The 57,671-nt window shown below is 55.8% G+C and carries 54 protein-coding genes (2 of these 54 cut by a window edge); 28 read left to right on the forward strand and 26 right to left on the reverse strand.

Going from position 1 to position 57,671, the window contains the following annotated elements; genetic code table 11:
- Together AC1RN6_RS15045 and AC1RN6_RS15050 are read left to right on the forward strand one after the other, a co-directional pair.
- Positions 1–444: the 3' portion of an efflux RND transporter permease subunit gene (locus AC1RN6_RS15045; RefSeq protein ID WP_493006244.1), read on the forward strand. Its footprint begins 2,703 nt before the window's first position; only the last 444 of its 3,147 coding nucleotides appear in the window; the start codon falls outside the window, past its left edge; its stop codon occupies positions 442–444.
- On the forward strand, positions 437–1,897 hold the full coding sequence (locus AC1RN6_RS15050; protein WP_493006245.1) for an efflux transporter outer membrane subunit: 1,461 nt from the start codon (positions 437–439) through the stop codon (positions 1,895–1,897). The genes AC1RN6_RS15045 and AC1RN6_RS15050 overlap by 8 nt, the downstream gene beginning before the upstream one ends.
- Before the next feature lie 102 nt (positions 1,898–1,999).
- Here AC1RN6_RS15050 and waaA read toward each other — a convergent pair whose 3' ends face one another.
- From waaA to AC1RN6_RS15100, 10 genes are all read right to left on the reverse strand, one after another.
- A complete protein-coding gene (waaA, locus tag AC1RN6_RS15055; protein WP_493006246.1) occupies positions 2,000–3,271 on the reverse strand; it encodes a lipid IV(A) 3-deoxy-D-manno-octulosonic acid transferase in 1,272 nt (423 codons plus the stop codon).
- The gene (gene kdoO, locus AC1RN6_RS15060) at positions 3,271–4,140 is read right to left on the reverse strand and encodes a Kdo hydroxylase KdoO (protein WP_493006247.1); all 870 of its coding nucleotides are present in this window, start codon (positions 4,138–4,140) and stop codon (positions 3,271–3,273) included. Before kdoO ends, waaA begins: the two co-directional genes overlap by 1 nt.
- A 7-nt stretch (positions 4,141–4,147) precedes the next feature.
- Positions 4,148–5,179, reverse strand: a complete 1,032-nt coding sequence (gene waaC, locus AC1RN6_RS15065; protein ID WP_493006248.1) for a lipopolysaccharide heptosyltransferase I — start codon at positions 5,177–5,179, stop codon at positions 4,148–4,150.
- A gap of 45 nt (positions 5,180–5,224) precedes the next feature.
- Positions 5,225–6,610, reverse strand: a complete 1,386-nt coding sequence (locus tag AC1RN6_RS15070; RefSeq protein WP_493006249.1) for a phosphomannomutase/phosphoglucomutase — start codon at positions 6,608–6,610, stop codon at positions 5,225–5,227.
- Between the two features lie 56 nt (positions 6,611–6,666).
- Positions 6,667–8,628, reverse strand: coding sequence for a polysaccharide biosynthesis protein (locus AC1RN6_RS15075; RefSeq protein WP_493006250.1), 1,962 nt, complete (start codon positions 8,626–8,628; stop codon positions 6,667–6,669).
- A gap of 115 nt (positions 8,629–8,743) precedes the next feature.
- Positions 8,744–9,988: a DegT/DnrJ/EryC1/StrS family aminotransferase gene (locus AC1RN6_RS15080; RefSeq protein WP_493006251.1), complete on the reverse strand. Its 1,245-nt coding sequence runs from the start codon at positions 9,986–9,988 to the stop codon at positions 8,744–8,746.
- Between the two features lie 12 nt (positions 9,989–10,000).
- On the reverse strand, positions 10,001–10,630 hold the full coding sequence (locus AC1RN6_RS15085) for an acetyltransferase (protein ID WP_493006252.1): 630 nt from the start codon (positions 10,628–10,630) through the stop codon (positions 10,001–10,003).
- Complete coding sequence (locus tag AC1RN6_RS15090; protein WP_493006253.1) at positions 10,623–11,225, reverse strand: sugar transferase; 603 nt, start codon at positions 11,223–11,225, stop codon at positions 10,623–10,625. The genes AC1RN6_RS15085 and AC1RN6_RS15090 overlap by 8 nt, the downstream gene beginning before the upstream one ends.
- A gap of 15 nt (positions 11,226–11,240) precedes the next feature.
- Positions 11,241–12,380 (reverse strand): glycosyltransferase family 4 protein, encoded by a 1,140-nt coding sequence (locus AC1RN6_RS15095; protein ID WP_493006254.1) that lies wholly within the window; start codon positions 12,378–12,380, stop codon positions 11,241–11,243.
- Positions 12,377–15,415, reverse strand: coding sequence for a lipid II flippase MurJ (locus AC1RN6_RS15100; RefSeq protein WP_493006255.1), 3,039 nt, complete (start codon positions 15,413–15,415; stop codon positions 12,377–12,379). Before AC1RN6_RS15100 ends, AC1RN6_RS15095 begins: the two co-directional genes overlap by 4 nt.
- A 379-nt stretch (positions 15,416–15,794) precedes the next feature.
- On the opposite strand from AC1RN6_RS15100, the gene AC1RN6_RS15105 reads away from it, so the two are divergent.
- The 18 genes from AC1RN6_RS15105 to AC1RN6_RS15190 all read left to right on the forward strand — a co-directional run bounded on the left by AC1RN6_RS15105 (position 15,795) and on the right by AC1RN6_RS15190 (position 34,932).
- Complete coding sequence (locus AC1RN6_RS15105; protein WP_493006256.1) at positions 15,795–16,718, forward strand: SDR family oxidoreductase; 924 nt, start codon at positions 15,795–15,797, stop codon at positions 16,716–16,718.
- A 6-nt stretch (positions 16,719–16,724) separates the two neighbouring features.
- Positions 16,725–17,714, forward strand: a complete 990-nt coding sequence (gene pseB / locus AC1RN6_RS15110) for a UDP-N-acetylglucosamine 4,6-dehydratase (inverting) (RefSeq protein ID WP_493006452.1) — start codon at positions 16,725–16,727, stop codon at positions 17,712–17,714.
- Positions 17,711–18,895, forward strand: a complete 1,185-nt coding sequence (pseC, locus tag AC1RN6_RS15115; RefSeq protein ID WP_493006257.1) for a UDP-4-amino-4,6-dideoxy-N-acetyl-beta-L-altrosamine transaminase — start codon at positions 17,711–17,713, stop codon at positions 18,893–18,895. The genes pseB and pseC overlap by 4 nt, the downstream gene beginning before the upstream one ends.
- Positions 18,892–19,770 carry an aldo/keto reductase gene (locus tag AC1RN6_RS15120; RefSeq protein ID WP_493006258.1) on the forward strand — a complete coding sequence of 293 codons (879 nt, stop codon included), beginning with the start codon at positions 18,892–18,894 and terminating at the stop codon, positions 19,768–19,770. Before pseC ends, AC1RN6_RS15120 begins: the two co-directional genes overlap by 4 nt.
- Before the next feature lie 23 nt (positions 19,771–19,793).
- Positions 19,794–20,813: an N-acetylneuraminate synthase family protein gene (locus AC1RN6_RS15125; protein WP_493006259.1), complete on the forward strand. Its 1,020-nt coding sequence runs from the start codon at positions 19,794–19,796 to the stop codon at positions 20,811–20,813.
- 2 nt (positions 20,814–20,815) lie between these two features.
- Entirely contained in the window at positions 20,816–21,565 is a 750-nt protein-coding gene (locus tag AC1RN6_RS15130; protein WP_493006260.1) for a hypothetical protein, read from the forward strand.
- Positions 21,566–21,583: 18 nt separating this feature from the next.
- On the forward strand, positions 21,584–22,912 hold the full coding sequence (locus tag AC1RN6_RS15135; RefSeq protein WP_493006261.1) for a glutamate-1-semialdehyde 2,1-aminomutase: 1,329 nt from the start codon (positions 21,584–21,586) through the stop codon (positions 22,910–22,912).
- Between the two features lie 7 nt (positions 22,913–22,919).
- Positions 22,920–23,972: a UDP-2,4-diacetamido-2,4,6-trideoxy-beta-L-altropyranose hydrolase gene (pseG, locus tag AC1RN6_RS15140; RefSeq protein ID WP_493006262.1), complete on the forward strand. Its 1,053-nt coding sequence runs from the start codon at positions 22,920–22,922 to the stop codon at positions 23,970–23,972.
- A 31-nt stretch (positions 23,973–24,003) separates the two neighbouring features.
- Positions 24,004–24,927, forward strand: a complete 924-nt coding sequence (locus AC1RN6_RS15145) for a class I SAM-dependent methyltransferase (RefSeq protein WP_493006263.1) — start codon at positions 24,004–24,006, stop codon at positions 24,925–24,927.
- Between the two features lie 77 nt (positions 24,928–25,004).
- Positions 25,005–25,703 carry a metallophosphoesterase family protein gene (locus AC1RN6_RS15150; protein WP_493006264.1) on the forward strand — a complete coding sequence of 233 codons (699 nt, stop codon included), beginning with the start codon at positions 25,005–25,007 and terminating at the stop codon, positions 25,701–25,703.
- A complete protein-coding gene (locus AC1RN6_RS15155; protein WP_493006266.1) occupies positions 25,700–26,641 on the forward strand; it encodes an ATP-grasp domain-containing protein in 942 nt (313 codons plus the stop codon). Before AC1RN6_RS15150 ends, AC1RN6_RS15155 begins: the two co-directional genes overlap by 4 nt.
- A 3-nt stretch (positions 26,642–26,644) precedes the next feature.
- On the forward strand, positions 26,645–27,694 hold the full coding sequence (gene pseI / locus AC1RN6_RS15160) for a pseudaminic acid synthase (RefSeq protein ID WP_493006267.1): 1,050 nt from the start codon (positions 26,645–26,647) through the stop codon (positions 27,692–27,694).
- Entirely contained in the window at positions 27,691–28,230 is a 540-nt protein-coding gene (locus AC1RN6_RS15165; protein WP_493006268.1) for a GNAT family N-acetyltransferase, read from the forward strand. Before pseI ends, AC1RN6_RS15165 begins: the two co-directional genes overlap by 4 nt.
- Positions 28,231–28,291: 61 nt before the next feature.
- On the forward strand, positions 28,292–29,872 hold the full coding sequence (locus AC1RN6_RS15170) for a polysaccharide biosynthesis PFTS motif protein (protein WP_493006269.1): 1,581 nt from the start codon (positions 28,292–28,294) through the stop codon (positions 29,870–29,872).
- Positions 29,869–30,879: an acyltransferase family protein gene (locus tag AC1RN6_RS15175; protein WP_493006270.1), complete on the forward strand. Its 1,011-nt coding sequence runs from the start codon at positions 29,869–29,871 to the stop codon at positions 30,877–30,879. Before AC1RN6_RS15170 ends, AC1RN6_RS15175 begins: the two co-directional genes overlap by 4 nt.
- Before the next feature lie 71 nt (positions 30,880–30,950).
- Entirely contained in the window at positions 30,951–32,771 is a 1,821-nt protein-coding gene (locus AC1RN6_RS15180; RefSeq protein ID WP_493006271.1) for an ABC transporter ATP-binding protein, read from the forward strand.
- Positions 32,772–32,794: 23 nt separating this feature from the next.
- Complete coding sequence (locus AC1RN6_RS15185) at positions 32,795–34,234, forward strand: hypothetical protein (protein WP_493006272.1); 1,440 nt, start codon at positions 32,795–32,797, stop codon at positions 34,232–34,234.
- Between the two features lie 11 nt (positions 34,235–34,245).
- Positions 34,246–34,932 carry a glycosyltransferase gene (locus AC1RN6_RS15190; RefSeq protein WP_493006273.1) on the forward strand — a complete coding sequence of 229 codons (687 nt, stop codon included), beginning with the start codon at positions 34,246–34,248 and terminating at the stop codon, positions 34,930–34,932.
- 24 nt (positions 34,933–34,956) lie between these two features.
- On the opposite strand, the gene AC1RN6_RS15195 is transcribed toward AC1RN6_RS15190, so the two are convergent.
- Both AC1RN6_RS15195 and AC1RN6_RS15200 read right to left on the reverse strand, forming a co-directional pair.
- Positions 34,957–35,553 carry an SDR family NAD(P)-dependent oxidoreductase gene (locus AC1RN6_RS15195; protein WP_493006274.1) on the reverse strand — a complete coding sequence of 199 codons (597 nt, stop codon included), beginning with the start codon at positions 35,551–35,553 and terminating at the stop codon, positions 34,957–34,959.
- Between the two features lie 85 nt (positions 35,554–35,638).
- Complete coding sequence (locus AC1RN6_RS15200; protein ID WP_493006275.1) at positions 35,639–36,589, reverse strand: FkbM family methyltransferase; 951 nt, start codon at positions 36,587–36,589, stop codon at positions 35,639–35,641.
- A gap of 406 nt (positions 36,590–36,995) precedes the next feature.
- Here AC1RN6_RS15200 and AC1RN6_RS15205 point away from each other — a divergent pair, with 406 nt between their 5' ends.
- From AC1RN6_RS15205 to AC1RN6_RS15240, 8 genes are all read left to right on the forward strand, one after another.
- A complete protein-coding gene (locus tag AC1RN6_RS15205) occupies positions 36,996–37,706 on the forward strand; it encodes a class I SAM-dependent methyltransferase (RefSeq protein ID WP_493006276.1) in 711 nt (236 codons plus the stop codon).
- Between the two features lie 70 nt (positions 37,707–37,776).
- The gene (locus tag AC1RN6_RS15210) at positions 37,777–38,856 is read left to right on the forward strand and encodes a class I SAM-dependent methyltransferase (RefSeq protein WP_493006277.1); all 1,080 of its coding nucleotides are present in this window, start codon (positions 37,777–37,779) and stop codon (positions 38,854–38,856) included.
- Positions 38,857–38,885: 29 nt separating this feature from the next.
- Positions 38,886–39,764: a hypothetical protein gene (locus tag AC1RN6_RS15215; RefSeq protein ID WP_493006278.1), complete on the forward strand. Its 879-nt coding sequence runs from the start codon at positions 38,886–38,888 to the stop codon at positions 39,762–39,764.
- Position 39,765: 1 nt separating this feature from the next.
- Complete coding sequence (locus AC1RN6_RS15220) at positions 39,766–40,629, forward strand: hypothetical protein (RefSeq protein WP_493006279.1); 864 nt, start codon at positions 39,766–39,768, stop codon at positions 40,627–40,629.
- A 131-nt stretch (positions 40,630–40,760) separates the two neighbouring features.
- Positions 40,761–41,993 (forward strand): hypothetical protein, encoded by a 1,233-nt coding sequence (locus AC1RN6_RS15225; RefSeq protein ID WP_493006280.1) that lies wholly within the window; start codon positions 40,761–40,763, stop codon positions 41,991–41,993.
- On the forward strand, positions 41,993–42,919 hold the full coding sequence (locus AC1RN6_RS15230; protein WP_493006281.1) for a glycosyltransferase family 2 protein: 927 nt from the start codon (positions 41,993–41,995) through the stop codon (positions 42,917–42,919). Before AC1RN6_RS15225 ends, AC1RN6_RS15230 begins: the two co-directional genes overlap by 1 nt.
- Positions 42,910–43,899, forward strand: a complete 990-nt coding sequence (locus tag AC1RN6_RS15235; protein ID WP_493006282.1) for an NAD-dependent epimerase/dehydratase family protein — start codon at positions 42,910–42,912, stop codon at positions 43,897–43,899. The genes AC1RN6_RS15230 and AC1RN6_RS15235 overlap by 10 nt, the downstream gene beginning before the upstream one ends.
- Positions 43,900–43,971: 72 nt before the next feature.
- Positions 43,972–44,790 (forward strand): symmetrical bis(5'-nucleosyl)-tetraphosphatase, encoded by an 819-nt coding sequence (locus tag AC1RN6_RS15240; protein ID WP_493006283.1) that lies wholly within the window; start codon positions 43,972–43,974, stop codon positions 44,788–44,790.
- Here the strand turns inward: AC1RN6_RS15240 and AC1RN6_RS15245 are convergent.
- The 14 genes from AC1RN6_RS15245 to AC1RN6_RS15310 form a co-directional block, all read right to left on the reverse strand.
- The gene (locus AC1RN6_RS15245) at positions 44,720–45,529 is read right to left on the reverse strand and encodes a lysophospholipid acyltransferase family protein (RefSeq protein WP_493006284.1); all 810 of its coding nucleotides are present in this window, start codon (positions 45,527–45,529) and stop codon (positions 44,720–44,722) included. The genes AC1RN6_RS15240 and AC1RN6_RS15245 overlap by 71 nt on opposite strands.
- A 14-nt stretch (positions 45,530–45,543) precedes the next feature.
- Positions 45,544–46,824 carry a dihydroorotase gene (locus tag AC1RN6_RS15250; RefSeq protein ID WP_493006285.1) on the reverse strand — a complete coding sequence of 427 codons (1,281 nt, stop codon included), beginning with the start codon at positions 46,822–46,824 and terminating at the stop codon, positions 45,544–45,546.
- A 61-nt stretch (positions 46,825–46,885) separates the two neighbouring features.
- The gene (locus tag AC1RN6_RS15255; RefSeq protein ID WP_050479726.1) at positions 46,886–47,845 is read right to left on the reverse strand and encodes an aspartate carbamoyltransferase catalytic subunit; all 960 of its coding nucleotides are present in this window, start codon (positions 47,843–47,845) and stop codon (positions 46,886–46,888) included.
- Positions 47,838–48,365 carry a bifunctional pyr operon transcriptional regulator/uracil phosphoribosyltransferase PyrR gene (pyrR, locus tag AC1RN6_RS15260; RefSeq protein WP_493006286.1) on the reverse strand — a complete coding sequence of 176 codons (528 nt, stop codon included), beginning with the start codon at positions 48,363–48,365 and terminating at the stop codon, positions 47,838–47,840. The genes AC1RN6_RS15255 and pyrR overlap by 8 nt, the downstream gene beginning before the upstream one ends.
- Entirely contained in the window at positions 48,352–48,744 is a 393-nt protein-coding gene (gene ruvX, locus AC1RN6_RS15265; protein ID WP_094565539.1) for a Holliday junction resolvase RuvX, read from the reverse strand. Before ruvX ends, pyrR begins: the two co-directional genes overlap by 14 nt.
- A 10-nt stretch (positions 48,745–48,754) precedes the next feature.
- Complete coding sequence (locus AC1RN6_RS15270; protein ID WP_493006287.1) at positions 48,755–49,453, reverse strand: YqgE/AlgH family protein; 699 nt, start codon at positions 49,451–49,453, stop codon at positions 48,755–48,757.
- Positions 49,454–49,527: 74 nt separating this feature from the next.
- Positions 49,528–50,949 carry an amidohydrolase family protein gene (locus AC1RN6_RS15275; protein ID WP_493006288.1) on the reverse strand — a complete coding sequence of 474 codons (1,422 nt, stop codon included), beginning with the start codon at positions 50,947–50,949 and terminating at the stop codon, positions 49,528–49,530.
- A 15-nt stretch (positions 50,950–50,964) separates the two neighbouring features.
- On the reverse strand, positions 50,965–51,756 hold the full coding sequence (locus tag AC1RN6_RS15280) for an ABC transporter permease (RefSeq protein WP_493006289.1): 792 nt from the start codon (positions 51,754–51,756) through the stop codon (positions 50,965–50,967).
- Positions 51,737–52,633 carry an ABC transporter ATP-binding protein gene (locus tag AC1RN6_RS15285; RefSeq protein ID WP_493006453.1) on the reverse strand — a complete coding sequence of 299 codons (897 nt, stop codon included), beginning with the start codon at positions 52,631–52,633 and terminating at the stop codon, positions 51,737–51,739. Before AC1RN6_RS15285 ends, AC1RN6_RS15280 begins: the two co-directional genes overlap by 20 nt.
- 48 nt (positions 52,634–52,681) lie before the next feature.
- A complete protein-coding gene (locus AC1RN6_RS15290; RefSeq protein WP_493006290.1) occupies positions 52,682–53,713 on the reverse strand; it encodes an aromatic ring-hydroxylating dioxygenase subunit alpha in 1,032 nt (343 codons plus the stop codon).
- 109 nt (positions 53,714–53,822) lie between these two features.
- Positions 53,823–54,818 carry an isopenicillin N synthase family dioxygenase gene (locus AC1RN6_RS15295; protein ID WP_493006291.1) on the reverse strand — a complete coding sequence of 332 codons (996 nt, stop codon included), beginning with the start codon at positions 54,816–54,818 and terminating at the stop codon, positions 53,823–53,825.
- Positions 54,819–54,899: 81 nt separating this feature from the next.
- A complete protein-coding gene (locus AC1RN6_RS15300; protein ID WP_493006292.1) occupies positions 54,900–55,910 on the reverse strand; it encodes an ABC transporter substrate-binding protein in 1,011 nt (336 codons plus the stop codon).
- 591 nt (positions 55,911–56,501) lie between these two features.
- Positions 56,502–57,386, reverse strand: a complete 885-nt coding sequence (locus AC1RN6_RS15305; protein WP_493006293.1) for a dienelactone hydrolase family protein — start codon at positions 57,384–57,386, stop codon at positions 56,502–56,504.
- Between the two features lie 269 nt (positions 57,387–57,655).
- A protein-coding gene (locus AC1RN6_RS15310) for a methyl-accepting chemotaxis protein (RefSeq protein WP_493006294.1) crosses the window boundary here: on the reverse strand, positions 57,656–57,671 show its 3' portion. The gene runs 1,637 nt beyond the window's last position; the window shows 16 of its 1,653 coding nt (coding positions 1,638–1,653); its start codon lies off the right edge, out of view; its stop codon occupies positions 57,656–57,658.

Raw genomic sequence — 57,671 nt, forward strand, 5'->3', positions numbered from 1 at the left:
CTGGGTATTCTCGGCGCACTGCTGGGCGTGACCCTCCGCGGCATGCCTAACGACGTGTACTTCAAGGTCGGGATGATTGCCGTGGTGGGTCTGTCGGCGAAGAACGCGATTCTGATCATCGAGTTCGCCAAAGACTTGCAAGCACAAGGCATGGGCCTGATCGAAGCGACGCTGGAAGCGGTTCACCTGCGGTTCCGTCCGATCATCATGACTTCGCTGGCGTTCATCCTCGGCGTGCTGCCACTGGTTATCGCCAGCGGCGCGGGTTCCGCCAGCCAACGCGCCATCGGTACCGGCGTGATGGGCGGGATGATCACGGCGACCGTGCTAGCCGTGTTCCTGGTTCCGGTCTTCTTCGTCGTCGTGCGCAAGATCTTCAAAGGCAGCCAAGGCAAGCCTGACGCTGCCCATCACAATATCGATGTGGAGGATAAGAATGTTTAAGTTTTCAACCCTGCGCTCGACAGGCAAACTGACTCACCTCAGCGCAGCATTGCTGGTGGTCGGTGTTCTGTCCGGCTGCACGCTAGCGCCGACCTACCAGCGCCCGCAAGCGCCGGTCGAGGGCACCTACCCGGCCGACGCCAAAGGCCAGGCCGCGTATGACGCAGCCACCCTGGGCTGGCGCCAGTTCTTCCCTGACCAGCGCCTGCAAGCACTGATCGCTGCGGCACTGGAAAACAACCGCGACCTGCGCACTGCGGCCCTGAACATCGAGGAAGCACGCGCGCAGTACCAGATCGCCCGAGCCGATTTGCTGCCAACGCTCAACGCCACCGGCAGCGAATCTCGCACCCGCCTGGCGGCCAGCCAGTCGGTCACCGGTGCGCCGATGATCAGCAAGAGCTATCAGGTCGGCCTGGCAGTTCCTGCCTATGAACTGGATTTCTTCGGCCGCGTCCGCAGTCTGAAGGACGCTGCGCTGTCGACCTACCTGTCGACCGAAGAAGCCAAGCAATCGGTACAAATCAGTCTGGTGTCGCAAGTGGCCCAGGCTTATCTGACCGAACGTTCCTATGCCGAACAACTGAAGCTGGCGCAGCAGACGCTGGAAAGCCGCCAGTCCAACCTCGGCCTGGCGCAGAAACGTTTCGACGTCGGCGCCTCGTCGGCGCTCGACCTGCGCCTGTCGGACACGCTGGTGCAATCCGCCCGCACCTCGGTGGCGACGCTGCTGCGCCAACGCGCCCAGGCGGAAAACGCCCTGACGCTGCTGGTCGGCACCAACGTCAAGGATCTGCCGGCCGGCCAGGATCTGTCGCTGCAAAATATCGTCACCGATATCCCTGCCGGCGTGCCGTCAGATCTGCTGTCCCGCCGTCCGGACATCCGCTCGGCGGAACAGAAGCTGCTGGCCGCCAACGCCAACATCGGCGCCGCCCGCGCTGCGTTCTTCCCGCGCATCAGCCTGACCGGCTCCTTCGGCAGCGCCAGCAGCTCGCTAGGCGGCTTGTTTGACTCCGGTTCGGGCGCCTGGTCGTACGGCCCGCAACTGAGCCTGCCGATTTTCGACTTCGGCCGCAACAGCGCTAACCTGGATCTGGCCGAAGTACGCAAGAACCAGGCGATCGTGACTTACGAGAAGACCATCCAGACGGCCTTCCGCGAAGTCGCCGATGCACTGGTGGCGCGCGGCACGCTGGACGAGCAGATCGAAGCCCAGGAAGCCTTCCTCAAGGCGCAACAGGAACGTCTGAACCTGACCGACCTGCGCTACAAGAACGGCATCGCCTCTTCGCTGGATCAGCTCGATGCGCAACGCGACCTGTTCGCAGCACAGCAATCCTTGATTCAGGCGCGTCAGTTGCGTCTGAACAATGCGATTGATCTGTATCGTGCATTGGGCGGCGGGTTGAATGAGACGACGGTGGCGGCTGCGCCGGCTGCCGGCAAGTAAGTCAGTTTGAGTGATCTTACTGTCGTAAAAAAAGCGGGCTTCGGCCCGCTTTTTTATTTATTCAGGAATTTCATCTGCCTCAGTCAGACTTTCCTTCTTGCCTTACACCAGCAACGGCTTTATCAAAGCGACAGTGCGCAAAGTCGCGCCCTGATGCTGATGTGCAAATGCTTGCGCGCCCGCCGCCATCACATCCCGGCGCTCGACTGCCGCAAATAAATCCAACGCTGTTTGCAGCATGCTCGCCGCATTCTGAACGCGCGCTGCAGCGCCGGCTTTGATCGCGTCTTCGGTAACAGTCTGGAAATTGAATGTGTGCGGTCCAATCAACACCGGCTTGCCCAGCGAGCAAGCTTCAATAAGATTTTGCCCCCCAAGCGGAAGCAAGCTGCCGCCGATGAATGCAAGATCGCAAGCGGCATAATAGGCGAACATTTCCCCCATCGAATCACCCAGTACAATCTGCGTCTCCTCGGCCAGCGGCAAACCCGACATAGCTGAACGCCGCTCCACGACGAAACCTTGCTCGCGAATCATTGCTTCGACCTCGTCAAAACGCTGCGGATGACGCGGCACGATCACGGTAAGGAATTTGTTTGATCTCTCTTTGACAAGCGCATCCAGAATGAGCTGCTCTTCGCCTTCTCGCGTGCTCGCACACAGCAACACCGGACGCTCACCGAACTGCGTGCGCCATTGCTTTCCCAGTGCGACCATGTCAGGCGGGGCCTCGACATCAAACTTGATGCTGCCCGTTACATACACATTGCGCGCGCCGAACAACCGTAGCCGCTCTGCATCCGCTTCGGACTGAGCGGCCACGCAATCGATGCCGGCAGCGGCTTCCAGCAGGATGGAGCCGAACCGCTGTCCGCGCCGCAGCGAGCGCTCCGACAAGCGCGCATTGGCCAGCACCACAGGCACGCCATGGCGCCTGCACTGGCGTACCATGTTCGGCCAGACTTCGGTTTCCATCAGGATGCTGATCTTCGGTTTGAAATGGCGCAGGAAGCGCGCACACATCCAGCTCGTGTCGTACGGAAAAAAGCTCTGCACAACGCGCTCGCCGTGATGCGCAAACAGTTGCTGACCTGTCGCACGTCCCGTGGCGGTCATGTGTGTGAGCAGGATCGTATGACCGGGATACGTTGCCAGCAACGCATCGATCAACGGTTGCGCCGCCCGCGTCTCGCCCACGGAGACAGCATGAACCCACAAGAATGGCGGCAACGTACGTTGCCTGAACTGGTTGTAGAACCCCAGCCGCTCGCCGATATGCTGCCGATAGCCGGGTTCCTTGCGGCCGCGACGCCACAGGCGCAGCAGTACGAACGGCAGGCCCACCCACCATAGCGCGGAATAGAGCAGACGCATCAGACCAACTGACGTCCGGTCAGCTTGCTCAGGATCGCCAGTGGACTGGACGACGGATCGTACTGTTTGTCCGCCGGCAGGTGCAGCGTCTGCTCCAGCATGTACTGGCCCGACATGACGGCGTGCGATGCCTGATCCGAGAAACAGACCCACACGGAACCGGCGGCAAACGGCATGGTGACCTGGCCGGCGCTTTCCTGATAGCCCATGTCGCCTTTCATGCCATCATGCAGTTGCAGCATGAGATGGTCATATTCACTACGGTAAGACTTGGTGATGTGGAGCGCCTTCATGGCGGCGGCTTGCCAGGGAACATAAGGCTTGGTGCGCGGCAAAAATTTCTGCGCCACAGTTTCGAAAGGCTCGCCTACACGCCAGACGCGCGGCACGCCATCCGGATTGATGTTGCTGAATACGCGCAGGATACGCTCGCCATAATTGGGACGCGAAGGAAAGGCGTCAACGTGCAAGCGGCGGTCATCGGCGCGCCAGGATTGCGCGCGCGTCTCGACCTGGGTCGGCCGATAGCTGGTCGGCGCCAGACGCAACACGCCTTTATATTTCGGCAACAGCGAGTACACCAGCGTCTGCGCCTGTGCGCGGAAGCGTCCGATCATCAGCGCCAGTGCCAGTTGAGTCGCCGTGTCACCGAGCGCTCCTTTCAGATGGCCGCTGGCGTCAAGGCTGATGTTGCGGACCTTGGGGTCGCGAATGTCGGGTCTGAGCAGTGGTTTTTCCTCCGGCAGCAGTTCGAACGGAAGGTGCGGGAAATACAGTACCTTGCCGGCTTCGAGGCCGGAGATCCAGTCTTGATTCGGTGCGTCGACTTGCCAGTCGGCGACGTCGATTTCTATGATTTGCGATTCCATCTCGATATTATGCCTCGTTGTTTTGCGCACGGCTGTCCGGCGGGACAGCGTTTGCCTCTGCCTTCGAGGCAGACAATACCTGATTGATGGCTTGTACGACTTGCGCTACATCAGGAGGAGCGCCGGTATCGCCCAGATTGACGATACACGGCGACCAGTTGCCCTCGGTCTTCCAGCGCGGCGAGTCACAGTACAGCTCGACCGTAGGACGGCAATATGCAGCGGCAATATGCGTCAGGCCGGTGTCGAGGCCGACCACCAAAGCCGCGTGCTGCACCAGCGTGACTGCCTCCATGAGAGGGAGTGCGGGCAACACGGTCGCCTGCGGCATCTGTCGCGCAAGTTCTTCCGCAGCCAGCTTCTCCCTGGCGCTGCCCCACGGCAACAAAACAGGCAGATCCAACTCTCGGGAGACGGCAACCCAGTTCTCAACAGGCCATTGCTTGGCAGCCCGTGCAGTTCCGTGGAAGAACACGGCGTACGGATGCGTTGGCAGCCATCCCGGCGCAGTCTGCAACACCGGTGCCTGCAGCGCAAAATCTGCAGTCGCATCGGGCTGGTAGCCGAGGGCCCCGGCAGCTACCGCGCGGGCGCGCATGACGGCGTGCGTATGCAAACCGACTTTGACGCTTTGCGTATGAAAAATCCTGGAAACCGGCTCATAGCCGGAGCCTTCGGTCGCATTGGCCAGACCGATGCGCTTACCGCCGGGAGCAAGGCGGGCCATGCGCATGACGATGCTGGTCTTCAACAGTCCCTGGGTGTCAAAAACGATGTCATACGCTTCATGCCGCAGCTGGCGATAAAAACCGGCAATTTCGGCGCGCGTGGCAGCGCTGCCGAGACTTTTGCGCCAGCGCCGCAGGGCGATCGGGATGATATTGCGGACGTACGGATTGAGGCGGACCAGGCTGGTGTAGCCTTCTTCCACTACCCAGTCGATGTTGGCATCCGGATAATGGCGCCGGATATCAGCCACCATCGGCATGTTGTGGACCACGTCGCCTAAGGACGAAACGCGGACGATCAGGATGTTCAAGGCTAGCCCACTATTATTTGTCTGTGGGCCAGCATCTTACCCCTTTCAAAACGGCAAGGCTACATCCGGCCTCGCGGCCAGGATCACGCGTTTGAACTCGTTCTGGATGCGTGCCAGCGCCTGCGGCGTTTCCGCTTCAAAGCGCAACACCACCACCGGCGTCGTATTGGATGAGCGCGCCAGGCCGAAGCCGTCGGCGTATTCGATACGCAGCCCGTCTATGGTGATGATCTGCTCGGCGCCGGGAAACTTTGCATCTTTTTGCAATTGATCGATCAGAACGAAATTCTCGCCTTCCCTCAGCTTCAATTGCAGTTCCGGCGTACTGATCGATTGCGGCAAAGCGTTGAGCACGGCCGACGGATCGGACTCGCGGCTCATCAGCTCCAGTAAACGCGCACCGGCGTACAAACCGTCGTCGAAGCCGTACCAGCGATCCTTGAAGAACACATGGCCGCTCATCTCTCCACCCAGCGGCGCGCCGGTTTCGCGCATCTTGGCCTTGACCAGCGAATGCCCGGTTTTCCACATCAGCGGCTGACCGCCACGGGCGCTGATCCACGGTGCGAGATGACGCGTGCATTTGACGTCGTACAGGATTTCCCGGCCGGGATGGCGTGTGAGCACGTCGGCAGCAAACAGCATTAGCTGACGATCCGGATAGATGATCTGGCCCTCTTTAGTGACCACGCCCAAGCGATCGCCATCGCCGTCGAACGCCAGGCCGATCTCGTTATCAGTCTCCTGCAAGCAGCGGATGAGGTCTTGCAGATTTTCTGGATGGGCTGGATCGGGATGGTGATTGGGGAAGGTGCCGTCAACTTCGCAGAACAATTCTGTGACGTCGCAACCAAGCGCACGATACAGCTCACCGGCAAATGCACCGGCCACGCCATTGCCGCAATCGACAGCAATCTTCATCGGTCGCGCCAGTTTGGCGTCGCCGACGATACGCTCAATGTATTCCTTGCGGATGTCGTAGGTGCGATAAGCACCGGCGCCAGTGTTGAAATTGTTTTTCACGATTGCCTGGTACAAGGCCTGAATCGTGTCGCCGTAAATCGCCTCGCCGGCAAGCACCATCTTGAAACCGTTGTAGTCGGGAGGATTGTGGCTACCGGTCACCATCACGCCGGATTGCGTGCCTAAAACGTGCGTGCCAAAGTACACCATGGGCGTCGCGACCACGCCGAGATCGATGACATCGATGCCGACCGATTGCAGGCCGGTTGCGAGTGCCGCGCTTAGCTCGGGACCGGACAGGCGGCCGTCGCGACCGATGACAACGGAAGTCTGGCCCCTCGCAAGGGCGGCGCTGCCGAGGGCCTGACCGATTTGTTTCGCCACCTCAGCGTCGATGGTCTGGCCTACGATACCGCGAATGTCGTAGGCTTTGAAGATGACTTCATTGAGCATTGTGTCGCCCTTCATTATTTCGCAACGCAAGAACCAACTACTCACTTTGCGCCAACAACATGGTGCAAAGACTAGGAGCAAACAACTTCTGAATTGCCGGCCAGATGAACCCAATCGACCACATCATTAGTAGATTCGTAGCCACTTACCAGCTTACGCAATATCGCCCTGATGGTTTCAACGTCATTCTGTTCCGCGGCGCTACTGATCAGTTGCAACTCTCTCTGCAAGGCATTCCATTTGATGAAGTCTTCGTGTGCCTTCATGATGCGCGGATGAGCCGTCGGTTGAGGATCTTCTCCGATAAGCAATTCTTCGTAGAGCTTCTCTCCTGGGCGCAAACCGCTGATCTGAATCGCGACGTCACCATGAGGCATGGCCTGATCTCTTAGGGTCAGGCCCGAGAGTTCAATCATCCTGCGCGCCAGATCGATGATCTTTACCGGCTCGCCCATATCCAAGACAAAAACATCACCGCCCTTAGCCATCGCCGCAGCCTGGACCACTAGTTGCGCCGCTTCCGGTATGGTCATGAAATATCGAGTCACCTCGGGATCAGTCAACGTGATCGGACCGCCATCCTTGATTTGTTGACGGAAAAGAGGAACAACAGAACCCGATGATCCAAGCACATTCCCAAAACGGACCATGGAGAAACGTGTCAGATTGACTACCTGCTCCGTAGATGTGTGACCAACCTCGAACGTCAGATTCTTTTCAGCAGCAACAGCCTGCAAGATCATCTCTGCCAGACGCTTGCTCGCCCCCATAATATTGGTCGGCCGGACGGCCTTATCGGTGCTGATCAGCACGAAATCGTAGATGCCGTTCTCCACCGCTGCTCTGGCTAGGTTATAGGTCCCGAGCACGTTGTTTCGGATTCCTTCGGCGGGATTGTGCTCGACCAAGGGTACGTGCTTGTAGGCAGCCGCGTGATAAACCGTATGAGGTTTCCATACCGAACATATTTCGCTAACCCGCCGATAATCCTTGACGCTGCCCAGTAATGGCACTAACTCGACGTTCAGCGCGAACTCCGAGATCCGAGCCAGTAAATCGGCATGAATGGAATAGAGACTGAATTCGTTATGATCAAATAAGAGGAGTTTGGACGGTCTTGCTGCCAATATTTGCCGACACAATTCACTACCGATGCTTCCTCCAGCACCTGATATCATGACGATTTTGTCGGCGATATTTTTGCTAATCAATTCCTGATTTGGCGGGACCGGATCACGCCCCAGCAAATCCACAAGATCCAATTCGCGAATGTCCGACACTGCAACCAAGCCATGCGCTAGGTCGGATAAATCAGGCAGTGATCGAACGTGCACCTGATGCTTGCCCAAGTTGCTAAGAATTTGATTGCGGCGCGCCCTTGTAATCGTGGGCAAGGCCAATAAAATATCGGTAACCGCGTACAAAAAAATCAGCTGTTCAAGGTCTTGAGGAGCGAAAACCCGCAAACCGTTCAGCGTCTTCCCTTGCAATTGCGAATCGTCGTCAATAAAACCGATAACAACGGAATCCCTCTTTTTCAGTATAGCGTCTGCAATTTGCGCGCCGGCGGCTCCTGCACCGTAAATTAACAGAGTAGCGCTCTTGTTTCCCGACTTGTCCGCCGCGATTCGATTTAGCCAAAAACGAGCAAAAGCGCGACTCCCCCCCACCAGAATCAGCAAGAGCAACGGCTGCAATAAACCAACTGACCGCGGAACATCGGGCAAGGCGAACCACACCAGAATCAAGAATAATGCCACGGCATATACAACAATGGCCTTCACCATGGTGACCATGGCAGACATTCCCGTATATCGAAACACGGCTCGATAAAGGCCAAAGTACACGAAGACCGGAATTACCAATATCGGCGCCAACAAATAGACCCGCCATTGATGTCCTTGGGGCCAATGCAGTAAATCTAGACGCAATGAAAAAGCGACCCATGTCGCTACAAACGACATGGCGATATCAGCCAGCACAACAATACTTTGCTTTGCAATCCTCGATAATCGGATAAGGCGATTTTGCATGAAATAAACCTGATTAATTTTTTATCGCTAAAAACCAAAGGAAGGCACGTACTGCACCTTCCATGCTTTAACGTCGAGTGGGACTCCCTCCCCCTCTGCTCCTCCGATAACCGAATTACGAGACCGTACTATTTGTTTCCCACGGTTCGGAGACGGCGGCGCGCATTACCTTACCTATCGCAGCCGCCATGTCGCTCATGTCAGATGGCTGGAGTGTCGGGTGCACCAGAAATGCAAGCCCGGTGTTAGACAATCGGGAGGCATTCGGCAATGCCACCTCAGGTCCAAAGCCTGCGTCAATGAAAGCCTTTTCGCGATATATCTCGCTACAACTACCAACGAAACAAGGAATTCCTTCGGCGACGACTGCCTCAATGATAGAAACTTGATCCCATCCTGATTGCAACTGGGGCAAGTCCAGAAACGCGTAGTAACGGTACCAACCATGAGTTATACGCTCTTCCGGAAAAGCAGTTATCAAACCAGGCACCCCTTCAAGTCCGTCATGCAAAGTTTTAGCGTTACGCGCTCTCCGCATGTGCCAATCAGGCAATTTTCGTAATTGCAATTGTCCGATTACAGCCTGCATCTCGGTCATACGCATGTTCGAACCAAAAGATTCGTGAACCCACCGAAATCCACGTGGATGCTCCGTATGGTGAACACGATCATATCCCTTACCATGATCTTTGTAAGCCCATGCACGCTTCCAGACTTCCGTATCGGCGATGGCGAGCAAGCCTCCTTCGCCACCGGTAGTAATGATCTTATCCTGGCAAAAGGAAAATGCCGCACAATCTCCGAATGAGCCTACAGGCTTGCCGTCTATACTGGCGCCATGAGCCTGCGCACAATCTTCGATGACGAACAAATTGTGCTCCTTGGCGAAACTCATGATTGCCGTCATTTCGGCAGGCCATCCGCCGAGATGCACAATCACGATTGCGCGGCTTTTGGGCGTCAATACTGCACGCAATGTTTCGACCGTCAGATTCTGGCTAATCGAGTCGACATCAGCGACAACCGGGACGGCACCGCGGGCTACTGCTGCACTGGCGGTGGCAATGAATGTTTTTGCCGGTACGATGACCTCATCGCCAGCTTCGATGCCGAGAGCGAACAGCGCAAGCTCCAGCGCGACAGTGCCATTGGCTAGTGCGATAGCATGCCGCATGCCGATAGCGGCGGCATACTCATCCTCGAAGGAGCGGCAGACGTCGCCCGTCCAATAGTTCACTTTTCCCGATGCGAGAACATCGCTGACAGCTTTGATTTCGTCATTTTCAAACAACGGCCATGGCGGAATGGAAGCCGTTCTTACCGGAGCTCCTCCTTGTATAGCCAATACATTTTTATGCATTTCAACTTTCCCTTAAATTCTTGGGGTAGCAGGCACCCCGATCACCGTCGCACCATCCGTCACATCCTTTGCAACGGCGGCCCCTGCACCGACTGTCGCTGACGCGCCAATACGAATGCCGGGAATGACAACCGCACCGACACCCAACAACGAATTTTCGGCTATGCAGACATTGCCACACAAGCTCGCGCCCGGACCAACGTGAACACCGTCCGATATGTGGCAGTCATGGTCAATCGATGCGCCACTGTTGACGATCACATGGCGCCCCAGGACAGCGTCAGCATTGATAATCACCCCTGCCATGACGACCGTCCCCGGACCGAGCCGGACAGTCCGATCGATTACAGCGGAAGGATGGACTAGAACGTCAAACTGACATCCCGCCTGGGCCAATCTTTCCGCAACACTCCTGCGGATTATATTTGATCCTATCGCCACTACGCCTGAGACAACCCCGTTCGCCATTAATGCTGACAACATTTCCTGTCCGCCAACGACAGGAATATTGCGCAATTTTGTATTTTTTCGGACTGGATCATCATCCAGAATCGCCACGACGTCAAATCCAGCCAGTACTGCGATATCAAGCACTACCTTCGCATGACCACTAGCACCAAACAGGAAAATTTTTTTACTCATCGGATGTTCTTGACCCGGTAAATTTGCGCATGGTTGCCTGCCCCGGCTCATTGACACCGCTACGTCGCACAACTTTCAAAATCGTCATGATGACGATCTTGAAATCTAGTAACAGACTTCGATTCTCTACATACCAGACATCCAACTCAAAACGCCTATCCCAACTGATGGCATTCCGACCATTTACCTGCGCCCATCCCGTAATGCCTGGTCTAACATCGTGTCTTTTTTTCTGGGCTGCCGAGTAAAGCGGCAAGTACTCCATGAGCAGCGGCCTGGGTCCAACTAAACTCATGTCGCCTTTCACCACATTGAACAACTGAGGCAATTCGTCGAGACTCAACTCCCTGATCAGCTTCCCTATACCGACCAATCTTTGTGAATCCGGCAATAAATTACCGTTCTCATCGCAAGCATCATTCATCGTTCTGAATTTAAACAGAAAAAAGGGGCGTCCCAGCAAACCAGGCCGCTGCTGCGTGAATAAAATGGGAGCCCCCAACTTACATCTAATTAAGATCGCCAACAACATGATCACAGGGGACAACAGGATCAATGCAGCCGATGCGGCCATGAAATCAATCAAACGTTTCATTTCATCAGCCTCGGGTCATTCACATTCATCAAGATAAGCAACCAGCGCCTGCGTAACAATCGTCCCGGCAAACAGCCTAGTAGTGCGCCGGAGAGCAGACTGTCCCATTTTTAGGCGCAACTCAGGATCAGTTATCAAGGTTTGCAAGCAAATAGAAAGTTCTTGAACGTTTCCGGGTTCGAATAACAGACCGGTTTCGCCTTCCTCGACAGCGTCCGTCAAACCGTAAATGCGGGAAGCCACCGCAGGCAGCCCAGTTGCGGCAGCTTCAATGACGACAGAGCCAAAACCCTCACGGTAGCTTGGCAAACAAAAAATATCAGCGGCGGCCATGTATGACTGAGGCTGATGGGTAAAATCCACGAAATGAACGTCTTCGCGAAATGAGGTGCTAATAGCAAGCATATCCGACCGCAAACCTTGCTCATCAGGTCCGACGACGACCAAATGGACGCCCGTTACACCATTCTGCACAAGGCGATGTACCGCCGCTGCTAAATCCATCACACCTTTATCCCGATTCAGCCTGCCAACAAATAAGATGACGATAGCATCCTCGGCGATGCCCATCTCGGCGCGGATAGCCTTCCTAGCTTCTGGATCAGGAGTGAAACGCTCCAGATTAACCCCACAAATTGATCCATTCGCCAGCACTGTGGAACGGGATGAAGGAACAACCCTCTCATTTGACAAAAATTCTCGCTGCGACTCGCTATCAGTCAGCACGCCGCTTGCCAGTGCACCGATGAATCGGTCCACCGATTTCAGCAAGATCCTCCCTCCTCCTTTTCTGGTAACCCACACCTGTCCGGTAAAAATATGAATACGCACAGGGATTCCGGCCACGAATCCTGCCAGCATTGCCAGCAGCCCTCCCTTAGGTGTTACAGAAAAGACCAGGTCGAATCGCTCTCGTCGCATCAACCTCCATAGCGTCATGAGGCAGGACAGATCTTTCAGTGGCTGAATTGAGCGCTCAATCCGGATCGGAATAACCCGCACATTACCGACTCCCATATCCCGCAAGAATTCGGGAGCGTCGGTATGTAGCGCAACTGTCACGTCATACGTAACGCTCAGCGCTTTAATATGATCGAAGAGGAACGTGCGAACCGTCATCTCCGTTGTCACAACAATCAGGAGCTTTCTTTTCATGACTGCCTTTCAACACGCATGCTCATTTGTTCTTGATACCAGTTGGGAATCAGTTCGAAAGAGATCAACAAAATGAAAGCGAACCCCGCAGCAAGTGCACCAACGAAGCTTGAAAAATGCAGGCACATACACAGAGTCAGAAACAACCACCAGCCTATCAGGCTCAAACCGGCGTCAAGCCAACTCAGTACCTTGCTATGAATAAGAAGAACAAGAAAAAATACTGTCGCAACAATGACTCCGATCGAACCCGCCAACGCGATACCCGCCACACCAAAGCGATTCAGCCCCAACAAGGCTGCAGCCACCGTAACACCTTGGGCCAGCACGGTAACAATCAATGCCTGCACTGCCCGGGAAGATGCTTCCACGAACCGCACGATCAGCAAATTCGCGATCATGAATGGCAACTGTAAACAGCCGAACTCCACAACCCTTGCGACGACCTGCGCATCCTCGTGACTAAATCGCCCTCCGTTGAAAAGCAAGGTCACTATTTGATCCGCAAAGCCAAACAAAACAACCGTTACAGGCACAGTGACCAGAAGCGAGGCGTGCAACAAGCGTGCCAGTCCATGCTGCGCGCGCTGCACATTACCCGCGACCAGGTGTTTCGAGAAATACGGCAGCAAAACTGCAGTCGTCACGCCCAGTGCCACTGCATAGACTAGAGAGACAAGCTTATACCCGAGAGCAAAAGCACCCGCATGCCCTTCTCCAAGTTGCAGTGCCAATGTCGTCCCGAGAGGAATGGCTGCAACAAACAAAAAATTTGTCCCCATCACCGAGAGGTAGCTGAAAATAAAATTCTTTCGCAGCTTCGGGAAGGCTGAGAACGACGGCCACAAACTTACTTGAGCCTTACGGGCGCCGCGAATCACATAGACTAGATTAAGTATCTGCCCAGCCATCATGCCGAAAGCAACGAGAACAGCTCCGTCGTGCGCCCTCGCAAAAAACAGCAGAAATATCGCTGGCCATGGCACCAACGCCTGACCGATGGCCGCAATTCGCTGCGCGCCCGAGATGTTTAGTAAGGCGTTTCCGATTGTGACCCAACCAGAGAGAAAAAGAACAATCAACCAGATCAAAAACACCGCATCGGAATGCGGGGGATGCGTACCGATACGGCCTTGCAACCACCAAAGGCCGGCGCACAATGCGCATGCGACCATCCCGGCCAGCAAGACTACGCCGATAATCTCTCGGAGCCATTTTTCCATGTTTGCGCGCCCTGTTTTTTGCAGCAGCATCAACTCCGGAATAACGGCGCTGGTTAGTGGAACAAAGGCTAGAGAAGCAAAAAACGTCGGTAAAACGCTGCCTATCTGCACAGCATCGAGCTCAAGTCCAAGTCCGAACACGCGCGCCATAACCACGTCACGCAAAAACAACCCGCCGAAGCCCATCAGAGAAATGAACAATACCCACAGCCCGACCTTCATCATGGCGGACTTTTCCGAAGCAACCAGCCCCTCACTGGACAGAGCTTCAACTGCATTCGGCACCTGCATGTCGCGCATCTGTACTTTTAGCTCCTTGCTTTCTTCGACGTCCGCAGCACCTGATCTCGCAGCCTCTGGTTCAACAAGCCCCCGAAATGTTGCAAATCTGCGAAAAAACGTCGCCCATCCTAATGCACCAAATAACATCAGGATAAAGAGAAACGGATATCGGACCCTATGTAAAGTCCCGAGGTTCGGATTGACTAACCCGAGAAGCACCAGCATGAATAGGGACGCCAGTAGCAAACTCCATGCGCCAGCCCCCTGCTTGCGGTAAAAAAACAGGAATACGCCCGGCATCAACAGATACCAGACCGCTATCTCGGCGACTCCCACCAGCTTCGTCAAGGAGAGTCCGCTCAACCAGGTAGTGGGAAACGGCGCTCCCAGCGCCACGCACAACGCGCGCGGAACATAAGCAATGACATCCTCCGCCGATTTGAAGCGAATTCCTTTGTCCACCATAGAACCTGCACCTGACTGAACCCCATAAAACAGCATGCCCATCCGCATTGCAGCAATGGAATGTACACGGTCGTCAATTTGCCGGGGGAACCACGCTGACTCGGTCCAAGCAGGAATTGGACGTTCAACGAATTCGGTAACGTCTACGCTACCAGCACCACTATCGCGGTCACTCTTAATGGTAGCTTCGACATATTGGTCCAGTTTATCCAACTTACCTTCAAATTCTCCTGTGGAGCCGATCGTTTTCGAAAAGCCGACAGTAAATACAAGCGCCAATAGAAATACCAACAAGCGCTGTGCATTGAGAGCACCATCATGTTTTTTATTCGAACCAAAACTACGAATGACCAAAACAAAAACAGGTGTAGTGGCCATCAACAGCATGACAATAAATGCCGTCAGATACTGCGGTCGCACAAATCCAATGATCGCCACACCAGCCATGAAAAACACCAGCGAGTAACACCAGCTGCGCCAGTTGCGACCTTTAATGATAAGCAAGAACGCGCAAAAGCTGATCGCATATCCAAGATTGGCATAACTATCCTTATGCAATTGCGCATACCAATTCAATGCCGAAGGAAAGCACACATACAAGGCCCCCACAACAACGCTGATTTTCCGCTCAAAAGAGGAAGATGAAAGCTGCCATCCAGACGCAACCAGCAACACACCGGTCAATGCATGCATCGCGGCGTTAAGGGGCAACACCAGCAAAGGATTGTCACCGAACACGGCATACAGCGCCCCAAGGACCGCGACATTGCCGCTACTGTACGCATCGGGCCACGCGTGCCATTGCTGCCAGCCACCGACTTTAATCGCTTCAGCTAAATGCTGGGCAGCCTGATGAAAGATCAGTGAATCCCCCGACAACAGCCCTGCCCCGCCATGCCATGCAGGGAACATAGGCAATATCAACTTCTGAAATAAAATTGCTGTACAAGTGGAAAATGAAAAAAAGACCACCCAGATGAGAAACAGACGACGCCACCCGCTACCCAGCACGTCCAATGTTTCGCCCTCCATGGCTGAGCAACCTACTCCGCCGTCTTTATGCATTTACTTCCTCACCACAGATCAATTGCATATGTATTTGCCTCAACACTCTTTCCTTTGTATCTGCAGCGCAAACCTGCTCGCGTGCCCGTGGCCGTACTTGCATCCTATTCGTATTAATTGATACACTTCTTCGCACCACTTCTCCTAAAGGGATTACATAAAAAATAATTGCCTATGCCAAACACCGGGCATTTTACAAGACTCCCTTGCATTTTCCGCTATGGCATCCAGTAGTTAGATAAAAATTTGGTCGCAGCGCCCCGAGTAAGACAATCTCAAACAGCAGATCCAGAATATTCTCCGAGACATTTGCTATGTAGATATGCGGGCATATCATACTCTCGGCATGCCCTCTCTTTCAGCAATTCTCACAAATCACATGGCTAAAATTCTTATTACTGGCGGCAGCGGCCTACTCGCGTTGAACTGGGCTTTCCATATGCGTAACGCGCATGACATTACCCTGGCATTGCACACCAAAAAAGTTCGCATGGAGGGTGTGCAAACCGTGCAGATCAATCTAACTTCACGTGAGCAATTGACCGAATCGGTAAAAGCCGTGGCACCGGATATTGTGATTCACACGGCCGGACTAACCAGCGTGGACGAATGCGAACGGCAGCCAGACTTGGCCAGACTCATCAATAGCACCATCGCTGGCAACGTCGCATATGGCTGCAAAAAAAACAAGGCAAAACTGGCCCACATCTCTACTGACCATCTCTTTTCCGGAAATCAACCACGCACGACAGAAGAAGAACCTCCTGCGCCAATCAATGTTTACGCGCAATCCAAGCTGTCAGCGGAGGCTGAAGTACGCAATCTGGATCCGGAAGCATTGATCGTACGCACCAATTTTTTTGGATGGGGACCGCCGTATCGCTCTTCTTTTAGCGACTGGATTATCAACAGTCTGCGTCAAGGCAAATCGATAACACTCTTCGACGATGTCTATTTCTCTCCAATCCTGATCGACACTGCAGCGGACCTAGTTCACAATTTACTTAACAACAAAGCAACAGGGATATTTAATGTCGCCTCCGATGAGCGCCTGTCCAAATACGATTTCGCGCTGCAACTGGCACAAGAGTTCAATTTCTCTTCAGGCCAAGTCATCCGAGGTAAAATCTCGGCTTTAAAGCTTGCCGCCCCCCGCCCGAAAGATATGTCTTTAAATAATGACAAGATAAAAGATCGACTGCAACTGAAGTCTGTTTCACTCCGGGACCAACTCGGATTGCTCAGGCAACAATGGGACTCGGGCAGAGCAAATGAAATCAGAAATGTAATTTTGGAGAATTAAATGTCGATTTTGAATGGAAAATCCGTGCTCGTCACTGGAGCCACGGGTTCGTTTGGGAAGCGATTCATCAAAACAGTACTGGAACAACATGATGTCAAGCGACTCGTTGTATTCAGCCGGGATGAATTGAAGCAATTCGAAATGCAGCAACATCTCAACTCTCCCAAATTGCGCTATTTCCTCGGAGATGTACGTGATAAGGAGCGCCTTTACCGCGCGCTTGACGGCGTTGATATCGTTATCCATGCCGCCGCGATGAAACAGGTGCCCGCCTCGGAATACAATCCGATGGAAGCCATCAAGACCAATATTTTTGGTGCAGAGAATGTTGTGAATGTCTGTATCGATCAAGGCGTAGAGCGCGTCATCGCGCTGAGCACCGACAAGGCGGCGAACCCGCTCAATCTCTATGGCGCCACAAAACTTTGCTCGGACAAGCTGTTTGTTGCCGGCAATGCACTGTCCGGCCGTCATCGGACTCGCTTTTCGGTGGTGCGGTACGGGAATGTCATCGGCTCGCGAGGCAGCGTTATTCCTTTTTTCCAAAAGAAAATCCCGGAAGGCGTCCTGCCGATTACCGATCCGCGCATGACGCGTTTCTGGATCACCCTCGATCAGGGCGTGCAATTCGTGCTGGACTCCCTGACCCGAATGGAAGGCGGAGAAGTTTTCGTGCCCAAGATCCCGAGCATGAACATCATGGATGTAGCCAAAGTTGTTGCGCCTTCCTGCAAGACCGAAATCATCGGCATTCGCCCTGGCGAAAAACTGCATGAGGTCATGATTACCCAGGACGACTCGATCAATGCTGCCGAATTCGACAGCCATTACGTCATTCAACCATCCGCCAACTGGTGGGACAGCAAGAGCTACCTGGCCAGAACAGGCGGCAAGGCCGTGCCGGACAACTTCTCGTACAGCAGCGACAACAACACGATCTGGATGACTACCGGCGAACTTGAAGCACTCCTGAAAAAGGAAGTGATTGAAGTATGACCCTGAAAAAAATCTCCTACGGGCGCCACTGCGTCGATGAAGCCGATATCGCGGCGGTCGTTGACGTACTGCGCAACGCGCCGCTCACTCAGGGCCCCAAAGTCGAGGAATTCGAGCGTGCCGTCGCCCACTATGTAGGAGCCAGATTTGCGGTGGCGGTCTCCAGCGCCACTGCGGCGCTGCACCTTGCCGTACTGGCTGGCAAGGTAGGCCCGGGAGATAATCTCATCACATCCCCCAATACTTTCGTTGCAAGCGCAAATTGCGCGGCGTATGCAGGCGCGACTCCGACGTTTTGCGACATTTCCGCGGACACGCTCAACATGTCGCCCGTCGCACTTGCGGAAAAATGCGCGCAACTGGGTAAAGTCGCCGCGATTATTCCCGTTCACTTCGGCGGGCTGCCATGTGACATGCAGGAAATCGGCAAAGTCGCGGAACGTTACGGCAGCGTTGTCATCGAAGATGCCTCGCACGCCCTGGGCGCGACTTACCCCGATGGCGGCAAGGTAGGCAACTGCGCCAATTCGGCCATGACCGTTTTTTCCTTCCACCCGGTGAAAATCATTGCAGCCGGCGAAGGCGGCATGATCACGACCAACAGCGAAGAGCTTTATCGGAGCTTGTTGCGCCTGCGCAGCCACGGCATCAACAAACTGGATGATCGGTTTGTGTACCACGACGAAGCCTTCACGGATGGCAAGGTCAACCCTTGGTATTACGAGATGTTGGAACTCGGCTTCAATTACCGCATCACTGACATTCAGGCCGCGCTGGGACTGTCCCAGTTCGGGAAGCTGGATAAATTCCTGGCGCGTCGCCTCGAGATCGCCCATCGCTATGACGCGGCCTTCAAGGACCATCCAGTCATCGTCCCGGCACAGCCGGCCGATCGCGAACGCAATGCCCACCATTTATATGTCGTACGCCTGAAACTCGCACAGATCGGCATTAGTCGCCGGGACTTCATGGCGCGGCTTGCGGAACAGGGCATCCTCTGCCAAGTCCATTACATCCCTGTGCACTTGCAGCCGTACTATCAGAAACAGGGATACAAGCGCGGCGATTATCCGGTTGCCGAGGGCTACTACGACGAAGCACTGAGCCTGCCTGAATTCTATAGCTTGTCTGATCAGGATCAGGACCGCGTCATCCAATTATTTCTCGAGATAGCAAAGTGAAACTCGCCCTGGGTACCGTTCAGTTCGGAGTGAACTACGGTATTTCTAATGTCAATGGCCGCCCTTCCCCGAATGAAATTCGCCGCATATTAATCGCCGCGGAGGGCGTTGGCTTAGACCTGCTGGACACGGCCGCATTGTATGGCGCAAGCGAACAAACGCTGGGCAGCTGCATGCAGCCCGGCAGTCAATTCCGCATTGTCACCAAGACGCCTCAGTTCAAGGCCGAGCAAATAGACCGGCGCCATGCCGCCGAGCTCGTGGAAAGCTTTTCTGTATCGCTGGAAAAGCTGGGCAGGACCTCGGTCTACGGGTTGCTGATCCATCAGACGGACAATCTTCTGGCGCCCGGAGGCGAACATCTGATGGCCGCCATGGCAGAACTGAAAGCCAAAGGTCTGGTACAAAAAATCGGCGCGTCCGTGTACACCGCGGAGCAAATCGACAAACTGCTGGACAGATATACCTTCGATCTCATTCAATTGCCGGTCAATGTCTTTGACCAGCGCCTCGTCAAGCAAGGACAACTGTCCCGCCTGAAGCAAGCCGGCGTCGAGATTCATGCGCGGTCAGTTTTCCTGCAAGGTCTTCTTCTGATGCCACCGGCCGCCATGAAACCCTACTTCGCTCCGCTTCAGGCGCTGGCGGCAGACTATCAGGCGTTTCTGGTCACTCGCGGGTTGACGCCGCTGCAAGGCGCCCTCGCCTACATCAACTCACTTCAGGAAATCGATTACGCGGTAATCGGAGTGACGTCACAACAAGAGTTCGAAGAGATCGTACGCGCCAAACAAACGCTGGTCGACGGATCGACAGACTGGTCCGTCTTTTCCTGCGACAACGAATCCATGATCAATCCCGCCGTGTGGCAATAAGATTTCAATTCCCGGAAGAACACATGACTCCCCCCCTGAATATCATTGCAGAAATTGCTCAAGGCTACGAAGGCAAGCCGGAACTGGCGATGCATCTCGTTAAAGCCGCCGCCCGCTCGGGCGCCGACGGCATCAAGATGCAGCTGGTTTACGCCGACGAGCTGGCGACCAGCGACTACCAGCATTTTGAACTCTTCAAATCGCTCGAAATGGCGGACGAGGTCTGGACCGCGCTGGCGGATTCCGCGCACCAGCAGAACATTGCCTTCTATCTAGATATTTTCGGACCGCGCAGTTTGAAATTGGCACAAAAACTCAAAGTCGCCGGCGTCAAGATTCATAGCACCGACATGTCGAATATCGGATTTCTGGCCGATCTGGCGGCGTCCGAGATTGACATGGTGATGCTCTCCATCAGTGGCTGCCGCGTCGAAGAAATTGACGAGGCCATGGCGACGCTGGCAAATAAACAGGTCTTTCTCCTGCACGGATTCCAGTCTTACCCGACACCGCTTGACGCCAACCAGGTCAGCCGCTTGCATCTGCTACAAAAGAAGTACGGCGGCTTGCCTCAGTGTGCGGGGCTCGGTTTCGCGGACCACGTTCCGGCCGACGACCCGCTTCGCTTCGTGCTGGCAGCGGTCGCGCTCGGCGCCGGCGTAACCTTGCTGGAAAAACACCTGACGCTTTCCAAGCTCATGCAATTCGAAGACTATGAATCTGCGTTGAATCCGGACGAGTTCGCGACTTTCGTGCACAACATGAAAGAATGTTACGCCGCCATCGGATTGACAGACGACACCCGCAGCGACTTCGGCATGCATGCGTCGGAGGAATCGTACCGGGCCGTCACGCGCAAGCACGTCGTCGCGGCGCGTCCGATTCCTGCAGGCACGAAGATCGAACCGGACATGGTCAGCCTCAAACGCACGTCGTCGCCAACCTACATTCAGGATATCCGCGCCAGCTATGGACGCACATACGCTGCAGACCTGGCGGTGGATCAGGCGGTTACCCCTGATTTGCTCAAGAACGGAAATTGACCATGCAACCCCGACGCCTGGTCGCAGCACTCGCCTGTCGCAACAACGGCTCCCGGATGTACGGCAAGCCGATGCAGAATCTCCTGGACGGTACTTCCATCATCGACCAGTTGATCAATAGCCTGAAATGCTTTCCGTTCATCGACGAGATCGTCCTCGGGATTTCGGAGGGAGCAGCAAATGTTCCCTTCGTGGATGTCGCGCGCGCGCATTCCGTTTCCTATATTTACGGCGACGAGCGCGATGTATTGATGCGCCTCATTCAGTGCGGTCGCATGGGCCGGGCCACCGATGTCTTCCGGATCACGACCGAGTGTCCGTGGTTTGATTACGACTTGCTCAAACCGGTCTGGGACAAACATGTCGCCAATCAAAACGACATTACCGTCAGCGACCAGTTGCCGGAGGGCATGAATTTTGAGATCTATACGCTGGAATCGCTGGAGCGCTCTCATGCCAAGGGCTCAGCGATCGATCGATCGGAGTTCTGCTCGAATTACCCGCGCAAACATCCGGACGAATTCAAAATAGAAGTATGCCTGCCGGCGGAACACCTACGGCGCATGGATCTGCGAATCACAGTAGACTATCCCGAAGATCTGGTCTTGGCGAGAGCGATCGCGACTGCGTACAAAGACGCCATGCCGCTAGTGCCTGCAAGCGACATCATCCGCTTTCTGGATGATCGCCCCGACCTCAAGAATCTGGTTGCGCCTTTTGTCGTCCCCGAACCTCTCTGGGATATTTTTTAAGCAGACACGGTAGTCATCATGAAAACAATTTCCAATTTCACCAAGTCCAAAGAATTCTCTTCCGCGATTCACGATCTGATTCCCGGTGGTGCGCATACCTATTCCAAGGGCGACGACCAGTTCCCGGAAAATGCCCCTGCCGCGATCACCCACGGCAAAGGCGCACGGGTCTGGGATCTTGATGAAAATGAATATATCGATTGCAGCATGGGACTGACGTCCGTCTGCATCGGACATGGATACGAACCGGTCGCTCAGGCAGTAGCGGAAGCCGCCTACAAGGGCAGCAATTTCCAACGGCCGGCGCTGATCGAGCTGGAAGCAGCCAAACTGTTCCTCGAAACAACGCAGTCCGGCGACATGGTGAAATTCGCCAAAAATGGCTCTACCGTCACCACGGCGGCCGTGAAACTGGCGCGCGCCTACACAGGACGCAATCGTGTGGCGATCGCCAGGGAACACAATTTCTTCAGCTACGACGACTGGTTCATTGTCACCACGCCGTGCGACACGGGCATTCCGTCGCAGACGCGCAGCATGACTGCAGCCTTCAGCTATAACGACTTCGCTTCGGTCGAGGCGCTGCTGGCCAACAACGATCACGATATCGCCTGCTTTATCCTGGAACCGGTGAAATTCGATCCGCCCAAAGACGACTTCCTGCAAAAAGTCGCGGCACTTTGCAAAGAGCGCGGCATCCTGCTGATTCTTGACGAGATGATTTCCGGCTTCAAATGGAGCCTCAAGGGCGCGCACAATTTCCTGGGCGTCGAACCTGACATGGCGACGTGGGGCAAAGGCATTGCCAACGGCTTTTCGGCGTGCGCCCTGACCGGCCGCGCCGACATCATGGAGCTGGGCGGCATCCGCAATGAAGGACGCGACAAGCTGTTCCTGATTTCCACCACCCACGGCGCCGAGACCACCGGCCTGGCGGCCATGAATGCGACGATCCAGGCCTTCCGGCAGCACGACATGATCGCCAGCAACTGGCAACGCGGCGCGGCGCTCAAGGAACGCCTGCAGCAGATCATCAACACCCGCGGATTGCAGAACGCCTTGCAGCTGGTCGGTTACCCCTGCCTGTTCGCCCTCGTCTGCCGCAATGCCGAAGGCAATACCGACGATTTCTTCCGCACGCTCATGCTGCAGGAAATGATTGCGCGCGGCGTGCTGTTCCAGGGTTTGTTCTATACGACATGGTCGCACCAGCAAGCCGAAATGGATCATATGGCGATGGCATTCGACGAAGCCTGCAGCGTTTATCGCAAGGCCATCGATGCCGGCACTACCAAGACCTTGCTGGTGGGCCCGCCGGCCAAACCGGTATTCAGAAAAAAAATCTGATCCGTTAATGAAAGTCGTCGTCAGGACTGATGCATCGATCACACTCGGCTCAGGGCATCTCATGCGCTGCCTCACGCTTGCAGGGCAATTGCGCGCCAGATCCATCGAAGTGGTTTTTGTGTGCCGGGATATTCCCGGCGCCATGTTCGACCAGATAGCAGAACTCGGCCATGACTGCCTGAGACTGCCTCATGCCGGAGATGAAATTGTTACAACGGCGCGCGATGCCGGCGAAACCATTACGGCCGTCCGCGCGCGCTTCCCCGACGGGGTCGACTGGATCATCGTTGATCACTATGCGCTCGACGTCGTCTGGGAAAGTGCATTGAGAGCGCACTGCCGGCATATCATGGTCATTGATGATTTGGCTGACCGTCGGCATGACTGCGACATCTTGCTGGATCAGAACTACTATCTCGACCTCGAGAATCGCTACGTCACTCTCATACCGGCTCGATGCATTGCTTTATGCGGGCCGGCTTACACGCTACTGCGCCCGGAATTTGCCGAATCCCGTGCAAAACTGCGTGTCAGAGGCAGGGAAGTACACCGGATGCTGGTGTTTTTCGGAGGCAGCGATGCCACCAATCAGACCGGAAAGGTACTGCGCGCATTGGAATTGCAACCGCGGAAACATTGCAGGGTCGATGTCGTGGTTGGGGCCAGTAACCCGCATCGAGGTGAAATAGAGGACCTGTGTTCGAAACTGCCCGGCATCAAGTACCACTGCCAGGTTTCCAACATGGCCGAACTGATCGCTCAAGCAGATCTCGGCGTCGGCGCCGGCGGTGCCGCAATGTGGGAGCGCTGCTATCTTGGCTTGCCGACCATTACGGTTGTCTTCGCAGACAATCAGCTGCAAGCAACTGAAGCAGCAGCAGCAATCGGAGCAGTTGACTACCTTGGATGGGCAAATACGCTGTCCGTCCAGGATTACGCCGATGCCATCGGCCGCTTGATCGAGACTCCCGACCAAAGAAAAGACATGGAGCATGCCGCCCTTCAATTGTTTCAACGACCGCAAGCGTCGGCCGTCGAAGTAATGCTCTCCTTCGCCTGAAATCATTTATACATTATCAAGACGATCATCCATGGACAACAACCAACATCTGTTCAACGAGTATGTACTGGATCCGATTCCGGCGGCCCATTGGCGCAACGGGGAGCCCATCCCCGACACCAAGATCGGCTTCTGCGAGACCTGCGGCTTCTATCATGTGACGCCCTATCCTTCCGCGGAATATCTTGCCGGGTACTACCAGCAATATGAAATGCCGACAGCCCAGGAAAATCTGGCGGAGCTGGCGCGCTTTCTCGCCAGGAATGTCGGTCCCGATGAAAAGATCGTCGACATGGGCTGCGGCGATGGCGCCTTCCTGAGAGAGCTTGATTTGCTCGGCTACAAGAATCTGCACGGCTTTGACCAGAGTCCCGGACTTGAACGGGCAAAAAAACTCGGCTTCGGCAATTTCCACAACGCGAGTGTATGGGATTATCTGGCTCAGCAAAAAAATGCCGGCGGCGCCGACGCGCGCGTACTCGTGATGGTCAACGTGCTCGAGCATGTCACCGAGCCGCTCGACCTGCTCAGACAGATCTGGGAAATCCTGCCGCCGGACGGCTTGCTGTGCCTGGTGGTGCCAAACGATTTCAGTCCTCTTCAGCAGGCATTCCTCAAAGCGAAACAGCATCGCCCCTGGTTTGTCTGTCTGCCCGACCATGTCAACTATTTCAGCTTTGCGACCCTGGAGTCGGCGCTTGCCAAATCGGGCTTTGCGGTGTCCGCCAAAACTGCGTTGTTCCCGCTGGAAATGCTTTTGCTTCAGGACCTCGACTATATCGAAACGCCCTCCCTGGGACCTGTTGCACATAACCGCCGCGTCATGTTCGAAAAAAATATCAAGGCCGCAGGCATGCCCGAAGTTCTGGATCAGTTTTACAGCACGCTGGCAAATGGCGGTCACGGCAGGGAGATCATTATGCTGGCAAGAAAAGTGGCGTCATTGGATGCTTGAATCGGTGCCGGACGCGAACGATGGAACACGCTTCTGGCCATCGCCCCCTGTGATTGCCTTGAACAGGACTTGAAGAGATGAAGATAGGCTTGTTGGGAGATATTCATGGCAATGCCGCAGCATTGGAAGCAGTGCTGGCGGCGGCGGCCTCGGAAGCAGTCGAGACTCTGCTCATTACGGGCGACCTGGTCGGCTACTATTTCGAGCCGGCTGAGGTGCTGGAAAAATTACGCGGATGGAACAAGTACATCGTCCGCGGCAATCACGAAGATATGCTCGCCGCAGCACTGGCCGACGCGGCATGCCTGCCACGAATCGAGAAAAGCTATGGATCAGGGTTGCGCGTGGCTCTTGAAACGCTGGACCGCGATCAGCTTCTGGAACTGTCTCAGTTGCCGCACCCGCTCTCGCTCGAATTCGACGGCATGCGCATCCTGCTGTCGCACGGTGCGCCATTTGACAACGACTGCTACGTCTATCCCGATGCAGAGCCGGCGCTGTTGCAGCGTTGTGCAATGGCAGATCACGATATGGTCGTCATGGGGCATACCCACTACCCGCTCGACAGCACGGTCGGCGCCACCCGATTGATCAACCCGGGCTCCGTCGGCCAACCGCGAAACCGGCGACCGGGTGCGCAATGGGCTTTGCTCGACACCAAAACCCGTTTGATATCCTTCCGCAATGAAGCATACAATCACCTCCCTTTGTTACATGAGGCTCGGCAGCGCCACCCCGAGCTTCCTTACTTGGCTGAAGTACTGACTCGCACATGACAAGACTCCTCATTACCGGAATCGGCGGAGACATCGCACAAAGCGTTGCACGCGTGATTCGTGAACGCCATCCCTCCATCGAATTGGTGGGAGCAGATACCCACGGCCAGCATGGCGGCAGTTTATTTGTAGACGACATCCATCTGTTGCCGCTCGCGCACGCCGCCGACTATTTCGAGCGTCTGGAAGCACTGCTCGACCACGAACGAATCGACGTCGTCATTCCCATGACGGAACCTGAATTGAGCGTGCTGGCGCCGTTTATCGCCAAACGACAGGATTTGCAATGGGTCACCGCAGGCGCAAAAGTCATTGAAATCGGTGTCGACAAGCTCAAAACAATTGCGTCCATCAAGAGTCTCGGCCTGCCCGTTCCCTGGACGGTAATGGCAAATGAAGGGCCGCCTCCGGCGTTCCCCTGCATTCTGAAAAACCGATTCGGCTCCGGCTCGCGCGCAGTATTCATCGTGAAAGACCAGGCCGAAGCCGACTATCTTTCCTCGCGACATCCCGACGCTGTTTATCAGGAATTGCTGGAGCCCGCCGATCAGGAAGTGACCTGCGCCGTATATCGGACCCGGGATGGCCGGGTGGCGACGCTACAAATGCTCAGAAAGCTGGTTGGCGGTTTTACCGGCTGGGCCAAAGTCATTGACGACAAAGCAACTTCCGAGATGTGCGCCGCCATTGCGAACGGGCTTGGGCTCCATGGTAGTATGAACGTCCAGCTGCGCCTGACCCCGGAAGGTCCCCGCGTGTTCGAAATCAATCCTCGATTTTCATCCACTGTGTTGATGCGTGACTGCGTCGGCTTCAGCGACGTGTCCTGGGTGATTGACGAATTGGAAGACCGGCCGGTCGTATTCCCTGACATCAAAAGCGGCAGCATCATGGTGCGTACCCAAGGGGCCGCCATTTTAACTACCTTACCCGAGTAAACCATGCAGGAAATCTCCATTGCAGGGCGCCTCATCGGCGCCAACCATCCTCCGTACATCATCGCCGAGATGTCAGCCAATCATAATGGCTCTCTCGACCGCGCTCTGGCCATCATCAAAGCAGCGTACGAAGCCGGAGCGGACGCCGTCAAATTGCAGACCTATACCGCCGACACCATGACCCTGAACGTGGATCATCCGCGCTTCCGCGTCAAAGGCAGCAATCCGTGGGACGGCGAGCACCTCTATGATTTGTACGGCAAAGCCGGCACACCATGGGAGTGGCATCCAAAGCTGTTTGAATATGGACGTGAGCTCGGCATCACCATTTTCAGTTCGCCATTTGACGCCAGCGCTGTCGAATTGCTGATCTCGCTGGACGCACCGGTATTCAAGATCGCCTCCTTCGAACTGGTCGATCTGGAACTGATTCGTTTGTGTGCCGCAACCGGCAAACCCCTGATCATGTCGACCGGCATGGCGACGTTGCCGGAAATCACCGATGCCGTGAACACTGCCCGCAATGCAGGCGCAACCGACATCATTCTCCTGAAATGCACCAGCGCTTACCCGGCGCCACCGGAAGAAATCAATCTGCGAACCATGCCGCATCTGGCGCAGGCCTTCAATGTACATACCGGGCTGTCCGACCACACTATGGGTGTCGGCGTGGCAGTCGCTGCGACGGCGCTGGGCGCGACCGTTATTGAAAAGCACTTCACACTTGCCCGCAGCGACGGTGGCGTTGATTCGACGTTTTCACTTGAGCCTGCCGAATTGAAACAACTGGTGACCGAAACCAGAAATGCCCGCGCGGCACTAGGCACTGTCACTTACGTGCAAGGCGATCTGGAAACATCGTACAAAAAATATCGCCGCTCGCTATTTTTCATTCGCGATCTGGAAGCCAACGCCGTCATCACCGCTGCAGATGTCCAGGCGCTGCGCCCAGGAGATGGATTAGCGCCAAAATTCATGCCGTCCATCATCGGTCGCAGTCTTAAAACCGCAGTTACGCGAGGCACGCCGGTAGCGTGGGATTTGCTGGCATGACCACGGAAGATCTGCTGTTGCCGTTCGACGGCGGATATCTGCGCCCGCTTGGCGTGCAGGACGTCCATGATGGCTATGTCAACGGTCTGAACGATCCGGTGGTGAATCGCTATCTGGACGGGGTCAAACATGCCCGACAAACCCGCGAGTCTGTCGTGGAATTCGTCAGTCAGAACGCCGCAGCCCCGAATGCGGTTTTTTTCGGCGTCTGGCTTGACGGCAAGCAGCAGCATTGCGGCACCGTCCGCATTTATGGCATTGAGCACCATCACCACACCGCCCACATCGGCATATGCCTGTTCGATTCCGCTGTTTGGGGAAAAGGCATCGCGACGAAAGCCATTCGGAGCGTAAGCGCCTGGGCCGTACAGGCGTTTCAGCTGCGCTGGATCGAAGCCGGCGCCTATGAGCCGAATATTGCGTCGCAAAGAAGCTTTCAGTCTGCCGGCTACGAGTGGGTCTCGGACATGCCGGGCAAATACCTGTTCGAAAATCAACCGACGACCGTTAAAATCTACGCATATCGGGCCAAATAAAAACGCGGTCAGCGCCGGCATGGCTCCGGCGTTTCAATGCCGCACTTCCCACACCATTTCAATGCGTTCTCCATTTCAAACTGCGCAGGGGTACCTGTTATTTGACAAACTGATTCGCCAAGCCGAAACATGGCTGGCATCAGTCCGCCTGAGGACTCTCGGCTATTCCCAAGCCGGCATGGCGCAAAGATTGGCCCAACGCCTCGTCGAAGTTGGTCTGTTTTCGTTCGTGCAGCAATGCGCTGCACAAGCCCGGTCCGAGACCATCACCTCGTCAGATCAATCACAGATACACACTGTCGGTGGCATCCGGATCGATTCGGCGTCGGGCCAGGCAAGGCCGTCGGCGAAAATGTTTTTCACGTCGATGGTTGAATTTCACGTGCACTGGCTGCACGCGCTGGCGACAATTTTCATGTCACTGCTGGCGCGACGCCCGCAGCAAGGCGCCGCAACATTGCTGTTTGGCGTCGGTACGGAAAGTCTGTTTCAGAATGACGGCGACGCCCGTTTCGTTGCTTACTGCCTGAAAGCACCCGTCACGCCACTGCAGACGGCAAGACGGCTGATTATCCAGACCGCGCTCAAAGCGATCTCAAGCGTTCCGGAACGTCTCAGCTACGTTCGTTTGCCGCTGTTTGAATTGCTGCGAGGAAATCGCTTGGGGCTTGCCGATTTCGTGCGCCTCATGGCAAACCACGTCCGTGCATATCTGGCTTATTGGCAGGCGACGCTACGCCATCCGATCATCAGTATTCTTGGCCGAGATTTCGCGTACCACGCAGTTGCCGTGCATTTGAACCGTAAAAAACTGCTGGATGCCGTCGTCATTACCAATTCGAACTATCCCGCCCAACCGCTATGGATGAGCGACCTGCCGCAAAAAAATTTCGAAACGCACCTGGTCTGGTATGCGCAAAACACCATACCCATCGTCAACAAGCACGAGCCGATCCGATCTGACGTGCCCAATTATCGACATCTGCGCGTCGATGTTTCCTGGGTATGGTCAAACGGCTATGCCGACTATCTGCGTTCGTTGAATATCCGGGGAACCATCAATGTTGTTGGACCGATAGTCTGGCAACTACCCCCGAGCGATGAACCAGCTCGCGACCCGACAGAACTGGTGATTGCGATATATGACGTAACGCCGATCAGCACGACCTATGCAGAAAGTATCGGCTTGTTCGGCAACTACTACTCCGCCGAAAACATGGTGGAATTCATCGATGGGATCGAGCATGCGAGACAGCTGGCATCGCAGACCTTGGGCTGGAACGTACGTGTCATGCTGAAGCATAAACGCGCACATCACGCAGATCACGACAATCGCTACGTAGAAAAAATCGCGCGCGCCGAAGCCGACGGACAGCTCGAAATCGTGCCGCATACCGCCAATATGTACTCCATGGTGGCGAAGTCGGATCTGGTCATCGTCATTCCCTATTCCTCACCCGTTTATGTCGCCGAACAGCTGGGAATTTCCGCCATATTTTTCGACCCGTCCGACGCAGTTCTGCCGCTTTATGAAAAGACGCAGCGCATTCATTTCGCATCCGGCCGGGAAGAACTCGCCACCCTGACTTGCGATCTGCTGACGCAGCGCATACACACGCTCACCGAGAAAAAATCTCAATGACGACTGCATTGAAACCACCATCGTCTACGACGACGTCCATCAACATCGACATCTTCCGCACGCTGCTGGCGCAATGGGTGATCGTCGGGCACGTGGCGCCATCGGTGCTGAACATCCCGGCAGTGCCGGGTCGCATGGCGGTCTGGTGTTTCTTCATCATTTCCGGCTTTCTCAACGCGCAATCGTTCTCGAACCGTCTGAGCAAACAGTCCTGGCTTGCTGCCACACGCCATTACTACATCAGCAGGGCAAAACGCATTTACCCCTTGCTGATTCTGAACTACTGCGTGGTATCCTTGTTGCTGGGATCCTGGGTCAACGACGAATGGTATGTTTTCTTCCCCTACCTCCATTCATTCAAGGGCACGCTGTCCAACAGCGTGCTGTGGACCCTGGTTATCGAAATCCAGCTGTATCTGCTGACGCCTCTTCTAATCATCATTGCCGGCCGACTGAAGAGTCTGCACTGGATGCTCCAGCTGCTGCCGGGACTGCTGCTTGCCTATGGCGTTCCCAAACTGCACGCCTTTCTGGGCAACAATCCTGATTTGATTGACGACCGCACCGTCACAGGTAACATCGGTTTTTATTTCTTTGGCATGATGCTGGCACTAGGCATTGCCAAAAGAGGCAGCTTTACACCTCGCATCGATCTGGCTTTGCGGTATTTGCTCTTGATAGCTACGGCGTATTTGCTGTACCGATACAACACCTCGTTCTTCGGCATTCAGTTTACCCAAGGCCCCACGGTCGCAGTTTTGGCATCTTTCCTAGTGCTGTCTGCGCTGACGCCGCTGGTTGCGAACGGCCATCGCATCTTCAGGCTGCTTGGTTACTACACCTACGAAATTTACATACTGCACGGATTGCTTGCCTTCATCTGGCACGAACTGAAGTTTACCAGCGCGACATCCATCGTGTTCTTCTGGTGGGCAATGCCGCTCATACTGGTCCTGATTTTTGATGTGACCGTCAAAAAGAAATATCGGGATCTGAAGCTTCAGTAATTTCTGCAATAATTCTGCAACCGGCATGCCCAAAGATGCCGACCTGCCTGTACTTAGTGAACATGAAAACCATGAGAAAAGCCTCTACTGCCGCCTCGACTTCAAGAATCATTTTCTTTTTCTTGCGGCGGCACTCCTCCGTCTATCTGCTGTTGACGGTGCTCGGCGTCGTCATAGGTATTCTGGAGGGCCTTAATCTCGCCGTATTCATACCGATCCTGAACAATCTGGTCGGCGTCGCGCCCGCTGAAGGCGTGGAAGACAAACTGCTCGTTCAAACCATCGGAAAAGTTGTCGGAATGATGCCGGTGCATGACCCGTTCCTGGCGGCCGCATCTCTGTTCCTTGCCCTGACTGTCCTCAAGGGCGCGCTCTCCCTGCTGCATGAATACATCGTGGCCCGCTCCAGCGGCGAAGTACTGAGCCAGTACCGGCAAGAACTGATTGAGCGTTACGGTCAGGCTCCGCTGTCCTACTTCGACCATGCGCGTTCGGGAGCGCTGACGTATAACCTCAACATGCCGCCGGTGATGCTGTCGAAGTTGCTGTATACTCTGCCGCGCTCGTTCATCGATTTCCTGCGCTTCTTCTTCGTCATGGTGATCCTGTTCTACATGGAGCCGAGCATCACCATCGGCGTAACCGTGTGCGGCGCCTTGCTGTATTTTTCGGTATCCAAACCACTGACCCGCTATTCCTATCGCCTCTCCGCCCACCGAAGAATCGCAGAACAGGAGATGAGTGCAGTGGCCACCGAATGGATACGCGGCGTCCGTCCGATTCGCACCGCAGGCGCCGACAAACACTGGATACAGGCGTTTTCGGATGCCAACGATGTTTCCAGAACAACCTACATCAAGACCACTTTCCTGCTTGCCTCACCGCGCCATGTCTTTGAACTGGTAGCATTTGCCGGACTGTTCATCGGGATGATCATCACCTACCTGAGTTCCCCCGCCACCCTCATGGCGCAGGTCACCAACATCGGTTTGTTTTCCATGGGACTGGCACGCGTTCTCCCCTCCTTTGCGACGCTTGCGCGCACACCACTGGATATTCGCACCATGCTTCCTGACGTGGAGAATCTCTATGAGATCATCCACAATCTGCCCGAAATGGAACAAGACGGCGTCATCCCGTTTACCAGGCTCGACGACGGCATCCGGCTGCGCAATCTCAGCGTGGAACATGCCGGACGCGCCAAGGCGCTGGACGACGTATCGCTGGATATAGAAAAAGGCAAGGTAGTGGCATTCGTGGGGCGCTCCGGCGCCGGCAAGACCACGCTGCTCAACGTTGTCATCGGCGCCCAGTCCCCTTCTTCCGGACAAGTCCTCTATGACGGCACGCCGCTGGCAAATCTGAACAAATCCAGCCTGCTCCACAGGATCGGCTACGTCGGCCAGGACGTGTTGCTGTTTCATGGCACCATCCGGCAAAACATCGCGTATTTCAAACAGGATATTACCGAGAGCGCAATTGCACATGCAGCCGATATTGCGGAAATTCACGACTTCGTCATGGGATTGCCGCAAGGCTATGACACTCTTGTCGGCGAAGGCGGCGTCAATTTCTCCGGCGGGCAAGCGCAAAGACTGGCGATCGCCAGAGCGATCGTACAGAACCCCGACATCCTGATTCTGGATGAAGCCACCAGCGCACTGGACAGCTCGTCTGAAAAAATCGTGGTGGACGCCTTGCGTCGCGCCTCCGCCAATCGCACCGTCATCATGGTCACGCACCGACTGGCGACGGTCAAATGGGCCGACAAGATTCACGTCCTCGATGGCGGGAAACTGGCTGAGTCCGGCACCTGGGACGGCTTGCTGAACGACAGAAGTACGCGTTTTTACAGCATGTGTTCCGAACAGCAAGTCGCGCCGACTGAGTAACCAACAAACACGGAACCGGATCGATGAGCGCCTCAACTGAGCAGGAGTGGCTGAAGAACCTGATCGGCCGGTTTGGCCGGGCGGATCGTCGCCGTGAATTCAATTTCACTGCCGGCCCCATCAATGCGATCCCGCTGAGCGATGTGGAAATCGCCAGTATTTTGCACTCGAGAAGTATCGCCGGAGCGCTCGTCGCGCCGATATTGATCGCCCTTCTCAGATTCTCACTCCTTCTGTTGTTCCCGCTTCGCAATGCGGGCATCGTGTGGCGCACCTGGCTGCGTCGCTCCCGCGGCGCACCACGCACTTCGCACGCTCTGACGGTGCTGTCGCTCGGGCCGCAGACGGCAAACAAGGACGCCTATTTTTCCGCTTTGCTGGACAACATGGGGCAGCCTTTCAACTACGTAAAAATTGTCGGAGGAAGAGAAGCCGACACACAGGATTTTGTATTCGTTGAACGCAATCTCTCTCTGTTCACCGCATTTTTCTTGCCGTGGCGCGCCATTGTCGCGCCCGTCATCTTTCTGCTTCATCTGCTGACCGGATTGCATCATCTCTCCGGAACAAAAGAAAAATTGCTTCTTGTGTTGTTGGGACTGCGCGAAATCAACAGTGGTGCGGCTTTCAACAACAAGCTTATTTGCCTCTCGTTTTTCGCGCATCTGAGAAGGTGCAAACCCGGGAGCTTCCTATTCCCGCTGGAAGGCCGCAACTGGGAGAAGGTCATCATGGCCGGCGCCGACGCGCTGGATATTCAGGGAATGGGATATCTGCATTGCGCGATAACGCCGCGTCATCTCAGTCTGCGCCATCCCGAGCATTTTTATCGTACGGATGAAATACCGTCATCGGTCATTACTCCGGGAGAAATGGCCTTCGATTTGTTTTCACAAAACCCTGCCTGGAAAAATATCAGACAAGGCTATTTCCTCAGAGGCAGCAGAAAAAATACCGGCACAAACATCGAAATTCAGCGAGACAACGTCGTATTTGCGTTGACCGGAAATATTGCCGAGGGCGAGCACATTCTGCAATACATGGCGACACTGCAAGGCGCGACCACGCTGAAAGCCATCGCGAGGATGAATCCGAATACGTCATCGTTCCAGCATCTCCGGGCCTATGCACAGCAACTCGGCCTGACGCTCTACGCCCCGCAGGAACACATACGACCGGTCATGTGCATCTACCGATCCTCGTCGGTTGCGATCGACTGCCTGAAAGAAGATATTGCGCCCATCTATTTACAGCTGGAAGAGATTGTCAGCCACAATATTTTCGAACTGGATAATCAGTATCGACTCGAAACCATCGCTATGGACCAGAACTTTAATGATAAAGTTGAAGTTTTGGCAGAGAAATATGGGACATCGCCCATAGTAAATGGGGCGAAAATTGCGAACCACTATCTCGATCAAAGCTTCTCTGCCGTCGAACTATCTAAATTGTTGAATAAATAAAGCGACTTTAAATGATTAAAATATTTATTGGGTTCGAACCTAAGGAAGAGATTGCATACCATGTGTTGTCGTCTTCCATCTTGCGCAGATCTTCCGAGCCGGTTCAGATTACCCCCATCATTCTCAGCTCGCTGCACGGCATTTTCAATCGCGAACGCAATCCTCTGCAATCCACGGAATTCTCTTTCTCCCGCTTCCTGACGCCCTACCTCTCCGGATATGAAGGATGGTCGATTTTCATGGACTGCGACATGCTGATGCTGGACGACGTCGCCAATCTCTGGAAACTGCGGGACGAGCAATATGCGTTGATGTGCGTCCATCACGACCACAAACCCGCGACGGACATGAAATTCCTGAATCAGACTCAGACCAAGTACGAACGCAAGAACTGGTCCAGCATGATGTTGATGAACAACGCCCGTTGCAAGGCGTTGACGCCTTCTTATGTGGAGACGGCTACCGGCCTGGACCTGCACCGTTTCAAATGGCTGCGCGATGAAGAAATCGGCGCGATTCCGGGCCGCTGGAATCATCTGGTTGACTACGACCCGACCTTGCCGGAAAGCGAAGTATCGAATCTGCATTACACCGAAGGCGGACCGTACTTCGAGGATTACAAGAACTGCAGCTATGCCGACATCTGGCGTGCAGAACACAGGAAAATGTCCTTCCCTCTTACACCGTCCGGCGACTAGAACTGCGCGGCGGCGTGATCGATCTCAGTATTTTTCTTGGCTGACAATGCCGAATAAATCCGCCGCCACCTGGTGAGCGGACTTCAACTTGTCTTTCAGCGCAATGAAGTTTTCAACGCCAGGGAAATCGGCCGCTCTGATCTGAGACTGCATTGCCGTATCTATTACGCCCGGCTCGTAGTTCAGAGACTTCACGCCTTCTGCCTGCAAATTCCGCATGAAAGCGCTCAGCGCGGCTTTTCCGGTGCAATACAGGGACCAATTGGGAATTGCTCTGGCAGCTGCGCCTGAAGAGATATTGATGATCTCTGCATGCGGAAAGCGCTGCAGGATGGCGACAATCAAAGCCAGCGGCGTCGTAATATTGATTTGAACGCTGTCCTGAATTTGCGCTTGGGACAGCAAGACGCTTTCTTTGATCTGCATGTCAAAAGCATTGTTGATGAAAACAATGCGTTCCGCATCCGGCAAGCGGGACACAAGACCGGAAATCCAGTCCGGCTGCCGCAAATCGTATGCCGGACGGGAAAGGGGACAGATCTCCCAGCCGTTTCCGGCAAACTCAGCTTCGATCGCCTGGCCGAGGCCACGGGAAGTCCCCGTAACTATCAATAGATTCATGATCCAGCCTGCCTGTTCCTGCCGTTAGCACATTGACAATCAGACGCGGAACGAAAAAAGAGACGCGCTGACCCAATATGGGATTCTAGGATTTGATCCAGATCTGATTGTTCAGCGCCGCCGAGGCATGGAACATTTCGGCCTGCGCGCGCGTCTCCAGCCGAAATCCTGCACCGGTCAGAATGCTTTGCACTTCCGTCGACAATTCCGCAAATGCGTCGTTTACCTCAATGAGGACAGTTTTGCATTGCGGGTGCGCCAGCGTCTTCACCGCCCCGCGCAAGATCAGATGCTCGATTCCATCCACATCCACTTTGATCAGACTCGGATACTCGGCGACAACACCTGCCTCCATCAGAAAATCCAGTGAAAAACCGCAAGTCTGATAAGCAAAGACCTTGTTCATGGGCGTGCCATCCTGCCCATAGTCGACGCCGAACGATGACAGCGCGCCACCTTCCATGGTGGTCGTCAGATTGAAATCCGCAAAACAATTGGTCGTTGTCAAAGGATTGGGAATGATCTTCACCTTGGATTCAACATCGTTGGCGTTCAGATTCTTTGCCAGCACTCTCAGATTGAACACCGAGGGCTCAAACGCATACACGTTGCCGGGCTGGGTCTTGGCGTAATAAACCGAATACAAGCCAACGTTGGCGCCGATATCGAATAACGCCCCCTGTCCGCCATAAGTATCCATCCACTCAAGGGTTTCCGGCTCTTTGGTCGAAAACGTCGCTGCGCGGAACTGACATATCCAGTTCGGGGTATAAAACGAAAAATGCTGGGCCACACCTTTCACAACGTGGGAAATTTGCTTGCGGCGCGCCTGAATCCTGTCGTTTTGCGCATCCAGCCAGTAGGTTGAAAAGGTCGGATGGATGGCGGCAATCAGCGCGGAATAGCCCCGCCCGAACGCATCCAGACAATGCAATGGCAACAGCAAGAGTGACTTTACGATCTGTTTCGCCGCAGAACCCGTTGCACGCTCAATCGGCTCAGAGCCTGTCACATCGGCGCCTTGTTGTTTTGTCATGTTAAATAATTGATAAGGGAAATTGGATATTGCAAGAAAAGGCTGAGCCGGAGATGGGATTAGTTTATTGCGTCGCCCCGACTGGCGTCATCATCATCAATGAAGGTGAAAACGCTCTATTTTGCAACTCGGTCAATTGTTGAAAACCATCAAAAACACATGAACAACCCGGCTTGCGTCATCCCGATTTGCAACACCATGAAGGATGGGAAAGCCTGATACGGACAGTGATTTCACAATTTAATGAAGGCTCTGCATTATAATGTCCAACCTATAAAATCGCCAGTCAGTCTCTCCTCTTAATGCTGGCAACAATACGCACATCAGAGCCTGGTCCGGCTTATCCGAATCCGAACCGTCCTTTAACATCGCAATCCCGGCGCGCAATCGACATCAACATTGAACTATGGATCAAGACAAAGTTAAGCTTTTTTTCAATAATTCTGAATACCTGAAAAACAGCAGTGACCGCATTGCCATTCGCAGCATGGTTGTACAGGACTTCCTCGGCGAAACGGACAATCTCAACATTCTTGACATCGGATGCGGCGACGGCAGTCTGTCACTCCCCCTGCTGAAGGCGTCCAATCGACTGACCTTGATCGATTTGTCGGATGCGATGATCCGCAAGGTCAAAGAGCGCGTTCCTGAAAATCTGGCGTCAAATGTGACCTTGATCAATGATTCGTTTGAAGCTGTCGATGATAATGTCAAATTCGACGTGGTCTTGTGCGTTGGCGTGATCGCTCACGTTCCGGATGTCGCGACTTTGCTGAAAAAAATCGATACGGTGCTCAAGCCCGGAGGCCGGCTGATCGTGGAAACAACGCCTAATCCGTACCCTATCGGAAAGCTCTTTTTTCCCTATTATTTTCTGCGCAATCTCATTTTCAAAGATGCGCCGAAGTACAGCAAGAACCGGATGAAGATCAAGGACCTGCTGGCTCAGACCGACATCATCGGATTGAAAAAATTACGTGCCGTCCGCTATAGCTTCCCATTGCCTGGCATGTCGCATTGGCCTCAGTCCCTGAAGTTCAAATACACATTGATGACGTTGACGAACCCCTTGCTGTCCCGTATCGGATCCGAGCATATTTTCCTGCTGAAACGATAGAGCACGTTCGTCGACAACACTCGCTACATTTATTTTTTCGCTCCACTTTATTCAGTGAAGATGATTGACAATGAATTCCATCAGCAATTCTGAAGTTTCGAAAGCCGCCGCGACGACGCAACTGGTTTCCGCCCGTTTCAAACCGCATGGCGAGTCCTATCTCCGGCTGAGCGACGCACAGGAACAAACCAGACAAGAGGTACTGGGCAAGATTCGCGATGGCCGCTACCAGCTGTCCACTCGCCCATGCCAGCTCTGTGGATCATCGGATGCAATCACCATCGCACAACGCGACCGGTATTCGCTGCCGGTGGAAACGAGTGTCTGCAAGACGTGCAGCCTGCTCAGCACCAATCCGGTCATGCGCGATGTGGACTACGCTGATTTTTATCAGAACCATTACACCTCGCTGTACGACGGTTTTCAATATTCCACGGACGAGTTTTTTGAAAATCAGCGCGCCGCAGGAAAACGTCTGCACGACACGGTCAAACAACATGTCGATCTGAACGGCAAGACCGTGGCGGAAGTCGGATGTGCCGCCGGCGGCATTCTGTCGTACTTCCGCCAGTTTTGCGCCAATGTCGTCGGCTGCGATTATGGCACCCGCTTCATGGAGGCCGGAGTGGCAAAAGGCATGAAGCTCAAGGTAGGCGGCATCGCCGTCCTGAGAGATGAAAAACCGGACGCCATTATCTATAGCCACGTCTTGGAACATATCCTTGATATCAACGCGGAGTTGCAACAAGTCCACGACATCTTGCCGCCTGACGGTCTGCTCATCATTGACGTTCCGGGCATTTACAACATCGAATCGGCATACGAGGCCGATTTCCTGAAATACCTGCAAAACGCTCATCTGTTCCATTTCACCTCGGACACGCTGAAGGGAATCATGGCGGCCAACGGCTTTGAGACCATTCACGTCGACGAACGGTGCATTGGCGTATTTCGAAAGACTGCCGATATCAAACCAGTGTTCTCGAATGAGCAGCATCAAAAAATAACATCCTATTTGGAACGTATGGAAGGAAAGTATCTTCTCGTTCGCATGCAGAAATTTCCCCGGAAGGCGGCGGTCAAGGTCTTGAAATCATTGGGGCTGCATGACGCGGTGCGAAACATGTATCGCAAACTGGCATCCCGCTAATTGATTCCGTTTCGTCCAGAAAGCTTTTCATGAATCAGATCATCTCGGTGTCCGACGCTGACTTGAATTACCTGCATCTCGCCTCGACGCCCATCGCCGTGTTGGCCGCGTACGGTCTCAAGACATATACCGGGCTTTCCGGCGATGATCCGGGCGCTACGCGTAACAAGGGCACGCGTTTCTCGGTCATATTGAGCGCCTACGGCGACAACGCATTGATCGGGCGCGCGGCCATTGCCGAGCTCGGTCCTCAGGAACACCGATTCTTTTGCCTGGACGACGAACTTGAGAAACTGAATTGGGCCGACAAAACAACGCTGTGCGTAGTGCACCGGGTCCCGATGGGCTTGCTTGGCAAGGATCCGGACCAGGCACCGAAGATCCCTCACACCAGCTTTAGCATGTATCGGACGGTCGTGCAGTATGAGTCGGCATCGGGAGCCAAGGGAAGCGTGATTTATGAAACCCCGCCGAACTTCAACATGCGAGGGAAGACGCCGCACTTCCTTAGTTTTTCCAACAAGATTTATCTGAGCGGCGGCACAAAATGCCGCCTCATTTTGCTGAACTATTCGGTCAGTCCGGATTACCGGCAAACTGCAGAAGTCCAATTGGAGTTTGGCAACGCCGCCGGTGAACTCATCACACGGAAGACAGTGGCAGTCGGCCCATTCGCTTTCCACTGCGTGGAAATCGATGAGGTTCTGGCCGGTCACGGCGATACGTTTGTCAGCCTCGCCGCATCGTCGGTCACATCGGCACTGATTCCACTCAGCGTGATTGTGAGCAAGAGCAATGGCGGAGTTTCGGTCGAGCATTCGCATCCGCCGCAAGAGTATTTGATGGCCGAATGGTCGGTTACCGGAAAAATCAAAATCGACGCGGCACGACACCTGTTCGCGAACTAATATGCTCCGAAAAATCTATCACTCCATCCCTATTTCCCTGGCTGCGCGCGCCTGGTTAAAAAAGAAGATGCCGTTGAAATGGCAACGCCAAAGCCAACTCCGCAATTTCGGAACAATCACCGAACTTTATTTTTGGAGAACCGACAAGGGCATTGATACCATCGCGCCGATACAGAATTATTTTTCAGCACTGTTCCCGGATCTCGATACCGCGACGACCGCCAAAATCTGGTTCTACGATAACGCAGGAACACTGGTCGCCGAGCGTGAATTCGCTTTGGGCCATAAGGGCATGCAGGTTGTCAGGATCAGCGACATCCCTGAAATCGAGGGTTCGCACGGTACGTTCATGTGGCACATCAACATGCCCGACACGGTAGCCGGCCAGGCGACCGTCAGAAAAAATCTTGTCTATTTCACGGACCGGGGTTATATCTGCTACGAAAAATCGGGCAGCCAACCGGCCTTTACGCATGGAGTGGATCGTTACGCCGTGTTCCAGAAACAGAATCTGGAGCGGCATGAATTGTTTTATGCAAAATTATCCCAGACACGTTCTTGGATTCCTGAATTCCCTCTGGTGGAAGGCATGCAAACGGAAACGGAAGTCATCCTGTTGAATCGTTCGGCGCACTCGCAACAATACGATATATCGGTATTCAAAAATGGCGGCGCGCTGATATCAAAGTCATCCATCAATGTAGCCCCGCGGGGAGTCGGCATTTTCTCGATCAACGAAGAATTGATGCAGCGTCTTGACGGTTCATCCGGCTTCTTTTCCGTCGATGGCATTCCGACCACCTGGGGAAGGCCGGCTATCATGCGCCACTTCTCGTCCGGGGCTATCTCCATCATGCACTGCTGATATCTCGCGGCCGGAACATGATCCGGTCGCGAGATGTATTCTTGCCTGATGCAAGAAAGTAACTCCTGGTTCCGTACAATTCAGGAACTTCCCTCCTGGAAACCTAGCCATCCGCCAGAAAATACGTCGCCATGATCAAGCCTACAAGTACAAATCGCCGCCGATGGTATGCCTATGCTGTTTTTCTGGGCATATTGCTCCACGTGATCATTGCAGCGGGCGTCACGCTCTACATACAAAAACAAAGTCCTGACGGGATTTTAAAGAACTCCGATGAAACCGCCTACATCACCTATGGGCACAAAGTTTCTCAGAACTGGAAGACCGACATAAGAAGCGGCTATTCAGACCTCGGCCGTGGCGACCCGCATACCGGTTACTATTACATCATTGCGGCACTGGACTATGTCGGGGTGAGCAACCCGGTCATTCTGCGCATCCTCAATGTCGCGGTCGGCCTGATCGGAATCGGACTCTGGGGGCTTGCCATCAAGATCGGAGAGAAAGCCAGCCGCGTGTCGGGGACACAACTGCTGCTGACGCTTTTCACACCCTCACTGATGTTCATGTCGTCCCTCATATTGAAAGAGACCTGGCTGTACATGCTGACCGGCGCCATGGCGATATTGGCGGCGCTGGTCATGGAAGAAAAATCGAGCATTCCGAAGAAAATAGGATTGATCGTGTGCATCGCCTTGCTGCTCTTCCTGATGACCATGTTCCGGGGGTATGAAACATTGTTGATCGGCGGCATCTTTTTTGTTTGCATGGCTGTCAAGATGAGCTGGAAATACTCACTGCTGATGATCGCCGGCATTGCAGCCTGCCTGCTCATCATCCAGCCCTATGCGCTCTTTTATTACCTCAAAATATTACTCAACGTCGATGTCGCCGCGCATGGATGGCAGGCCTTGCTTCACGCCGACTGGAGCAACCCTCTCAAATTCCTCCAGATTTTCTATGAGGGCAACAGTACCGGCGGCTCAGCCATTCCGCTGGATACGCACTGGTTTGCAAAGGTATGGCTATTTTTGTCGTTTCCTCTGCCATGGCAAGCGACATCGGTTTTCCAGAAAATCGTCGTTCCTGAAGTTATCCTGACGCTGTTGTTGCTACCGCTGGGATTGCATGGAATGTGGCTGAAATGCGTGCAGAAGAATACCTTTGGAATCTTTCTGCTCTCCTGGCTGGTCGTGATGTCACTTTTTTACATATTGCTCAGCGCGAATCTCGGCACCTTATTCAGACACAAAATAACATTGATGTTTATCTATAATTATTTTGTTGCGGTGGGGATCGCATCCGTCTTCCAGAACAAGAACGGCTTCGAAGCAGATTTTTCCAATAAAAAAGATATTGCCTAATGACTCTCAGCATCAGTTCAGTTATTCCCACTAAAAACCGCAAACAGGATTTGCTGGCGGCAGTGATCTCGATTCTGGAACAAACGCGATCGCCCGATGAATTGATTATCATCGACCAAAGCAACTCAAACGAAGCGCAACCGGCAGTTTCCGATTTGGTGGCGTCAAAGGCGCCTGCGATGAGGCTCGTCTATGTATACGACCCATCCATCACCGGCTTGATTGATGCGAAGCGAGCTGCGGTTGTGCATGCGAAGAGTGATATTGTCTGTTTTCACGAAGATGACGTCGTGCTGGAGCCGACCTATATCGAAGAAACGGAAAAAGCTTTCACCGATAATCCAACCATGCTCGGCAGTAGCGGCATCGTCACGAATGTCCCCATGCTGTCCGATAACTATCGTCGCTTTTTCCATTTATTCCATCGTGGAATTTTTTACGATAAACGAATCGACGTCCATGGCAGCGCCTCGATAAAAAATACGCCCCTGATTCCCAGTCGCTACCTCAGCGGCGGTCTTTCGGCCTATCGTTCGCCGGTCTTCGATGCCATTCCGTTCGATCTTGAAAACAATCTTTTCATGCTGGAAGACATTGATTTTTCGACACGTGCCGCGGATCACTTCGGGGACAAACACTTTTACATCAATCCCAATGCCCGGCTCGCACACAACATGTCGCCGGTCAACCGGGCCGTGCTGGAGCAGAAATATGCACGCAAGCTACGCGAGTTCATTATTTTCTACAAAAAACACGCTTCGACCCCGGGCGCCAGCCTGAATCTGGTGTGGTTGCTCGCCGGACTGTTTCTGGAGACTGTTTTGCAGTCGGCGTCCGCACGCAAGATTTCACCATTGCGCGGTTATTTCAAAGGACTTCTGGCAGGCTATCAATGGCGCGTACGCAAGGAGAAATCATGCCGGTAGCAGCCGTTTGGGGAGCCAACGGTTTCATTGGCAGACACCTGTGTATTGCATTGCTGAAGGACGGCTGGGATGTCGTCGCCATCGTCAGAAGCGAAGAATCCCTGCCAGCGGAATTGCGCCCCCTGGTCGCAGAAAAATATATTGATTTCACCAGCCCCGTGGACATCATTGAGCAGGCATTGCAAAACGTTTCCGTTGTCTATCATTGCGCCGGCAGTACGAGTGCAACGCTGCAGCCCGACTCTTTTGTCAACGCCATCGAGAAACTGGTGGACGCCTCTTCGGCGGCACAAGTCAAACGGGTTGTGCTCATCAGCACTGTCGGAGTGTATGGAAGAAGTGATCAGACCACGCTTGGAACCGACTCGCCTCTCAATGGAAAGAGTTCCTACGCCCTGGCCAGAATAAAGGCCGAGAAAGCCCTGCAAGAACACGGTGAAAAAGAGAACGTGGAAACACTCGTCGTCAGGATACCAATGGTTGTCGGTTTGGGCATGAGCAGCAAGACGCTGGAACTGTTTTTTGACAGTTTCATTTATGGCTTCTTCTTTCATCCCGGTCGCAAGACTGCCGTCCTCAATTGCATCGGTATCTCGCGCCTGAGCGCCCTTCTGCTGCCGGCTGCCAGCAAAGAGCTTCGCAAACCGGTCATTCAACTGGCGGACAATATGCAATGGATCGACATCGCGAGGCTGTTCACAACGATTACTTCGACCAGACTGGTGCGCGTCCCGCTGCCGACACATCTGCTGAAATACTTGTCATCCTTTTTCTCCGGACATGCCACCGTCTGGAACAAGCTTGATGTCTTCGATAACCACGTCCGATACAGCGATGACTCAGCACTTCTGGCCGACTCTGGCGTACCGCCCACTATTCAGGATATAGAACACCTTGTTCAATCAAGGAGAGCGGCGCAAAAAAACAAAGTCGCGCTGAAAAATATCTCCAACCTCTTGAAAGAAGTGGCCAAGAAATAATGTGGATTCAAAATGACGAACCGCAGCAGCGACAATACTGTCCGTCCAACGCACCGCGCTGATAGGGGGCTCATGTCTACATACGCCATCGGCGATCTCCAAGGCTGCGGCCAACAGCTGCAAAACCTGCTCGGCCTGATCGACAAGACCGCTCCGGACGCCGACCTGCTGTTCGTCGGCGACCTGGTCAACCGCGGACCGCATTCGTTGGCCACGCTGCGCCATTTGCACGCTTTGGGCGACCGTGCGCGCGCAGTTCTGGGCAACCACGACCTCCATCTGCTCGCTGTGTCGCAAGGCATCCGCCCACTCCATGCCACCGACACGCTGCAAGACATCCTGATCGCCCCCGACCGCAACGAGCTGATCGACTGGCTGCGCCACCGCCCCCTGGCCTTGTTCGAACAAGGCCATCTGTTATTCCACGCCGGTGTTCTGCCGGAATGGGATGCCGAAAAAGTGATGTCATTGGCGCATGAAGTGGAAACCAAGCTGCGCGGCCCGGATTGGGTCGATTTTCTACGCCATATGTACGGCAACGAACCGGCAATATGGTCTGATGACCTGGAAGGCGATGACCGGCTTCGCTGCATCATCAATACACTCACGCGCATCCGTTTTTGCCGGCCTGACGGCGGCATCGATTTCAAGATCAAGGAAGGTGCCGGCGCCGCACCTGAGGGTTATGTGCCGTGGTTCGACATGCCGGGACGCAAGACCGCTGATGTGACTTGCGTCTTCGGTCATTGGTCGGCATTGGGGCTGACGCTGCGCCCCAACCTGATCGGACTCGATACAGGCTGTGTCTGGGGCGGAAAACTTACTGCGGTGCGGCTTGAGGATCGGGCGCTGTTTCAGGTGGATTGCCCGCAGGCGCAGAAACACGGCTGAGATCCTCCGGCACGTAGCCCAACCCTTCCGCCACTGCCTTGCGGGCAGTGACCGCCAATTCCCGACGATGCGCGCCATCAGTCGGGATCAACGGCAATTGCGTCAGCTCCGCAGTCATCGATCGCGCCTTCAAAATCGCCAGGATGCTTTCCACGATCGTGGTGTCGCCGATGAAGTCGGCTGCCGCATGGTAATTTCCCTGCGCGTCCAGATAGCGCAAGGCGTAAGGCTGCACCGGCACCTTGGCGTCGAGCGCCGCTTCAAACAAATTGGCGTGAAACGGCAGCAGCTTGCCCTGCGCTGCGGTCGTTCCTTCCGGGAAGAAGGCCACGCGGTCGCCGGCTTCAATGCTTTCCACCAATCCCTTGAAAATCCGCCGCACGTCGCTGGCCTTACCGCGCGAGATGAAGATCGTCCCGGTCTTGGCGCATAGCCAGCCGATGAAAGGCCAGCTGCGGATATCCGATTTCGCCACGAAGCGGCACGGCTGCATCGAGTTGACCACGAAGATATCCAGCCACGAGATGTGATTGGCGACGATCAGCGAACGCGCCGGCGCGGTCACGCCGTCCAGCTGGCGTATCACTACCTGGATGCCGCAAATACCCAGCAGCTTGCGTGACCAGCGGCGAATATGCCCTTCGCGCCGCGCCGGGCCGATCCAGGGAAAGATGAAGGCGCAGATCGCCATGCCGAGAAACAAATGCGCAATCATGCGCAGTATGCGAAAAGGAAGCATCGCTTTTTTTGAAGTTAGCGTTCGAAAGCGATGTGACCCGATACGATGGTCGCTTTGACCTGACCGGTCAGTTCATAACCGAGGAAAGGCGTGTGCTTGCCCTGGCTGGCCAACACTTTGGATTCCACTGTCCAGCGTGTCGCCGGGTCAAAGATACAGACATCGGCAACGTCGCCCACCGTCAAACCGCCCGCGGCCAGACCAGCTACACGCGCAGCATCGGTGGTTACCTTGGCGACCGCCTTGCTGACGGCATCGGTTGCGCCGGCTTCTTCCGCCCACTTGAGCGACAGCGACAATAACAATTCCAGACCGGTTGCACCCGGCGAGGCTTCGCCGAAGGGCAACAGCTTCTCGTCATCATCGACCGGCGTGTGGTCGGAGCAGATCGCATCGATGGTGCCGTCCAGCAGCGCGGCGCGAATCGCGTCGCGGTCGCGCTGCGAGCGGAACGGCGGATTGACGCGCGCATTGGAGTCGAAAAAACCGATGTCCATGTCCGACAAATGAATGTGATGGGCGCCGACGTCGCAGGTCACCGGCAAGCCTTCCCGCTTGGCGGCGCGCACCAGTTCCAGGCCGGCAGCCGAGGACATGCGGCACAGATGGACGCGGGCGCGCGTCGAGCGCACCAGTTCGAAGATGGTGTAGAGGGCAATCGTTTCCGACATCACCGGCACGCCGGACAACCCCAGGCGCGACGCAGCAGGACCGCTGTGCGCGATACCGTGGCGGCCGAGGTGCGGATCCTGGGGACGCAGCCACACGGTGTAGTTGAAGGTCTTGGCGTACTGCAGCGCGGAGAGCAGCACGGTGGTGTCGAGAATGGGTTCATCGGCTTGCGAGAACCCAACGCAACCGGCTTCCGTCAGCTCGGCCATTTCGGTCAGCGCCTTGCCTTTCAGGCCGACGGTCAGCGCGCCAAGCGGATACACGTGCGCCTGATTGAGCGACTTGGCGCGGTGCTTGAGCATTTCAACCAGGCCCGGCTCGTCGAGCACCGGATCGGTGTCCGGCGGACACAGGAGACTGGTGACGCCGCCTTGCATCGCGGCTTGCATTTCCGATTCCAGCGTGGCTTTGTATTCGTAGCCAGGCTCGCGCAGGCGCGCGCTCAGGTCGACCAGGCCGGGAGCGACCACCAGGCCGGCGGCGTCGATGGTCTTGTCCGCGGTAAAGTCGGCCGGCGCCTTGCCGATGCCGGCCACTTTGCCGTCGGCGATGAACACGTCTTGTTGCGCGTCGATATTGTTGGCAGGGTCGATCAGTCTGCCGTTCTTGATATGCAGTTTCATGCGCTCTATTCCACTCTTGTCCGCGTTGAATCTATGTTGAATTCGTTGTTGCTTGGGTTGCTTAGTTACCTGCAACGATGCTCATCACCGCCATGCGCACCGCAATACCGAAGGTCACCTGCGGCAGGATCACCGCTTGCGGGCCGTCCGCCACTGCCGAGTCGATCTCGACGCCGCGATTCATCGGCCCCGGGTGCATCACGATGGCATCCGGCTTGGCCAGCGCCAGGCGTTCGGGCGTCAGGCCGTAGCTCTTGAAGAACTCCTGCGCCGATGGCAGCAAGGCGCCGCTCATGCGCTCGTTCTGCAGACGCAGCATGATGATGACGTCGACGTCTTTCAGACCTTCTTCCATGTTGTGGAAGACGCGCACGCCCATTTGTTCCAGCCCGCTCGGCAGCAGCGTGCTGGGGCCGATGGCGCGCACTTCCGGCACGCCCAGCGTAGTCAAGCCGTGGATATCGGAACGCGCCACGCGGCTGTGCAGAATATCGCCGACGATTGCCACGCGCAGGTTGGTGAAATCCTTCTTGTAGTGGCGGATCGTGTACATGTCCAGCAAGCCTTGCGTCGGATGCGCATGGCGGCCGTCGCCGGCATTGACCACGTGTACGTGCGATTGTTTGGTATCGATCAGATGCTTGGCGATCAGGTAAGGCGCGCCCGATTGCGAATGGCGCACCACGAACATGTCGGCGTGCATCGCCGCCAGGTTATCGATGGTGTCCAGCAGCGACTCGCCCTTGCTGGCGCTGGAGGCGGAAATATTCAGATTGATCACGTCGGCCGACAGGCGCTTCGAGGCAATTTCGAAGGTGGTGCGGGTGCGCGTGGAGTTCTCGAAGAACAGGTTGAACACGCTCTTGCCGCGCATCAGCGGCACCTTCTTCACTTCGCGGTCGCCGATGCTGACGAAGGACGACGCGGTGTCGAGGATATTGGTGATGATTGCTTTGGGCAGACCCTCGATGGTCAGCAGATGTTGCAGTTCGCCGTTCTTGTTCAGTTGTGGATTAAGCATGGACCACCGTCAGGGAAAATCGGCCGTCGTCGGCACGTTGCAGTTGCAGGGATTGATTGTCGGCGAGCGCAATCGTCTCGGCCAGAAAGTCGGCGGCAATCGGCAGCTCGCGGCCGCCGCGGTCGACCAGCGACGCCAGCAGGATGCGCGCCGGGCGGCCGTAGTCGAACAGTTCGTTGATCGCGGCGCGCGTGGTGCGGCCAGTGTAGAGCACGTCGTCGACCAGCACGATGGTCGCGCCTTCGACGTCGAAACCGATCTGGCTCGGCTTGACGTCCGGACGCAAGCCTTTCTCGGCAAAGTCGTCGCGATAGAACGAGACGTCGATGAAGCCGAGGCGGTCGTTCAGCTGCAGCTCGGCGGCCAGACGTTCGGCCAGCCAAGCGCCGCCGGAATGGATGCCGACGATGGCGGCGTGTTCGACGCCTTGCAAACCGGCTTTGACTTGCTGCGCCAGCTTGCTATACAGCGCTTCGGCATCCAGCGCTAAGGAAGTGTTAGATGTATTAGGGGTGCTCATGGGAGTCGTCGAAATATTGCTGCAAAATAATGGCGGCGGCCTCGGCGTCGATATGCTCGCCGCGGCGTTGTTCGATCACTGCCGAGGAATAGCGCTCGTCCACCAGCACCGTTTCCACGCCGAAGCGGCCGTGCAACTGGTTGGCGAAGCGGCGGCAGCGCACGGTCATTTCATGTTCGGCGCCGTCGGGATGGCTGGGCAGACCGACGATGCAGCGCGTCGGCGTCCACTCCTCGATCAGCTTGCCGAGTTCGGCAAACTTGCCGTCGTTGGTGGCGGCGCTGATGATGGTTAGAGGCTGGGCTTGCTTGATCAGGGTATTGCCGATTGCCACGCCGATGCGCTTTAAGCCGAAGTCGAAGGCCAGGAGCGTTTCCACGGAGTCCTGCTCAGGCCCGGCCGAAATCGCCGCTGAGCATGACCGGGTCGATGCCCAGCAAGGCCAGCGCGGCAGTGAAGCGTTGCTCCACCGGCAAGTCGAAGATGATCGATGGATCGGCCTTGACCGTGAGCCAGCCGTTGCGGCCAAGTTCTTCTTCAAGCTGACCTGCGCTCCAGCCCGAGCAACCCAGGCTGACCAGCACCTGCTGCGGACCGTCGCCGTGGGCGACCGCTTCCAGCACGTCTTTGGAGGTAGTCAGGGAAATGCCGTCGGTCACCTGCAAAGTCGACGAGAACTGGCTCATCGCCGTATGCAGCACGAAACCGCGCTCGACCTGCACCGGCCCGCCGAACATCACCGGGGCTCGATACAGCTCGGGCACCGCGTCAGGCGAATCGTGGATGATTTCGAGCTTGAGATTGATGCGATCAAACAAGACATCCATGGTCATGTCGGTCGGCTTGTTGATGACGACGCCGAGCGCACCGTTCTGATTGTGCTCGCACAGATACACCACGGTGCCGCCGAAAATCGGGTCCAGCATCGATGGCATTGCTATCAGGAAATGATTGGTCAGGTCGAACTCGGGAGCGAGTTTGGCGGCCTTGTCGGTGCTTGCCGCAAAATCGGAGGTTTCCGTCGCGTCGAAGGCTGCGTCGGAGGTGTCGGCGGAGAAGGCTTTGCGTCGCTTGATCATGCCCGCCATTTTAGCAGTTTTACGACAAATCCCCCAGCCCGGCGGCGAGCCTCTGCTGCGATCAGCCCGCTCGCCGGAATGTGTCAGTCCTGCGTCGCCAGCAAGCGCCGCGTCGCTTCCCGCGCCTCCCGCCCCAGCGCCGCCAGGTCGACGCCGGGAATGTTGTCATCTTCGACCACCGCCCTGCCGGCGACGTACAAGGCCTTCAGATACGGTCGCCCACCGCCGACCACCGGCCCCAGCGCCGGGTCGTGCAAACCGAAGTAGCGCGGGTCGTCCAGACGGTACAGCGCGATGTCGGCCTGTTGTCCGACTTGCAAGCCATCGAGTGCACCCAGCCCGAGCACTCTGGCACCGCCGGTCGTGCCCCAGCGCACCACGTCTTCCACCGTCGCGGCATCGGCGCCGCCTTCAAACGTGCCGCCAGCGTACGACGGCGTCGCCTCCTGACCGCGGCGCGCGCGCTGCATCAGCCAGGCGGCATGCGTTTCCGACACCATGTCGGCAGCTTCGTTAGAAGCGGCACCGTCGACGCCGATGGAAATCGGCACGCCCGCCTCTTCAAGTTGACGGATCGGCGCGATGCCGCTGCCCAGCCGGCCGTTGCTTTGCGGACAATGCGCGATACCGGTGCCGGTCTTGCCAAGCAAGGCGATTTCGGAGGGATCGAGTTTGACCAGATGGGCGAACCAGACGTCGTTGCCGAGCCAGTCGCAGCGTTCGGCGAATTCCACCGGTGTGCAATGGTGCTTGCCCTGTGCGGTGTCCTGGTAGCCGACGGTTTCCGACAGATGGCTGTGCAGGCGCACGCCGGCGCGGCGCGCAAAACCGGCCATGGTGCGCAGCTCTTCCGGCGTGGCCGAATACAGCGGCGTGGTCGGCGCCATCACCACCCGGCGCATCGCCGTCGGCGACGGATCGTGATAACGCCGGATCAGGCGCTCCATGTCGGTGAGGTAGCCGTCCAGCGTTTCCGGCCGCAGCGCAGTCGGCAATTCGGCTTCCAGCTGGCGCGTCTGCGTGGCGCCGCCGCGGCACAGCACGAAGCGCAAACCGAGCGCTTCGGCTTCTTCGAACAGAATCGCCGAGGTGTCGTAAGGCATGCCGGGGTAGTAAAGATAGTTGTGATCGGCCACCGTGCCGCAACCCGAACGCATCAGCTCCACCAGCCCGATGCGCGCCGCCAGGCGAAACAGCTTTTCGTCGAATTGGGCGCGATAACGATAAGGCGTCGCCGCCAGCCAAGGTGTGAGCGAGGCATTGATACCTTCAGGATCGCCCTTGAGCATGGATTGGAACAAATGGTGATGCGTGTTGACCCAGGACGGATACGCGATGCAATCGGTGGCGTCGACAATCATTTCTCCCGGCAAAGGCGACAGCTTGCCAATGGCGCCGATGACGCCGTCCACCACGCGGATGTCCGGCCCGGCATGGCGCGCCGCCGCACCGGGCAAGCCGGTCATGATGGCGTCGATGTTGCTGATCAAGAAAGAAGTCGTCATTGTCTGCATATCCGTTTAACCCATTTCACTTTCGTGCCATCCGGCCAGCGCCACGCGCGACAAGGCCATCATGGCGAGGAACAACACGATGCCGGTCACGGTAATCAAAAACAGCGCGGCAAACAAGCGCGGAATGTTCAGTTGAAAACCCGCCTGCAATATCTGATACGCAAGCCCCGATCCGGTACCACCGGTGCCGGCCACAAACTCCGCCACCACCGCACCGATCAGCGCCAGCCCGCTGGAAATCCGCAAGCCGCCGAAGAAATACGGCAAGGCGCTGGGAATACGCAAGCGACGCAAGGTCTGCCAGCGCGAAGCCTTGTTCAGCTTGAACAGATTCAGCAAACCCGGATTGACGCTGCGCAGTCCCAGCGTGGTGTTAGAGATGATAGGGAACAGCGCCATGATGGTCGCGCAGATCACCAGCGCGAAGGTCGGCTCCTTGACCCAGATGATGATCAAGGGTGCGATGGCGACAATCGGCGTCACCTGCAGAATGATCGCGTACGGGAAGAAACTGACTTCGATGAAGCGGCTCTGCACGAACACGAACGCAATCGCCACACCCAGCAGCACCGACAACACGAAGGCCATAAAGGTGATCTTCAGCGTCACCAGCAGCGAGTCCGACAACAAGCTCCAGTCCGCCACCAGCGTCTTGGCAATCACCGACGGCGTCGGCACCAGATAGACCGGTACTTCCAGCGTCACGCAGATCAGTTGCCAGGCAAGCAGCAACGCCACGCCGATCGAGAACGGTGCGGCAACGCGCAGGAACTTCGGATTAGTGATGAGCGGAGTCATGCGCCCCTCCTTCTTGGTTTTCTTGATTGGCCAGCGTCAGATAATCGGACAGGATCTTGCAATAGCCCATGAATTCCGGCGAGATGCGGAAAGCGTCGTCGCGCATGCCGCCGGCGCCCGGCGCCTCGATCGGCACGTCGGCGATCACGCGTCCCGGCCGCGCCGCCATCACCACCACGCGGCTCGACAGATACACCGCCTCGTAAATGCTGTGCGTGACAAACACCACAGTCAGATCTTGCTGACTCCAGATTTTGCGCAGGTCGGCGTCGAGCTTGTTGCGCGTGAACTCGTCAAGCGCGCCGAACGGCTCGTCCATCAGCAACAGATTCGGCCGTGTCGCCAGTGCGCGCGCAATCGAAGCGCGCATCTGCATGCCGCCCGACAGCTCGCGCGGATAGGCATCATGGAAACGATCCAGTCCCACCAGCTTGAGCGCATCCTGTACGCGCACATCGCTGTCGGGGCGCGGCATGTGTTTGAGATCGAGCGGCAGGCGCACGTTCTGCTCCACCGATGCCCACGGCATCAGCGTCGCCTCCTGGAACACCATCGCCAGCGTGCGATGCGGCGTACCTACCGTCGCCAGATTCTTGCCCCACCAGCGGATGTGACCGTGCGACGGCTCCTCCAGCCCGGCGAACATCTTCAGCAGCGTGCTCTTGCCGCAGCCGGACGGTCCGAGCAGCGAGACGAACTCGCCGCGCTTGATGTCCAGCCTGACTTCATCCAGCGCGCGCGTGCCGTTGCGGTAAGTCTTCTCGACACGGTTTGCACTCAGTACGGTATTCGCCAGACCGGCTTCGTCGGCAGCGTTGCCGCCATATGCGCCGGAAGCCGGCAGCGGCGGTATCGTCATGTCATCTCTTTTCATCATCGCCTCTTGCATCGCATTCATGGTTGCCTCGCTTCACGTGACCCACCGTTACACCTGGTTGTCGCTGCCGAACACTTCCGTCTCGCCATGCTCTTCCAGCAATTGCAGCAAAGCGCGGCGCATGATCAGTCCGGGACGGTCGGACGCCATGTGAAATTCCTGCTTGCGGCGCGTATCGATGCAGGCATCGGGATCGGTGGCTTCGAGGATTTCGCGATCCTCGTCCAGAATCGGCTTATCCCAGGCGATCAGCTCCGCCTCCGGGCAATCCTCTTCGGTGTCGTTGCGATACAGCCATTGCGCCAGCATGATGGTGCCGTCGTCGATCGGCGTGGCGCAGTTGTAGATGATGTGATGCCGGCCGGACACCGGATACTGGCAACCGAAACGGCGCACGAAAGGCAAATACCAGCGGTTGAACATATGACGCATGGTGACGTCGTCGGTGGTGCCGGTGACGCGATAGCTGGCCGGGATATTCTTGATCGGCACCAGCGTCTCCGCTTCGAAACCGTAGTCGGTTTCAGTGATCTCGTATTTCTCCGGCTTGGGCTGATCGTACAGACCGAAGGTGGCGCGATGCACGTAGCTGAAGTGCGAATTGTCGAAGGAGTTTTCCATCATGCGCAGCGGGCTGGTTTCCCAACGCTGATAGAACTGGAAGATGCGGCGATAGCCCGGCTGGCTCTCTTCCGGGAAATCAGGAATCGGACGCAGCGGATCTTCCAGCGCCACCCAGACGTAGCCATAGCGTTCCTGGCAATGATAGGGCTTGACCTTGGCCCCGGCCGGAATCGCGCCATCCGGATTTTGCGGAATGCGCACGCAAGCGCCGGAGCAGTCATACGTCCAGCCGTGGTAGCCGCAAACGATATTGCCCTTCTCCACAAAACCCTTCGACAATTGCGCAGTGCGATGGCAGCAGCGATCCTGCAAGGCAGCCGGTGTGCCGTCCTCCTTGAGCCAGAGAACGATCTTCTCGCCCAGCAAAGTGAATGGCTTGGGGCCATCCTTGAGCATGGAAACAGGCATCAATGCATACCAGAAGCGGCGCAGGACTTTTTGTTTCGTAACCAGCATGGTGCAAACTCCTTTAAAACCAGCCATGCCGTTCTGCGCTTGCAGAGACATGGCCAAGCAGCCGGCGCGCCATCATGGTCGCCTTCGCCGCGAATTCAATCAGATCAAATTACGATGCCGCAGCCAGTACGCTGGCGGCGCCGAAGGTTTCCTGTACTTTTTGTGCGAGGTAGTCGCCGATGGTGCACGGCGCATAACGCGCCGGATGTTCATCGGAACAGCACGACGGCAGACAGGACACCGTCACTGCGTGGTCGCCGTCCATGAAGAACGGCAGCGAATAGCGCGGCACCGGGTTGTCGTTGCGCACGCGGTGCGCATTGCTGTGATAGATGTCGTTGCTCCAGCGCTGCAGCAAGTCGCCGATATTGACCACGAAGCTGCCGTGTATCGGTGTCGCGCGCACCCAGTCACCGTCGGCATTGCGCACTTCCAGACCGCCGATGTCGTCCTGCGCGAGGATGGTGACCAACCCCCAGTCGGTGTGTGCACCGGCGCCGATCTGGTTGTGCTGCGCATCGGCAGGCTGTGGCGGATAGTGCAGCATGCGCTGTGTCGCGATCGGCGTACCGAGCGCGAAGTAAAAGAAGTCTTCCGGCAGTTGCAGCGACAAGGCGATGATCGCCAGCAGCCGTTGCGACAGGATGCTCATGGCGGTGTGGTATTGCTGCGCATGCGCGCGCATGCCGGGCAGCTCCTGCGGCCATAGATTGTGGCCGTAGCGCAGCACGCCTTGTTTTACGTAAGGATGATCGCGCGGCAGATCGGTGCCGAACTGGAATCCTTCCTTGAGATCGGTAGGACCGTCATCGAGCGCCTGCGTGCCGATGCGCTCATAGCCGAAACCCGCCGGCGACAGCGACATGTCGACTGCGCGCTTGACCGCGTCAGGCGCAGCAAAGAAACGGCGCGCCCAGTCGAACTGGCCGTCAACCAGGCTCTGCGGAACGCCGTGATTGACCAGATAGAAGAAGCCGACGTCGCGGGCGATCTTATGGATCTCCCAGGCGACGGCTTCGCGCTTGCCGAGATCGTTTGAAAACGCATCGGCAAAATCAATAACCGGCAGGCGTTGCGCGGTCTTGGGTGGTGTGTAGAGAATCATGGCGTCCTCAAGCAAATGAACTTCAGACACCCGGTCTGCGCCACGAACGACGCAGGCCGGCAAGTGCCAATCAGGCGCTCATCAAGGCATCACGTGCATATCTTTGACGAATTGTGTGGTGTAGGCCTTATGCCAGTCGACGTCCGCCTTCAGCAAACCGGTCGATACCATGGTGTCGTAGGTTTTCTTCCAGCGCTCATCAGTCATGATGCCGATGCCTTGCTTGGCGGCGTCGCCACCGGTGACGACTTTCAGTTCCTTGAGCTTCTTGACCGCGTAAGCCAGTTGCTCGTCGCCCATTTCCTTGTTGTCTTTCTTGATCAGCGCGTTACCTGCCGACGGATCTTCCAGATAACTCTTCCAGCCTTCGGCGGTGGCCTTGACGAAGCGCTTCACCAGATCGGGCTTGGTCGCCACCATCTTTTGCAATGTGATGATGGTGGTGCCGTAAGGCGGATAGCCCTCTTGCGCGAACAGGAAGAAATTGGCCTTGGCGCCGGTCTTTTCCGCCTGGAATAATTCCGACGACGGATACGCTTGCTGAACGACATTCGGATCGGCAAAGAACGGTTGCAGGTTGAAGGTGTAAGCCTTCGATTGCGCGTCGGTGTAGCCGTATTTTGCTTTCAGCCATGGCCACCAGCTCGATTGTCCGGAACCGGCCACCAGAATCGTCTTGTCCTTCAGCGCACCGAGATTAGGCACGTCGGCGTGGGTCATCATGCCTTGCAGATCGGATTGAAACGACGTGCCGACCGTCACCAGCGGCAAACCCTGCTCGATGCCTTTCAATACGGTGAAGTCGTAACCCATGCTGAAGTCGGCTTGGCCGGCGACCAGAATCTGCATGTTGTTGACCTGCGGTCCGCCCATCTTGATGGTGACGTCCATGCCATATTTTTTATAGATACCTTTGGCGACGGCCTGATAGAAACCGCCGTGCTCGGCCTGGGCGTACCAGTTGCTCAGTACTGTGACCTTTTCCTGCGCTTGCGCCTGCGTCATCACGGCAGTCTGCAATGCCAGCGCGCCGACCAATGCCGCTGCAATACGGAGGAGAGATATTCGCTTGGCGCTTGTTTGCTTACTCATGGCCTTCCTTTCAGGTGGGTTGTGTTGTACGTCAGTGGAATATCGAATCAAGCATCCGGCACCAGGCGCTCGCCGCGACGGCGCGATACGCAGGCTCAGTTGCTTAGCGGCTTGCGCCGCTGTCATGAAGGCGTGGCACACGGTCGTCATCGCATGCCTCCGTGAGGCAGCAACGGCGCAACAAGGCACATGCAACGTGCAGAATATTCAGAAGAAAAGGAATTGCCGCAGAGATGGGCAATGACAAAGGAAGTGTGGCCTGAGCAGCATGAGTGCGGAGATGGTCGCAGCATTTCTCGTGTCCTATAAATTCACAGGTGCCACCGGTCAATTCCGATAGCGTCACGAGCAATGCCCCACAGTCGATGGTATTTGGATCGACGGCTAGCCGCTTCTACTCAGTCTTCAAACTAGCAATCTACGTGCCATGCTCTGCCCGCGCAGGCATACACGGTTTTTATTGCCGGATAAATAAAAAGAGGACGGAAAATTCCGTCCTCAGTGCAAACCGTTGATCCAAATCAGTGCGGACATCCCCAAAAACTGGCGCAAGGCACCGGTCGCCCGTACTGACTTATATATAGGTACAGATCAGATCACGCCGTGCGACTTGAACCATTCCGTAGCGCGCTTCCAGCCTTCCTTGGCATCCGCTTCGACATAGCTTGGACGATAGTCGGCGTTGAAGGCATGGCCGGAGTTCGGGAACACGATGAACTCCGATTTGTTGCCGGTCTTGGCCAGCGCCTCTTTCATCTGTTCCACCGTGGCGACCGGAATACCGCCATCCTTGCCGCCGTACAGACCGAGTACCGGCACCTTCAGCGTTGGTGCGATGTCGATCGGATGCTGCGGCTGCAGCGCTGTCTTTTCGCCGACGATGCGGCCGTACCAGGCAGCGCCGGCCTTGATCTTGGGATTGCGCGCGCAATACAGCCAGACCACGCGGCCGCCCCAGCAGAAACCGTTGATGCCCATCTTGTCGGGATTGCCGCCGTTGTCCTTGGCCCAGGCGACATAGGCGTCGAGGTCGCCGAAGATCTGTTCATCCGGCACCTTGGAGATGATTTCCTTATTCAGCTCGGCGATCGTCGGATAAGCTGCCGGATTGCCCTGGCGCACGAAGAAATCCGGCGCGATCGCCAGATAGCCGAGCTTGGCGAAACGGCGCGCGATATCGGCGATGTGCTCGTGCACGCCGAAGATTTCGGAGACTACAAAAATCACCGGCAGGTTGGTCTTGCCTTCGGGCTGAGCGCGATAGGCCGGCACCTTGGTGCCGTTGACCATCACGCTGACTTCGCCGACGGTCAGGCCGGCAGTGTCGGTCTTGATCATGGTTTGCGCGCACACCGGCAGCACCGCTGCGGCAAAGCCGGTTCCCAAGGCGGTCTTGATGAAAGTGCGGCGATTGCCGGCATCCAGCAAGCCGGTGGTACCGACCAGGCTGTCGACATCGTTCTTCAGATCGTTCATGAAAATCTCCAGTTCAGAATTCAAAACAGAATTGCACGAGGGAATGACGAGCACCCGACAACATGCCGACGGCCGTGTTGCAGCGAACGCCGAGGCACCGAGGGCGAACAGAAACCGATAGCACAGTGGATGCAAACACGGCCTGCCTGATCATGTTTCAGGCAGGCCGCGCTGCTGGTTCTGCTGACGCTGCCGCTACCACTGCTGCAGGGCATTCTACAAGAGTTGTGGAATGATTTGCACTACATGCGATACAACTCTTTATATCCTCATGCCGCAACGGCG

The organism is Herbaspirillum sp. GW822-FHT03A08 (genome assembly GCF_058801885.1).

Bases quoted from the DNA above. Each gene is read 5' to 3' on its own strand.
- AC1RN6_RS15220 (WP_493006279.1), top strand. From the start codon at position 39,766: ATGCTCCGAAAAATCTATCACTCCATCCCTATTTCCCTGGCTGCGCGC.
- AC1RN6_RS15075 (WP_493006250.1), bottom strand. From the start codon at position 8,628: ATGCAAAATCGCCTTATCCGATTATCGAGGATTGCAAAGCAAAGTATT.
- AC1RN6_RS15255 (WP_050479726.1), bottom strand. From the start codon at position 47,845: ATGCTTAATCCACAACTGAACAAGAACGGCGAACTGCAACATCTGCTG.
- AC1RN6_RS15205 (WP_493006276.1), top strand. From the start codon at position 36,996: ATGGATCAAGACAAAGTTAAGCTTTTTTTCAATAATTCTGAATACCTG.
- AC1RN6_RS15125 (WP_493006259.1), top strand. From the start codon at position 19,794: ATGACTCCCCCCCTGAATATCATTGCAGAAATTGCTCAAGGCTACGAA.
- AC1RN6_RS15270 (WP_493006287.1), bottom strand. From the start codon at position 49,453: ATGGCGGGCATGATCAAGCGACGCAAAGCCTTCTCCGCCGACACCTCC.
- AC1RN6_RS15235 (WP_493006282.1), top strand. From the start codon at position 42,910: ATGCCGGTAGCAGCCGTTTGGGGAGCCAACGGTTTCATTGGCAGACAC.
- AC1RN6_RS15175 (WP_493006270.1), top strand. From the start codon at position 29,869: ATGACGACTGCATTGAAACCACCATCGTCTACGACGACGTCCATCAAC.
- AC1RN6_RS15250 (WP_493006285.1), bottom strand. From the start codon at position 46,824: ATGAAACTGCATATCAAGAACGGCAGACTGATCGACCCTGCCAACAAT.
- AC1RN6_RS15290 (WP_493006290.1), bottom strand. From the start codon at position 53,713: ATGCTGGTTACGAAACAAAAAGTCCTGCGCCGCTTCTGGTATGCATTG.
- AC1RN6_RS15150 (WP_493006264.1), top strand. From the start codon at position 25,005: ATGAAGATAGGCTTGTTGGGAGATATTCATGGCAATGCCGCAGCATTG.
- AC1RN6_RS15215 (WP_493006278.1), top strand. From the start codon at position 38,886: ATGAATCAGATCATCTCGGTGTCCGACGCTGACTTGAATTACCTGCAT.
- AC1RN6_RS15070 (WP_493006249.1), bottom strand. From the start codon at position 6,610: ATGAAGGGCGACACAATGCTCAATGAAGTCATCTTCAAAGCCTACGAC.
- AC1RN6_RS15105 (WP_493006256.1), top strand. From the start codon at position 15,795: ATGGCTAAAATTCTTATTACTGGCGGCAGCGGCCTACTCGCGTTGAAC.
- AC1RN6_RS15165 (WP_493006268.1), top strand. From the start codon at position 27,691: ATGACCACGGAAGATCTGCTGTTGCCGTTCGACGGCGGATATCTGCGC.
- AC1RN6_RS15155 (WP_493006266.1), top strand. From the start codon at position 25,700: ATGACAAGACTCCTCATTACCGGAATCGGCGGAGACATCGCACAAAGC.
- pseI (WP_493006267.1), top strand. From the start codon at position 26,645: ATGCAGGAAATCTCCATTGCAGGGCGCCTCATCGGCGCCAACCATCCT.
- AC1RN6_RS15280 (WP_493006289.1), bottom strand. From the start codon at position 51,756: ATGACTCCGCTCATCACTAATCCGAAGTTCCTGCGCGTTGCCGCACCG.
- AC1RN6_RS15275 (WP_493006288.1), bottom strand. From the start codon at position 50,949: ATGACGACTTCTTTCTTGATCAGCAACATCGACGCCATCATGACCGGC.
- AC1RN6_RS15180 (WP_493006271.1), top strand. From the start codon at position 30,951: ATGAGAAAAGCCTCTACTGCCGCCTCGACTTCAAGAATCATTTTCTTT.
- AC1RN6_RS15185 (WP_493006272.1), top strand. From the start codon at position 32,795: ATGAGCGCCTCAACTGAGCAGGAGTGGCTGAAGAACCTGATCGGCCGG.
- AC1RN6_RS15295 (WP_493006291.1), bottom strand. From the start codon at position 54,818: ATGATTCTCTACACACCACCCAAGACCGCGCAACGCCTGCCGGTTATT.
- AC1RN6_RS15285 (WP_493006453.1), bottom strand. From the start codon at position 52,633: ATGATGAAAAGAGATGACATGACGATACCGCCGCTGCCGGCTTCCGGC.
- AC1RN6_RS15080 (WP_493006251.1), bottom strand. From the start codon at position 9,988: ATGCATAAAAATGTATTGGCTATACAAGGAGGAGCTCCGGTAAGAACG.
- AC1RN6_RS15190 (WP_493006273.1), top strand. From the start codon at position 34,246: ATGATTAAAATATTTATTGGGTTCGAACCTAAGGAAGAGATTGCATAC.
- AC1RN6_RS15170 (WP_493006269.1), top strand. From the start codon at position 28,292: ATGCGTTCTCCATTTCAAACTGCGCAGGGGTACCTGTTATTTGACAAA.
- AC1RN6_RS15210 (WP_493006277.1), top strand. From the start codon at position 37,777: ATGAATTCCATCAGCAATTCTGAAGTTTCGAAAGCCGCCGCGACGACG.
- AC1RN6_RS15195 (WP_493006274.1), bottom strand. From the start codon at position 35,553: ATGAATCTATTGATAGTTACGGGGACTTCCCGTGGCCTCGGCCAGGCG.
- AC1RN6_RS15225 (WP_493006280.1), top strand. From the start codon at position 40,761: ATGATCAAGCCTACAAGTACAAATCGCCGCCGATGGTATGCCTATGCT.
- AC1RN6_RS15230 (WP_493006281.1), top strand. From the start codon at position 41,993: ATGACTCTCAGCATCAGTTCAGTTATTCCCACTAAAAACCGCAAACAG.
- AC1RN6_RS15135 (WP_493006261.1), top strand. From the start codon at position 21,584: ATGAAAACAATTTCCAATTTCACCAAGTCCAAAGAATTCTCTTCCGCG.
- pyrR (WP_493006286.1), bottom strand. From the start codon at position 48,365: ATGAGCACCCCTAATACATCTAACACTTCCTTAGCGCTGGATGCCGAA.
- kdoO (WP_493006247.1), bottom strand. From the start codon at position 4,140: ATGGAATCGCAAATCATAGAAATCGACGTCGCCGACTGGCAAGTCGAC.
- AC1RN6_RS15130 (WP_493006260.1), top strand. From the start codon at position 20,816: ATGCAACCCCGACGCCTGGTCGCAGCACTCGCCTGTCGCAACAACGGC.
- pseG (WP_493006262.1), top strand. From the start codon at position 22,920: ATGAAAGTCGTCGTCAGGACTGATGCATCGATCACACTCGGCTCAGGG.
- AC1RN6_RS15145 (WP_493006263.1), top strand. From the start codon at position 24,004: ATGGACAACAACCAACATCTGTTCAACGAGTATGTACTGGATCCGATT.
- AC1RN6_RS15240 (WP_493006283.1), top strand. From the start codon at position 43,972: ATGTCTACATACGCCATCGGCGATCTCCAAGGCTGCGGCCAACAGCTG.
- AC1RN6_RS15050 (WP_493006245.1), top strand. From the start codon at position 437: ATGTTTAAGTTTTCAACCCTGCGCTCGACAGGCAAACTGACTCACCTC.
- AC1RN6_RS15100 (WP_493006255.1), bottom strand. From the start codon at position 15,415: ATGCATAAAGACGGCGGAGTAGGTTGCTCAGCCATGGAGGGCGAAACA.
- AC1RN6_RS15300 (WP_493006292.1), bottom strand. From the start codon at position 55,910: ATGAGTAAGCAAACAAGCGCCAAGCGAATATCTCTCCTCCGTATTGCA.
- AC1RN6_RS15200 (WP_493006275.1), bottom strand. From the start codon at position 36,589: ATGACAAAACAACAAGGCGCCGATGTGACAGGCTCTGAGCCGATTGAG.
- AC1RN6_RS15090 (WP_493006253.1), bottom strand. From the start codon at position 11,225: ATGAAACGTTTGATTGATTTCATGGCCGCATCGGCTGCATTGATCCTG.
- AC1RN6_RS15305 (WP_493006293.1), bottom strand. From the start codon at position 57,386: ATGAACGATCTGAAGAACGATGTCGACAGCCTGGTCGGTACCACCGGC.
- waaA (WP_493006246.1), bottom strand. From the start codon at position 3,271: ATGCGTCTGCTCTATTCCGCGCTATGGTGGGTGGGCCTGCCGTTCGTA.
- AC1RN6_RS15095 (WP_493006254.1), bottom strand. From the start codon at position 12,380: ATGAAAAGAAAGCTCCTGATTGTTGTGACAACGGAGATGACGGTTCGC.
- AC1RN6_RS15085 (WP_493006252.1), bottom strand. From the start codon at position 10,630: ATGAGTAAAAAAATTTTCCTGTTTGGTGCTAGTGGTCATGCGAAGGTA.
- AC1RN6_RS15245 (WP_493006284.1), bottom strand. From the start codon at position 45,529: ATGCTTCCTTTTCGCATACTGCGCATGATTGCGCATTTGTTTCTCGGC.
- pseC (WP_493006257.1), top strand. From the start codon at position 17,711: ATGACCCTGAAAAAAATCTCCTACGGGCGCCACTGCGTCGATGAAGCC.